62 protein-coding genes and 3 pseudogenes (1 of these 65 cut by a window edge) are annotated in these 56,719 nt (G+C 41.8%); 17 read left to right on the top strand and 48 right to left on the bottom strand.

The genetic code is table 11. The features are described from left to right. Positions 1–249: 249 nt before the first annotated feature. From EJF26_RS09855 to EJF26_RS07755, 15 genes are all read right to left on the bottom strand, one after another. Positions 250–405 carry a hypothetical protein gene (locus EJF26_RS09855; protein WP_004245873.1) on the bottom strand — a complete coding sequence of 52 codons (156 nt, stop codon included), beginning with the start codon at positions 403–405 and terminating at the stop codon, positions 250–252. A 2-nt stretch (positions 406–407) separates the two neighbouring features. Beyond that, positions 408–608 carry a hypothetical protein gene (locus tag EJF26_RS07820; RefSeq protein ID WP_000826326.1) on the bottom strand — a complete coding sequence of 67 codons (201 nt, stop codon included), beginning with the start codon at positions 606–608 and terminating at the stop codon, positions 408–410. A 55-nt stretch (positions 609–663) separates the two neighbouring features. Next, on the bottom strand, positions 664–1,002 hold the full coding sequence (locus tag EJF26_RS07815; RefSeq protein WP_001165311.1) for an ArpU family phage packaging/lysis transcriptional regulator: 339 nt from the start codon (positions 1,000–1,002) through the stop codon (positions 664–666). After that, positions 992–1,411, bottom strand: a complete 420-nt coding sequence (locus EJF26_RS07810; RefSeq protein ID WP_000152764.1) for a DUF1492 domain-containing protein — start codon at positions 1,409–1,411, stop codon at positions 992–994. The genes EJF26_RS07815 and EJF26_RS07810 overlap by 11 nt, the downstream gene beginning before the upstream one ends. Positions 1,412–1,907: 496 nt before the next feature. After that, a complete protein-coding gene (locus tag EJF26_RS07805) occupies positions 1,908–2,417 on the bottom strand; it encodes a hypothetical protein (RefSeq protein ID WP_025168970.1) in 510 nt (169 codons plus the stop codon). A gap of 104 nt (positions 2,418–2,521) precedes the next feature. Continuing rightward, a complete protein-coding gene (locus EJF26_RS07800; protein WP_000173108.1) occupies positions 2,522–3,055 on the bottom strand; it encodes a hypothetical protein in 534 nt (177 codons plus the stop codon). A 308-nt stretch (positions 3,056–3,363) separates the two neighbouring features. Continuing rightward, positions 3,364–4,806, bottom strand: coding sequence for a DNA primase family protein (locus EJF26_RS07795; protein WP_000661062.1), 1,443 nt, complete (start codon positions 4,804–4,806; stop codon positions 3,364–3,366). A 79-nt stretch (positions 4,807–4,885) separates the two neighbouring features. After that, positions 4,886–5,746 carry a primase alpha helix C-terminal domain-containing protein gene (locus tag EJF26_RS07790; RefSeq protein WP_000214714.1) on the bottom strand — a complete coding sequence of 287 codons (861 nt, stop codon included), beginning with the start codon at positions 5,744–5,746 and terminating at the stop codon, positions 4,886–4,888. Positions 5,747–5,886: 140 nt separating this feature from the next. Continuing rightward, positions 5,887–6,162, bottom strand: coding sequence for a hypothetical protein (locus tag EJF26_RS07785; RefSeq protein WP_000492117.1), 276 nt, complete (start codon positions 6,160–6,162; stop codon positions 5,887–5,889). Beyond that, the gene (locus EJF26_RS07780; RefSeq protein WP_001054702.1) at positions 6,155–6,496 is read right to left on the bottom strand and encodes a hypothetical protein; all 342 of its coding nucleotides are present in this window, start codon (positions 6,494–6,496) and stop codon (positions 6,155–6,157) included. The genes EJF26_RS07785 and EJF26_RS07780 overlap by 8 nt, the downstream gene beginning before the upstream one ends. Continuing rightward, positions 6,493–6,708, bottom strand: coding sequence for a hypothetical protein (locus tag EJF26_RS07775; RefSeq protein WP_001003753.1), 216 nt, complete (start codon positions 6,706–6,708; stop codon positions 6,493–6,495). Before EJF26_RS07775 ends, EJF26_RS07780 begins: the two co-directional genes overlap by 4 nt. A gap of 1 nt (position 6,709) precedes the next feature. Then, positions 6,710–6,910, bottom strand: a complete 201-nt coding sequence (locus tag EJF26_RS07770; protein ID WP_000171249.1) for a hypothetical protein — start codon at positions 6,908–6,910, stop codon at positions 6,710–6,712. Next, positions 6,907–7,359 (bottom strand): hypothetical protein, encoded by a 453-nt coding sequence (locus EJF26_RS07765; RefSeq protein WP_004245827.1) that lies wholly within the window; start codon positions 7,357–7,359, stop codon positions 6,907–6,909. The genes EJF26_RS07770 and EJF26_RS07765 overlap by 4 nt, the downstream gene beginning before the upstream one ends. A 308-nt stretch (positions 7,360–7,667) precedes the next feature. Then, a complete protein-coding gene (locus EJF26_RS07760; protein WP_000424681.1) occupies positions 7,668–8,297 on the bottom strand; it encodes a Rha family transcriptional regulator in 630 nt (209 codons plus the stop codon). Between the two features lie 14 nt (positions 8,298–8,311). Further along, a complete protein-coding gene (locus EJF26_RS07755) occupies positions 8,312–8,512 on the bottom strand; it encodes a helix-turn-helix transcriptional regulator (RefSeq protein WP_000040966.1) in 201 nt (66 codons plus the stop codon). Positions 8,513–8,714: 202 nt separating this feature from the next. Here EJF26_RS07755 and EJF26_RS07750 point away from each other — a divergent pair, with 202 nt between their 5' ends. The 3 genes from EJF26_RS07750 (at position 8,715) to EJF26_RS07735 (ending at position 12,442) form a co-directional block, all read left to right on the top strand. Further along, positions 8,715–9,335 (top strand): helix-turn-helix domain-containing protein, encoded by a 621-nt coding sequence (locus EJF26_RS07750; RefSeq protein ID WP_001080849.1) that lies wholly within the window; start codon positions 8,715–8,717, stop codon positions 9,333–9,335. A gap of 329 nt (positions 9,336–9,664) precedes the next feature. Continuing rightward, the gene (locus tag EJF26_RS07740; protein WP_001233768.1) at positions 9,665–11,179 is read left to right on the top strand and encodes a DUF8451 domain-containing protein; all 1,515 of its coding nucleotides are present in this window, start codon (positions 9,665–9,667) and stop codon (positions 11,177–11,179) included. Positions 11,180–11,275: 96 nt separating this feature from the next. Continuing rightward, a complete protein-coding gene (locus tag EJF26_RS07735) occupies positions 11,276–12,442 on the top strand; it encodes a tyrosine-type recombinase/integrase (protein ID WP_000705443.1) in 1,167 nt (388 codons plus the stop codon). Between the two features lie 88 nt (positions 12,443–12,530). Here EJF26_RS07735 and rpsD read toward each other — a convergent pair whose 3' ends face one another. From rpsD to EJF26_RS07690, 9 genes are all read right to left on the bottom strand, one after another. Then, a complete protein-coding gene (gene rpsD, locus EJF26_RS07730) occupies positions 12,531–13,142 on the bottom strand; it encodes a 30S ribosomal protein S4 (protein WP_000092756.1) in 612 nt (203 codons plus the stop codon). A 202-nt stretch (positions 13,143–13,344) separates the two neighbouring features. Continuing rightward, positions 13,345–14,379, bottom strand: a complete 1,035-nt coding sequence (locus EJF26_RS07725) for a sensor histidine kinase (protein WP_000769397.1) — start codon at positions 14,377–14,379, stop codon at positions 13,345–13,347. Beyond that, complete coding sequence (locus EJF26_RS07720; RefSeq protein WP_000751226.1) at positions 14,376–15,074, bottom strand: response regulator transcription factor; 699 nt, start codon at positions 15,072–15,074, stop codon at positions 14,376–14,378. Before EJF26_RS07720 ends, EJF26_RS07725 begins: the two co-directional genes overlap by 4 nt. Before the next feature lie 80 nt (positions 15,075–15,154). Continuing rightward, positions 15,155–16,795, bottom strand: coding sequence for an SSURE domain-containing protein (locus tag EJF26_RS07715; RefSeq protein WP_000671352.1), 1,641 nt, complete (start codon positions 16,793–16,795; stop codon positions 15,155–15,157). Between the two features lie 155 nt (positions 16,796–16,950). Further along, positions 16,951–17,616, bottom strand: coding sequence for a potassium channel family protein (locus tag EJF26_RS07710; RefSeq protein ID WP_001283884.1), 666 nt, complete (start codon positions 17,614–17,616; stop codon positions 16,951–16,953). A gap of 13 nt (positions 17,617–17,629) precedes the next feature. Further along, a complete protein-coding gene (locus EJF26_RS07705; RefSeq protein WP_000897925.1) occupies positions 17,630–19,009 on the bottom strand; it encodes a TrkH family potassium uptake protein in 1,380 nt (459 codons plus the stop codon). A 33-nt stretch (positions 19,010–19,042) separates the two neighbouring features. Further along, positions 19,043–19,807 (bottom strand): nucleoside phosphorylase, encoded by a 765-nt coding sequence (locus EJF26_RS07700; RefSeq protein WP_000615018.1) that lies wholly within the window; start codon positions 19,805–19,807, stop codon positions 19,043–19,045. 126 nt (positions 19,808–19,933) lie between these two features. Beyond that, a complete protein-coding gene (locus tag EJF26_RS07695) occupies positions 19,934–21,169 on the bottom strand; it encodes a carbohydrate-binding domain-containing protein (protein WP_000837423.1) in 1,236 nt (411 codons plus the stop codon). Positions 21,170–21,460: 291 nt separating this feature from the next. Continuing rightward, positions 21,461–22,018 (bottom strand): sugar O-acetyltransferase, encoded by a 558-nt coding sequence (locus EJF26_RS07690; RefSeq protein WP_000135702.1) that lies wholly within the window; start codon positions 22,016–22,018, stop codon positions 21,461–21,463. A 176-nt stretch (positions 22,019–22,194) separates the two neighbouring features. Here EJF26_RS07690 and EJF26_RS07685 point away from each other — a divergent pair, with 176 nt between their 5' ends. Genes EJF26_RS07685 through EJF26_RS07675 form a run of 3 tightly spaced genes read left to right on the top strand, consistent with a single transcriptional unit; the run spans position 22,195 to position 24,465 of the window. Further along, on the top strand, positions 22,195–22,503 hold the full coding sequence (locus EJF26_RS07685; RefSeq protein ID WP_000468868.1) for a rhodanese-like domain-containing protein: 309 nt from the start codon (positions 22,195–22,197) through the stop codon (positions 22,501–22,503). 20 nt (positions 22,504–22,523) lie between these two features. Continuing rightward, positions 22,524–24,179 (top strand): FAD-dependent oxidoreductase, encoded by a 1,656-nt coding sequence (locus EJF26_RS07680; protein ID WP_000691447.1) that lies wholly within the window; start codon positions 22,524–22,526, stop codon positions 24,177–24,179. After that, a complete protein-coding gene (locus EJF26_RS07675) occupies positions 24,169–24,465 on the top strand; it encodes a rhodanese-like domain-containing protein (RefSeq protein ID WP_000258398.1) in 297 nt (98 codons plus the stop codon). Before EJF26_RS07680 ends, EJF26_RS07675 begins: the two co-directional genes overlap by 11 nt. Positions 24,466–24,508: 43 nt before the next feature. Here the strand turns inward: EJF26_RS07675 and EJF26_RS07670 are convergent, their stop codons facing one another. The 3 genes from EJF26_RS07670 to EJF26_RS07660 form a co-directional block, all read right to left on the bottom strand. Beyond that, on the bottom strand, positions 24,509–24,997 hold the full coding sequence (locus EJF26_RS07670) for a prolyl-tRNA synthetase associated domain-containing protein (protein WP_000388668.1): 489 nt from the start codon (positions 24,995–24,997) through the stop codon (positions 24,509–24,511). Between the two features lie 196 nt (positions 24,998–25,193). After that, entirely contained in the window at positions 25,194–26,507 is a 1,314-nt protein-coding gene (locus EJF26_RS07665) for a DUF6630 family protein (RefSeq protein WP_000159362.1), read from the bottom strand. A 53-nt stretch (positions 26,508–26,560) separates the two neighbouring features. Further along, on the bottom strand, positions 26,561–26,818 hold the full coding sequence (locus EJF26_RS07660; protein WP_000185163.1) for a metal-sensitive transcriptional regulator: 258 nt from the start codon (positions 26,816–26,818) through the stop codon (positions 26,561–26,563). 182 nt (positions 26,819–27,000) lie between these two features. Here EJF26_RS07660 and EJF26_RS07655 point away from each other — a divergent pair, with 182 nt between their 5' ends. The 9 genes and pseudogenes from EJF26_RS07655 (at position 27,001) to EJF26_RS07620 (ending at position 32,789) form a co-directional block, all read left to right on the top strand. Continuing rightward, entirely contained in the window at positions 27,001–27,621 is a 621-nt protein-coding gene (locus tag EJF26_RS07655; protein WP_001084932.1) for a GTP pyrophosphokinase, read from the top strand. 9 nt (positions 27,622–27,630) lie between these two features. Continuing rightward, positions 27,631–28,305 (top strand): response regulator transcription factor, encoded by a 675-nt coding sequence (locus EJF26_RS07650; protein WP_000698152.1) that lies wholly within the window; start codon positions 27,631–27,633, stop codon positions 28,303–28,305. Beyond that, positions 28,306–29,538, top strand: coding sequence for a sensor histidine kinase (locus tag EJF26_RS07645; protein ID WP_000488867.1), 1,233 nt, complete (start codon positions 28,306–28,308; stop codon positions 29,536–29,538). Between the two features lie 51 nt (positions 29,539–29,589). Beyond that, positions 29,590–29,997: a hypothetical protein gene (locus EJF26_RS07640; protein ID WP_000395300.1), complete on the top strand. Its 408-nt coding sequence runs from the start codon at positions 29,590–29,592 to the stop codon at positions 29,995–29,997. Between the two features lie 45 nt (positions 29,998–30,042). Beyond that, positions 30,043–31,107 carry an ankyrin repeat domain-containing protein gene (locus EJF26_RS07635; RefSeq protein ID WP_000039320.1) on the top strand — a complete coding sequence of 355 codons (1,065 nt, stop codon included), beginning with the start codon at positions 30,043–30,045 and terminating at the stop codon, positions 31,105–31,107. 25 nt (positions 31,108–31,132) lie between these two features. Continuing rightward, the gene (locus EJF26_RS10140) at positions 31,133–31,264 is read left to right on the top strand and encodes a hypothetical protein (RefSeq protein WP_255261616.1); all 132 of its coding nucleotides are present in this window, start codon (positions 31,133–31,135) and stop codon (positions 31,262–31,264) included. Beyond that, positions 31,240–31,401: pseudogene (locus EJF26_RS10135) on the top strand (SMI1/KNR4 family protein); the annotation flags it as partial. The gene EJF26_RS10140 and the pseudogene EJF26_RS10135, both read left to right, overlap by 25 nt. A 95-nt stretch (positions 31,402–31,496) precedes the next feature. Then, complete coding sequence (locus EJF26_RS07625) at positions 31,497–32,219, top strand: DUF4241 domain-containing protein (protein WP_000411537.1); 723 nt, start codon at positions 31,497–31,499, stop codon at positions 32,217–32,219. A 12-nt stretch (positions 32,220–32,231) separates the two neighbouring features. After that, complete coding sequence (locus EJF26_RS07620; protein WP_000051082.1) at positions 32,232–32,789, top strand: SMI1/KNR4 family protein; 558 nt, start codon at positions 32,232–32,234, stop codon at positions 32,787–32,789. A 78-nt stretch (positions 32,790–32,867) separates the two neighbouring features. Here the strand turns inward: EJF26_RS07620 and EJF26_RS07615 are convergent, their stop codons facing one another. The 8 genes from EJF26_RS07615 to EJF26_RS07580 all read right to left on the bottom strand — a co-directional run bounded on the left by EJF26_RS07615 (position 32,868) and on the right by EJF26_RS07580 (position 40,860). Beyond that, entirely contained in the window at positions 32,868–33,905 is a 1,038-nt protein-coding gene (locus EJF26_RS07615; protein ID WP_000649414.1) for an aldose epimerase family protein, read from the bottom strand. A 145-nt stretch (positions 33,906–34,050) separates the two neighbouring features. Next, positions 34,051–35,046, bottom strand: a complete 996-nt coding sequence (gene lacD, locus EJF26_RS07610; protein WP_004245774.1) for a tagatose-bisphosphate aldolase — start codon at positions 35,044–35,046, stop codon at positions 34,051–34,053. A gap of 10 nt (positions 35,047–35,056) precedes the next feature. After that, positions 35,057–36,223: an SIS domain-containing protein gene (locus EJF26_RS07605; RefSeq protein ID WP_000936016.1), complete on the bottom strand. Its 1,167-nt coding sequence runs from the start codon at positions 36,221–36,223 to the stop codon at positions 35,057–35,059. 228 nt (positions 36,224–36,451) lie between these two features. Further along, complete coding sequence (locus EJF26_RS07600; protein ID WP_004245965.1) at positions 36,452–36,856, bottom strand: PTS sugar transporter subunit IIA; 405 nt, start codon at positions 36,854–36,856, stop codon at positions 36,452–36,454. Positions 36,857–36,859: 3 nt separating this feature from the next. Beyond that, positions 36,860–37,681, bottom strand: a complete 822-nt coding sequence (locus EJF26_RS07595) for a PTS system mannose/fructose/sorbose family transporter subunit IID (protein ID WP_000185284.1) — start codon at positions 37,679–37,681, stop codon at positions 36,860–36,862. Next, positions 37,668–38,573, bottom strand: a complete 906-nt coding sequence (locus EJF26_RS07590) for a PTS mannose/fructose/sorbose/N-acetylgalactosamine transporter subunit IIC (protein WP_000617020.1) — start codon at positions 38,571–38,573, stop codon at positions 37,668–37,670. The genes EJF26_RS07595 and EJF26_RS07590 overlap by 14 nt, the downstream gene beginning before the upstream one ends. A gap of 26 nt (positions 38,574–38,599) precedes the next feature. After that, entirely contained in the window at positions 38,600–39,076 is a 477-nt protein-coding gene (locus tag EJF26_RS07585) for a PTS sugar transporter subunit IIB (RefSeq protein WP_000156962.1), read from the bottom strand. Further along, a complete protein-coding gene (locus tag EJF26_RS07580; protein WP_000196616.1) occupies positions 39,073–40,860 on the bottom strand; it encodes a glycoside hydrolase family 35 protein in 1,788 nt (595 codons plus the stop codon). Before EJF26_RS07580 ends, EJF26_RS07585 begins: the two co-directional genes overlap by 4 nt. 322 nt (positions 40,861–41,182) lie before the next feature. Here EJF26_RS07580 and EJF26_RS07575 point away from each other — a divergent pair, with 322 nt between their 5' ends. Beyond that, a complete protein-coding gene (locus EJF26_RS07575; protein WP_001007185.1) occupies positions 41,183–41,899 on the top strand; it encodes a GntR family transcriptional regulator in 717 nt (238 codons plus the stop codon). Positions 41,900–42,193: 294 nt separating this feature from the next. After that, positions 42,194–46,225, top strand: a complete 4,032-nt coding sequence (gene strH / locus EJF26_RS07570; protein ID WP_000764177.1) for an LPXTG-anchored beta-N-acetylhexosaminidase StrH — start codon at positions 42,194–42,196, stop codon at positions 46,223–46,225. 57 nt (positions 46,226–46,282) lie between these two features. On the opposite strand, the gene purB is transcribed toward strH, so the two are convergent. From purB to purN, 13 genes and pseudogenes are all read right to left on the bottom strand, one after another. Continuing rightward, positions 46,283–47,581: an adenylosuccinate lyase gene (purB, locus tag EJF26_RS07565; RefSeq protein WP_000567245.1), complete on the bottom strand. Its 1,299-nt coding sequence runs from the start codon at positions 47,579–47,581 to the stop codon at positions 46,283–46,285. A 68-nt stretch (positions 47,582–47,649) separates the two neighbouring features. Further along, positions 47,650–47,877: a hypothetical protein gene (locus EJF26_RS07560; protein ID WP_000614684.1), complete on the bottom strand. Its 228-nt coding sequence runs from the start codon at positions 47,875–47,877 to the stop codon at positions 47,650–47,652. 160 nt (positions 47,878–48,037) lie between these two features. Further along, positions 48,038–48,787 carry a hypothetical protein gene (locus tag EJF26_RS07555; protein WP_000064904.1) on the bottom strand — a complete coding sequence of 250 codons (750 nt, stop codon included), beginning with the start codon at positions 48,785–48,787 and terminating at the stop codon, positions 48,038–48,040. Continuing rightward, the gene (locus tag EJF26_RS07550; protein ID WP_000444515.1) at positions 48,784–49,962 is read right to left on the bottom strand and encodes a DUF262 domain-containing protein; all 1,179 of its coding nucleotides are present in this window, start codon (positions 49,960–49,962) and stop codon (positions 48,784–48,786) included. Before EJF26_RS07550 ends, EJF26_RS07555 begins: the two co-directional genes overlap by 4 nt. Before the next feature lies 1 nt (position 49,963). Then, positions 49,964–50,059: pseudogene (locus tag EJF26_RS10350) on the bottom strand (phosphoribosylaminoimidazole carboxylase); the annotation flags it as partial. 2 nt (positions 50,060–50,061) lie between these two features. Then, positions 50,062–50,754 (bottom strand): aspartate/glutamate racemase family protein, encoded by a 693-nt coding sequence (locus EJF26_RS07540; protein ID WP_025168973.1) that lies wholly within the window; start codon positions 50,752–50,754, stop codon positions 50,062–50,064. Between the two features lie 3 nt (positions 50,755–50,757). Next, positions 50,758–50,984, bottom strand: a pseudogene (locus EJF26_RS07535) (phosphoribosylaminoimidazole carboxylase). Positions 50,985–51,004: 20 nt separating this feature from the next. Further along, positions 51,005–51,268, bottom strand: coding sequence for a hypothetical protein (locus EJF26_RS07530; protein ID WP_002931759.1), 264 nt, complete (start codon positions 51,266–51,268; stop codon positions 51,005–51,007). A gap of 1 nt (position 51,269) precedes the next feature. Then, positions 51,270–52,361 (bottom strand): 5-(carboxyamino)imidazole ribonucleotide synthase, encoded by a 1,092-nt coding sequence (purK, locus tag EJF26_RS07525; RefSeq protein WP_000099006.1) that lies wholly within the window; start codon positions 52,359–52,361, stop codon positions 51,270–51,272. Continuing rightward, the gene (purE, locus tag EJF26_RS07520) at positions 52,348–52,836 is read right to left on the bottom strand and encodes a 5-(carboxyamino)imidazole ribonucleotide mutase (RefSeq protein ID WP_000805596.1); all 489 of its coding nucleotides are present in this window, start codon (positions 52,834–52,836) and stop codon (positions 52,348–52,350) included. The genes purK and purE overlap by 14 nt, the downstream gene beginning before the upstream one ends. Before the next feature lie 401 nt (positions 52,837–53,237). Beyond that, positions 53,238–54,500, bottom strand: coding sequence for a phosphoribosylamine--glycine ligase (purD, locus tag EJF26_RS07505; RefSeq protein WP_000772179.1), 1,263 nt, complete (start codon positions 54,498–54,500; stop codon positions 53,238–53,240). Between the two features lie 121 nt (positions 54,501–54,621). After that, positions 54,622–56,169 (bottom strand): bifunctional phosphoribosylaminoimidazolecarboxamide formyltransferase/IMP cyclohydrolase, encoded by a 1,548-nt coding sequence (gene purH / locus EJF26_RS07500; RefSeq protein ID WP_000166565.1) that lies wholly within the window; start codon positions 56,167–56,169, stop codon positions 54,622–54,624. 15 nt (positions 56,170–56,184) lie between these two features. Beyond that, positions 56,185–56,719, bottom strand: partial view of a phosphoribosylglycinamide formyltransferase gene (purN, locus tag EJF26_RS07495; RefSeq protein ID WP_000717477.1) — the 3' portion only. It continues 11 nt past the right edge of the window; 535 of the gene's 546 nt are visible here — the last part of the coding sequence; its start codon lies beyond the right edge, outside the window; it ends in the stop codon at positions 56,185–56,187.

Below are 56,719 nucleotides of genomic sequence, written 5' to 3'. Positions count from 1 at the left end.
ATGAAGCGCGTGCTTTATGATGTTATACCTGTAACTCTTTGCCTTCATCTTCAAACATAATTGTAGGAACTTCTAGCACCTCACAAAAGCCCTCAGATTTGCTTCTAAGGGCTTGGCTATACAGAAGGATAGGCGGGACCGCCGAATGTCGCCCGCATTTCTCGACCCACTAGCTAAGTGGCGCGTTGGAGGCGGATACTTTTCAACCTCTATCCTCTATGTTTTGATTATATCACATTTTTCTCAATTTTAAAGATTATCAATAGTATCCTTGATACTCTGCCATAGTTCTTCGTTACTTAATCCTGCGTATTTCTTTTCTATTTCCTCAATAGGAAGAATAGTAATCTCATCAGGTTGAGAAAGCCAAAACTTCTCTTCTTCCTTGGTTAAAGTATAAGGCATAACTAATCAATCCTCTCCAGTTTAAGTGTTCTTACAAACTCTTCCCATTCGTGATCCAAGTCCTCAACGATTTTGTTTTTATTTCGTTCGCTGGCTTTTTTTAACAATTCATCCAGATTGTCGTCTTCAGCTTCTGGCCAATCATAATCATACTTCTCAATCATGTCAATCAATCCTTCCAAATTCAAATTCAAACGCTTCACATAAAATTTTAAGTATTTTCTCTTACGCTATGACTTAATTATAAACTTTCCTATCCTAATATTCAATCAACAAAACACCGTCTCGATAGCTTTTAGCAAAGTCTAGCAGCATCTCAGCCTTGAGACGTTCATACTCAGATTTATCAATCTCTAGTCTCTCGTATAACTGCCATAACTTTAAAACCTCTTTTGTTTGTCTTGTAAAGAGATTGGTGAATATCTCACGTCGTACATCATCTAGATTGTCCCTGAAGGCTTCAATCACACCTATCAACTCTTCAGCTTTGGCTCTAAACGCTCCATCTTGGTCGTCTAGACTCAATTTTACCAGCGATGGATAGCTTTTTAGAAATCTGTATACCTGTTTGACTGTCTCTTTTTTATCAATCTGCATTTACCATACCTGCCAAGTGGTCTAAAGCTTGCTTCCTAATTCTATATACGTTAACCTTGCTTATCTTCATCTCCCTATAAATCTGAGCCAAAGGGAGGTTATTCACATATAACATTGTCAATACTAACCATTCTTCGATTTCATCTAACTGATCTATCATCTCCATTACTTCTATACGTTCGCTAGTAATAGCTTGTATTTGCTTCGCTATCTTATCTCTTAATTCCAAAGTTTCAAGCAGTTTATTTTCAGCGTTATTATTTTTACTTGTAGTAACCCGTGTTTGATATTGGTTAGTTCCTGCAAGCAGTCCACTTTCTAAACTCTGGTACTTTAGCTGCAGTCGCTGGATAAGGTCGTTCCCTTTCTTTACTCTTTTTAGTTGTTCCTCTATTTCTTTAATGGTCAAGTTGATACTCCTTCATGGTATAATAGTTTTAAGGAATAATTTATAAAGGAGTCAGCCCTGTGCTGGCTTTTTTTTCGTTTTCTCGATGTTCGTTCGTGGTTCAAGGCTTAATCTGTTTCCCGTGAGAAAAAATGTATAATGACGGTGTGAAGTTCATAGAAGCGCGTGGGTGGAGGAGATACCCCCCACTATGTTATAAAATTGGATAATTGAGTAGTAGCTTTATCGGTCAAAAAATCAAGCTAAACACCTAGTAATACTACATTCTACCAACTTCAAAAACATTTCAAAAAGGGAATTTTCTGCACAAAAGAGGGCAGCGTTCTTATATCCGAACAACACCTACCCCCGTCTAAAAATAAAGGGGGTATCTCTGCCTCATATCTCGCCTTCATACCTGCTTAGTATCTTGTAATTGATTAAAGCTAAACAATATTTATATAACTATTTTTTCCCTTGATCTTGATTAAGATTTGTTTGGAAATGCTCCAAAAAACTACTTCAAATTACTCAATCCATTCAGCCAAAATCTATCCCCTTTTCTGGTGTAGTTAACAAACTTTTGATAATGCTTGTAATATCGTTTCTGTTTCATGTATTTTGGTCTTTCAGGAAAACTGTCAAACATATATCCACCACGTCTAGGACTCCAACCTGGTTCTACCTTTCTAGCTTCCCTCAGCGCAAGCTCCCAATAGTATTGGCAATCTGTCTTACTTCGGTTCAGTGTTGATTTGTGTATTTTCTGGCATGATCCACAACCATATAGCAAAAGTCTCTTATAGAGTTTTCTACATCGATTACCACAAATAGGACAGACAAAGAAGTAGCGATTGCCTCCCTTGGTTCCTGGTATTCTCGCTAAATCAAAATGATCACGTTCAAAGGTGATATAAAGGTTATCTAAGTCTATTTCTAGTTTTCTACCGTCCAACTCAGCTATACCCTGACTGATATTCTTGTTTTTCATTGGCTTTATAAATGTCTCTATGGTTATTGATTTTATAATTTCCATTCGTTCAAAATACCTTTATATATAGAAAAACCCAAATCGATTGGGTTTAGTAGTAATGAAACCACAAAAAGAGGCTGGTGCCTCTCTTGATAGTTCTAGCTTTCTGCCTCAGCCAAATAATCAGCAAGGCCTTTATATTCGCCTTCTACGTCCAACTTTTGGAGTAGGCTAATACTTTCATCGCCCAGCATTTCCAACGTACCAAAAGCGGTCATAGAGTCCATAGGGATACGTTTATCAGAAAGCAAGCGATCAGCATAGTCTAATAGTTCCAGCTCGTAGTTTGTGACCTTATTCAGCAAACTCTCAAAATCCTCCGACTCTTTGAGTTGAAGCACGCGCTCCTGTTTATAACGTTCTTCAAATGCTTCAAGCTCCTCTGGTTGATTGTAATAGTCCTTGAAACTGTCACAAATGCGCTTGAAGGTCTTGTTTAGCTTGTTATCCTCCACATACTCAGCGACCAGCGTTCCCTTATCCTTGTAAGTCAATGAAATTGTAGGCTGGCAATATGTTCCAGTCATATATCCCAGTAGCGCGTGACCTGCTACCATAGCAGTATCTAGGTCTTTAAAATCGTAAGTGAAATTGAATGTTTTTGCTTTGTCAGAAAATGTTTTTAATGTCATGTTGTTTCTCCTATTCTTATTTTAAGGTAAATTATGTAATTTTTGCAATCTGTTGACCTTCTTTGGTGTTTTGTTGACCTTCTAGGTAACACGGTTCAGCTATACTCCCCCAAGGGGTTAGGTCACTTTGTTACCATGTTGACCTTCTTTTGAAGTCCTTGCCCTTATATATAAAATATATCTATTTCATTTACATTCTTGTTTTTAAAAAGAAGGTAACAAGGTCAACATAAGGGCTATAATACTAGTACTATCAAGGGTTTAGGATGTTGACCTTCTTTAAAAAAAGGTCAACAAGAAGGTCAACATTATTCTTTTTTAGTTATAGCGTGATTCACTCGACCCAGTTTAGGTCTTTCAAACTCCAACGGATCTAGTTTGTCAAAATCTTCAAATCTAACACGAGCTTTTTTTAGTTGATACTTATTAGGTGTTAACTGTTGTAAGTGTCTTATCGTTTCTTTTCCTGCCCCATAAACATTAGGCTTGGCTATCCCCATGTCCTCAGCATAATGCTTTAGTGATCTGGTCAGTATAAAAACGGGTACTACATCCAGCTCATGCCAACCTTTTTCCATGTATTCATGCTTAACCCATGAAAGTAAGTAGTCATTATCCTCTTGGTATTCTTCTAGCAGGTCTTTGACTGATTGAGGTTCGATAAAGTGAGTAAATGGCTCTTGATTGATAGCTTTGTATAGGGCATATTCTAGGACTTCCTTATTTGCTAAAAACTCATTTTTTATCCAAGGCTTTTCCTTTGCCCCGTTAAAGTCAGCATTGAAAGGTACGATCATAATTCTACGATACCAGCCTTTTGTCTTGTTGCCACCATTGGGGATATAGTTGCCTGAAAAGATATTGAATAGCTTAAAGGTAGCTTCAAAAGCTGGCCGACCTTTTGGATTGACTAGCACGGTGTCCCCACTAGTGATACTCATTAAATCAGACGGATTTTTCAAGTATTCGTTAGGCGCTTCGTCTCCAATATTACAAACCTTACCTACCAAGGTCTCCAAGTTATGCTTTTCTCCGAACTGTGCAGGCTTTAAGGCTGATATATTGCTTTCCCCTATCAGATTGATAAGGAAGCGCTGAAATGTCCCTTTACCATTATTACCGTCCCCGTAGAAGATAGCAAACTTATTTCGGGTATGGTTAGGGTTAATAGCTTCAAGGATAATCTGCCAAAACAGTGTTACCAGTTCACTATCATTACAAGCGATTGAGTTTAGCCAATCATCAAAAGTTTTGCCCTCTCTATCTGTTGGGACTCGTTTAGGCGCGTGGTAGGCCGTGCTTATCTTACTTGTAATTACATACTTAGGACTAAAGGGGAGTAGTTCCTTAGTTTCTAAGTTGATAATTCCGTTATGTACGGGAATGAGGTTGGAACTTTCTAAAGGCTTTTGTATCTTTGTCAATGTTCTAACCATTAACTTAATCTGAGGCCACTCTCTGGGTTTAATTCTCACGTCAAAAGTTTTACATAAAAGATTGAAAAGATCATTACTAGCGGTATAGATACCCTCGTCTAAATCATAGATATAGAGTAGGCTATAATCAGGAACATTGCTCTTACTGATAAAAGTAAATATGACAATCTCGCTCAGTATTTTAGCAACGGTGAATGTTTGGGGCATAGCGACCTTTTCGGTAACGTCCCCTGTGGACTCGTTTACTTTAGTTTCGGTATGTTCTGCCCGCCATTCTTCACCAGCTTTAAAGATACGATTTTCTAATTCCTTCATAGTTCTAGGAGGCTGTTCTTGTTCTCTCACCTCCAAGATTTCACTTTTTAGGTTTTCTAATTCTTCTAGTTCTATGGTTCTACCCTCTCTTTCTGTATTCTGCCCGTGCTATGCTACTGAATGTACGATCTAGTTCCTCGATTGGTAAAGGTTCAGCAGTCACGCTATTGGCTATCTTTGTAAGTTCGTAGGCGGTCTCTAGATCACAATCAACCCACTTGTTAAAGAGCAAGCCTACAAAGTGGGTCACTGCCACGTTACGCCCTCCCTTGTCTCCAAATCCGTTGAAAAGCGTGTCAATAATTCTCATGGTCATCGATCTCTGGCCACTCGTTCTGGGTGTGAATTTTCCAGTATTTTCTTGCTTCGCTCTTGGTTCAACCTTGGGGACTGGATAATCTAGGCCATGCTCTACAATTTTTTGATAGTCCGCTGGGTCTCCTGTTGTGACTGGTAGGCCCTGGAGTTGGGACCAGGTTAGACTAGCCATGTCAAAGGGTAGTCCAATCTTGTCAGCAATCTCTTTCACTACCTGCTTATAGGTTGCCTCATTCATCACGTTGTCAGGCTTCACCACAAGGCGAAAACGGGGTTTTTCTGGGCTATGTTTGATAGTCGGGTATAAGATATAGGAATAGCCAAACAAAGCGCTGGAAATGGCTTCTATGAAGCCCTCAGACGTCCCTTGTATATCGTCATAATCAAGGAAAATCAAATCCCGATAGATTAGGCTGGAATTGTTTCGCTTGTAACTGCCATTCTTTTCTGGTGTTACTTTCCCGCTGATACAGTAAGGCGCTTGTGTACGTTTGAAGTCTTCGATATTTACCTCTTCAGGGACTACCAAAGGCTTAAAACGTTCAATATACTCAAACGACCCAATCTTATCAAATGGATAGACAAGATTATTTTGAAAGCCTTTAGCCTCGTAAGTTGTCATACTATCTCCCCTTTTTGCGCTTCTTTTTTAACTTCTTCAGTAGCTTTTGTTCTTTAACCTGTTCCAAAGATTTCCCACGGTACTTATACAATTTAATGTCATGATAATGCCCTCTACCTTGTGCTGGGTGTGTGTTATATCTAGCCATTCTCCACCCCCAGAAACTTCCAGATGTCAGAAATTCTATAATAGATTTTCCTAGTATCTTCTAGTGGGGGCTGGTATCGTCTTAGCCCAGCATCTTCCCACTTTTGGAGTGTCTTGTACTTTATATCTAGCTCGTCCATGGCTTCCTGAGCTGAGATTAAACCTGTCAGTCGTGGCTTGTGTATATCACGCGCCTCCAGGTATTTTTCTACAAGGTTTAAAACACCATGGGCTAACTCGTTTTCGCTTTCTTTGCTTAAACTAAACATAGTCTTCTGCCCCCTTCAGTAGTAGCTTATAGCTCTCTAAATCGGCATTCAAAAGGACAGTCAGACGCTTCTGCTCCTCTTGTACTTGGTTATAGAATGCCTTTGCTCCGTCTAGTAGCTCCTCTTTGTTAGCTGGGATAAAGTAGCCTCTGAAAGCCCCATGACGTACCCCAACGATAGGAACGCCGTAGCGCGTGATCAGACGGCTGATAATGTCCTGGACGGTTCTTTCTGCTAGTTTAGTGATTAAGCTGATTTCAGCCCCAGTGATAGAGTTCTCAGCCCCTACCTTGATTAGTTTTAATACTCGCTTGTCATTCAGTGTTAGATTCATTCAATTCCTCCCCATACATTGACCCCTGCAAGTTGAATATAACGCCCATAATCAGGGCTTAAATCCTCGCTAGGTGTTTCTATTGTCTGTTTGCTTTCTCGCTCAATTTGGGCGCTTTTTTTGCGGTCTCGGTGGTTTAGATAAAGCAGTAAGCCAATCAATACCACAACAAAGACAATCGCCTGTCTGTTGCTTAAATCTAGTTCATTCATGCTATGACCTCGCTTGATAGCTCTTGATGTAGTCCACTTGGTCGCTTCGTCCCATCTTCAGGAAGTCGTCCACCTCTTCGGTGCTTACTTTTCGATCTACAAAATCAGCAATAAACTGGAAGAGGTTAGGATTTTCTGCCTTGATCTTAGCCATTCGTTTATCAAATTCTGCTTGTGTCATGTTGTCTAGATCTAGTGTCATTGCATTGCCTCCTCAAACTGCTCTATAAGATGATCTTCACTTACTTTCTGATTAGCATTTTTAGAATTAAAAAGAATATCTTTTAAGGTTATAGTAGCCTCTAAATACTCCTTTTCAGCATATTCTATATACGCCTGCTGCTCTGCTTCGTTGTCAAAAAAGTGCTTGGCTTGGCGTTTAAAGAAGGCTTGGCGCATAGCGTCCATTTCAAAAATACCAGGGTGGAAAAACATTCCCGTAGTGCTCTTAGAGACTGCCTCGATTTTATGGCTTGCATTCAATTCAGGAAGTTCAATCCAAAGTAAACGGGATAAATCTTCTTTGATTGATTTTGTCTGATTTGCCAATAAAGAAAGTCTTCTTAGGCCATTTTTTTCGCTAATTTCTCGCATTTCTACGCTAATTCTGTCTATACGTCTAGTTAAATTCTCGTATGTTGTTTCTGCCATGGTGTTTGCTCCTTTTTCTATGTTTGTGTAATTGCCCTTTCGGCCTTTTAATTGTCGTTTCCTATACATGATTAGCACCACTCCAAACGCTGGGCGATTGCCCCAAGTTGGCGAACTCTTGGAGTGATAACCAGTTTAAAGAGTTAGCGCTCTCCGTATGGTCAAAATGTCCTAGATATGCTATAATCTAGTTATAAATCTTTACTAAAACCTCTTTAATAATAGCTTGCCTGCTTTTTGTTAAATTCGTTTTAGTGTTAGTGTGAAAGGCTTTGCTGATTGGTCTCGGTAAGCCTTTTTTGTTTCAATCACGCGCATTTAGTGCGTGGTTTTTTATTTCTGAATACCATGGACTTGATTTCTTGATAACTCATATTCAAGCCAATCATGGCTATTACCATGTCCTCAAATGCCTGGTATTGCTCCAGCTCGTCACTGGTCAAGCTATCGATGCCATTATAGCCCCCACGTTCTTCCCTTAACTGCTTAGCGTTCCTGTCGGTTACTGCTTTTAGTAGCAGGTTGTTCATGGTGCTATGCGCGTGCTTGGGTTTTGCCTCCCATGTCTCTATACTGTCATGCAAGGTTTTTCTTTTTGGCTTTTCTAGCGCCCTCTGCATACGAAACTTAGAAAGTTCCTCACGCATTTCAAAGAAGGCTTTGACTAGGTTCATTTTGAACCGCCGTACAGGTTCGGTATTCTTTAGATAAGTGATCAGCAAGGTTGCCTGTTGTTCATTTAGGCGATAGATTTTCATTGGTCGCCCTCGCCCATCTAATTTACGCATTTCAAATGCGATAATTCCGTAGCTTTCAAAATCAGCTTTATGCTTTCTTAAAAGTTCTTGTATTGTGTGATGAGTAACCTCAGCACATTCAGCGATGATCTCGCTTGTAGTATACGGCTCTTTCTTGCCGTCCATGTAGACTAATTCCATTGGTTTGCTCCTTTCTAGCTATAAAATAGTTCATCTATGGTTATGTCTGATTTGATTTCTGCAACCATTGACTTAATCGCTAGGCGTTCCTTATCATTGAATGGCGTTTTACCTAATTCTTTGTTGTTGTATGACTGCAAAGAAATTTTTAGTTTGTCCGCCATCTGTTGCTGAGTCAGTCCTAACATAACCCGATAGCCTCGTAGTTTGCTCATAGATTTGCTCCTTTCTAAAAAATCCCCCTCCATGAATAGATTGAAAGTGTGAAAGGTTGGAGATTGGCACATTTTTTATGTGCTTGATTGTATAATACACAATTATTTTTCGTGCGTCAACTATTTTTTTAATTTTTGCACAAAAAAAATGTACTTTTTCTAAGATATAGTTTATAATCATCTGTGAAAGGTGTAATAAGACATGAATAGATTGAAAGAATTAAGACAAGAAAAAAAGCTATCTCAAAAAGAGTTAGCTGAAAATATCAGGGTTCATTATCGGACTCTTCAAAATTGGGAAAACGGAGAAAGCCAAATTAAACCAGAAAAAGCCCAGCAACTAGCTGACTTCTTCGGAGTAAGCGTTGGGTATCTATTGGGGTATATTGATGACTCGGAAATATATGATGATGAAGTGGTAATAGAACCTGAAAAGGGGATGATTTTAGCTTACTCTATGGAACGCTCTAACAAGAAGCTCCAGGAAAAGATGTTTAAAGACTTCATTACATTTTTCCGTGATAACACTATCTTTATCAGTGATAATGAAATTCTAGCTTTATACGCTATGGTGCAGGCTGCCGATCTCAATAATACCACGCCAAGAGGCATACAGTTTACCAATTTGATTTTTTCTGATAATGACGAAGCCAAACAAATAATCGATGATTACTCATTTATTTTCGGTAACGAGTTTACTAGAAATGATTTAGATGAGCAAATTCGCGGATATATCTCCGAAGAAACCAGAACTAAAGAAAAGACCGAAAAACTCTTGAAAGTCTTGAAATCAGCATATGGAGAACGCGACTACCTGAATTAGTAAGGTTACCATTGGTCAAGGGTAAAGCATATCATATATAGAGAAAATTAAAAAGCGATCAAAAGCATACCACGCGCCACAATGTTCAACAATCCTGAAGCGCGTGTGCGAATGCGTGTGCGAATAATCTACTTTCAAAAAAACCTTTAATAGCACTGTTAGCTAACTAAAAATAAACTATTTTTCCCGCGCGTGTGCGAATGCGTGTGCGAATAATCTACTTTCAAAAAAACCTTTAATAGCACTGTTAGCTAACTAAAAATAAACTATTTTTCCCGCGCGTGTGCGAATGCGTGTGCGAATGCGTGTGCGAATCGATTGGAGAAAAAATGAGAAAATACGATATACAAAAATTGTTATTATCAGGGGAGAACCAAAGTGTTGAATTCAAAGAAGCTAAAAACTCTTTCCCTAAAGACGGTATGAAAACCATTTGCTCCTTTGCTAATACAAATGATGGATTACTAATTCTGGGAATATCAGAGAATACACAGAATAAAGAATTTTATATTTCTGGGGTCAATAATCCAGATAAAATACTTGATGATTTATATAGTTTAGTTAACAATCCTAAGAAAATTAACAGAAATGTAATAAATGAAGAAAGTGTTCAAGTTATAAATGAAAAAGGAAAGAGTATTATCATTATCCCTATTTATAAAGTTGATTATAAGGACAAACCAATATATCTAAACGAAAGTGTAACATCTACTTATTTCCGCCAAGGTACCGGAGATTTTAGATGTTCACAAGAACAAATCAACTCTATGTTAAGAGATTCCGCTAAGGAAAGTTTTGATAGCACACTTATTCAGGATTTTTCTATTTTAGACTTAGATACAGAAACAATAAAGCTATATAGAGAAAAGTTCGATAATATAAATGCGGAGCACCCTTTTTCAAAATTGGATAACGAACAATTTTTAATAAAAATAAATGCTTTACGAAGAGATCGCAAGGACGATAAAATAAAACCAACAGTTGCTGGACTATTAATTTTTGGTACACATAATTCAATAAAAGAGTTTATTCCACACTATAACGTAGAATATGTTCTAAAAGAGTTTTCTGAAAACAATCGCTTTAAAGATCGTGTGATTTATGATGGTACATGGGGGGAAGATAATCTTTTTAATTTCTTTTACCTAGTTATTGAAAAATTGTATCTAACTTTAAATGACAACTCTAACATTCAAGAAAATTCTATGAATAGAATTGGAATTTCAAAATTACGAATTGCAATTCGCGAGGCATTCATTAATAGCCTTATTCATAGCGACTATAAAAGCGAAAAAGGGATAATGATAATTAGATATTCTGATAGGTACATATTCACAAATGGCGGAACACTTAGAATTGACATAAAGGACTTTTTTAGTGGGGCACATTCTGATCCAAGAAACTACTTAATACAAGAAATTTTTAGATTTTTAAATTTATGTGAAAAAGCTGGAACTGGTATACCCAAAATAATGGAAGCCGTTAAAGAGAGTCATTTAAAGTATCCCAATTTACGAACTGAATTAGACTCAGTTGAACTTACATTATGGGATACTTCCCTTATAGATAACCTAGATATTGATAACGAATATGAGAAAAAAATATTAGAATTAATAATCGAAAACCGTTTCATAACAAGAGAGACTTTGGAAGAAAAACTAAAAATCCACAAAAATACAATTTTAAAATATTTAAAGAAATTAGTGGAAAAACAAGCTATCGATAAATTCAAATCCGGTAGACAATACGTATACTTTATTGCACAAAACCAAGATCCTGAATTTCAAAAATATAACCACATTGATGCTATGTATTCTCTACTGGAAGAAATGAAACGAAAATAAGGGTCTTATCGTAAGCCCTAGCATGATATAAACTACAATCTAAAACCTTTTTAATAATAGCTTGCCTGCTGATGTATTTTAGAAAGGTTTATCATCATGAAAATAACGCAACATAGTAAAAAAGACGGGTCAATAGTCTACCGCTCTAGTGTCTATCTGGGCATTGACCAGGTAACGGGTAAACAAGTCACAACGAAAGTCACGGGACGCACTAAAAAAGAGGTCAAGCAAAAAGCCCAAGACGCAATTATAGACTTTAAGGTAAACGGATCGACCAGGTTTCAAGCCTCTACTATATCCACCTACGAGGAGCTGGCTAGGCTATGGTGGGATAACCACAAGCATACAGTAAAGCCAAATAGTCAGGACGCTACTAGAAGGCTCCTAGAAGGCCATGTTTTGCCTCTCTTTGGCTCATATAAGCTCGATAAGCTGACAACTTCACTTATTCAATCCATTGTCAACCGACTGGCAGAAAAGACTAATAAAGGAGAAGCTGGGGCGTATCTGCATTATGACAAAATCCACGCGCTTAACAAGCGTATTCTTCAATATGGTGTCATTATGCAAGCTATCCCATTCAATCCAGCCCGTGAGGTCTTGCTACCTCGAAACAATCAAAAAGCAAACCGCCACAAGATCAAACATTTTGACAATCAGGAACTTAAAAAGTTTCTTGACTATCTCGATAGTTTAGACAGTAACAAGTACCGCCATTTTTACGAGATTACACTTTACAAGTTTCTACTGGCCACTGGTTGCCGTATCAATGAGGCTCTAGCGCTTGAATGGTCAGATATTGACCTAGAAAATGCCATTGTCCACGTCACAAAGACTCTAAACTATAAGCAAGAAATCAATAGCCCAAAGTCAAAGTCTAGTTATCGGGATATAGATATAGATCAAGCAACTGTTAGCATGCTAAAACAGTACAAACGTAGACAAGTAAAAGAGGCTTGGCAACTTGGACGTACTGAAACGGTGGTCTTTTCTGACTTTATACATGAGTACCCCAATAATCGAACCTTACAAACCAGATTAAGAACCCACTTCAAACATGCTGACGTTCCTAACATTGGTTTTCATGGTTTCCGCCATACTCACGCCAGTCTCTTGCTTAACTCTGGAATACCTTACAAGGAACTTCAGCACCGCCTAGGTCATTCACAAATCAGTATGACCATGGATATATATAGCCACCTCTCAAAAGAGAACGCCAAAAAAGCCGTCTCATTCTTTGAAACGGCTATGAAATCAATCTAGCAAATATCTAAGCAAACCCAGAAATCGACGTTTTAAGACAAAGCAAAAAGCCCACTGTTGTAGGCTTTCTGTAAGATATTTCTTAAAATTAAAGCATTTTGTTGTAGAATTCAACGACAAGTGCTTCGTTGATTTCTGGGTTGATTTCGTCGCGTTCTGGCAAGCGAGTCAATGAACCTTCCAATTTTTCAGCGTCGAATGATACGAATGCTGGACGTCCAAGAGTAGCTTCTACTGCTTCAAGGATTGCTGGAACTTTCAATGATTTTTCACGAACTGAGATCACTTGACCTGGAGTTACGCGGTATGATGGGATATCAACGCGTTTTCCGTCAACAAGGATGTGACCGTGGTTTACGAATTGACGAGCTTGACGACGAGTAGTCGCAAGGCCAAGACGGTAAACAACGTTATCCAAACGGCGTTCCAAAAGAAGCATGAAGTTGAAACCTAGGATTCCGCCTTTGATTTTTGTAGCTTGTACGAACAAGTTACGGAATTGTTTTTCACCTACACCGTAAGTGAAACGAAGTTTTTGTTTTTCAGCCAATTGCAAACCGTATTCTGACAATTTAGAACGGTTGTTTGGTCCGTGTTGTCCTGGTACGTAGTTACGACGTGCCAATTCTTTACCTGTACCTGTAAGTGAAAGGCCAAGGCGACGAGCTTGTTTCCAAGATGGTCCTGTATAACGTGACATATGTATGTCCTCCTGATATAAATAATATTTCGGTGGAAATAGTCACTTAGAAAGCCCTGATTCGTGCAGATGCCCTTCGCCTAAACAGCCAAGGTTACTTGTCATAAGACACCTGTTGACGAGCTTCATGCTTTCCTGCTGCTATTTCACACAAAGGCTATTGTACCATGAAAAGCTAGATTTGTAAAGGGATTTTACGCCTTTATTTCAAATTGAGGCTGAATGTAAACTTGCTTCCTAAGCCATATTGACTTTCTGCTGTGATTTCGCCACCAAGCTGATGGGCTAGTTCGCGTGCAATCGCAAGACCTAAGCCATGCCCACCTGTCTTCATATTGCGCGAAGTTTCCACACGATAAAGTCGTTTAAAGATCTTTTCCAAATCCTCAGGAAGGATCCCCTGACCCTCGTCTTTCACACTGATTCTCAGCTCTTGTTCTGTTAATTGGGCAAGAACCTCGATTCTGGTTCCTGGTTCTGAATATTTAAAGGCATTGTTTAACAAATTAACCAGAATGCGAGAAAGTTTGTCAGAATGGCTCTTGATTTTCGCCGACTCAGGTGATACTTGAATGTAAACATCTCGCTCCTCTTGTTCAATCTGGAGTTGAAATTCACTCATTGACTCAATCAGCAACTGATCTAAAAAGACCTCTTCGACTTCTTCAGTAGCAGTATCTTGAGGTTGGGTGTTAAGAGTCAGAACATCCAATTCCTCCACTAGCTTGTTTAGACGCTCGGTTTGCCGACCAATCGTGGTTAAGTAGTGGAGCCGTTCCTCTTCCTTAATCACTCCATCTAGAATTCCCTCCACAGTAACCTGAATGGAGGTAATGGGAGTTTTAATATCGTGAGAGAGCTGCGCAATCATCATTCTCTTTTCTTGCTCGCTCTCATCAAGTGATTGAAAGGTAGCTTGCAAATTGTGGGACATGTCATTAAAAGCTTGGCCCAGCTCTTGAAATTCTAATGGTCCTTTGGTTTCGATTTCTGTGCTGAAATCCTTGCTTGCTATATCCTGAGCTTGTTTTTTCAAATGTTTCAGAGAAGAGAACACAGGCGACAAAAGAAAGATGCTCACTGCAGCGCCAATAAAACTAGCAATCAAGGTCATTCCAACTAGAAAGTAAACTTCACTTTTCTCAATCAACATTCGTTGGACTGCCCAGAAAACGACCAAAATCGTTAGTAGAGTCGACACTAGATACCCCACTAAAATATAGTTTTTTAATTTCATTTTCTACCTCTTGGCCTTTCCATTTTATAGCCCAAACCCCAGACAGTTTTGATAGCAGGAGCATTTGAATTCGTATACTTGGTCAACTCTTGCCTCAAAGCATGGATATGAACATTGAGTGTATTGGTATCATCCACATAGTCCTCTTGCCATACCTTCTCGTAAAGTTCCGTCTTTGAAAAGACTCTCTCGGGATTGCTGGCTAATATCCATAGAAGTTCAAAGGATTTTACTGTCAATTCCAATGGTTGATCCCCAATGCGAACTTCATGAGTCACATGGTTGATTACCAAGTCACCAAACTCGATTTGTTCTGTCTCTCTTCCACGGCTAAGGCGACGCAAGATATTATTCACTCTTAAAACCAATTCGCGTGGGCTAAAGGGTTTGACTATAAAATCATCTGCCCCCAAACTTAATCCATAAATCTTATCCTGTTCGCTTGTCTTAGCAGTTGTAAAGAGGAAGGGTTGATCCGGAGCGATATACTGAACTTCACTGATAAAATCATAACCATCCATATTGGGCATCATGATATCTGTGATAATGAGGTCGATAGATTTTTTTCTGAAAAGCTCTAATCCCTCCTTACCATCATGGGCGACCAAAACGTCGTAACCTGCCTGTATAAGATAGCGGTTTTGAATATCTAGAATATCTATCTCATCATCAACCAGCAAAATTGTCTTTTTCATCTGACACTCCTTCGATAAAAACAGTGTTATACTTGCTTTAGTATAACACTATTTTCTCTAATGTTTAAGTGATTTGAATCTTAATCTTCTCGTTTGGTTGTCAAACCCAAAAGTCCAACAAGCCCTGCCAAGGCTAGTCCAAAGATACCAAGGCCAGCTGTAGCCGTTTTAGCTTCCCCAGTATTTGGTAACATCGCTTTATCATCTTTTTTCATCATATTAGCCATTGGGCTAGAAGCTGGTTGATCTACTTTCATATCTGACATATGGTGATTTGTACCCATCATACCCTCAGTCGTACCTGTAGAGCCTGTTTCAGAAGGCTTCGTATTCATCTGACCTTGTTGAGATGGTATTGTCGCCATTTCTTTTCCACGAAGCTGAATCGTTACTTGACGAGTAGCAATCAGATTGGTCAAATCAGGTTTGCCGTCTTTAGCGCCATAAACTTTAACAGTAGCTAGATACGTATGGGTTCCGTTAGCTCGAAGTTGCTCAAGCAAGGCCTGACCATCTTTGCCAACCGTATTGCCATTCAAATCCACTTCGTAGAAATATTGGCCTTTAGCCAAGCCTTCAAGTGGCAATAGAGCTGGATTTTTAGCCATTCCGTTGTCTGACCATGGGGCTTTGTCGGAAGCTTTTAACAAGAGGCGAGTCAACATACCATCTCCACCAAAAGCTTCGTATGGAATAACTTGGTTGACACCGGCCAAGAAAGGTCCAGGAACCTTAGCCTTATCAAGGTAGCTAGCTGGAACATCAATCATGTCTTTGACATTGTTAACAACAGACTCTTTAACCTGATTTGGTGTGGTCAAACCATTCAAATTAACAGTCAAATCTTTAGTCGCTACGAGGTTAGTTAAGTCAGGTTTGCCGTCTTTTGCACCGTACACTTTGATGGTTGCCTTATAGCTTTGTGTACCATTTTGTTTCAAAAGGTCAAGCAACTCTTTATCTGATTTTCCTTGGGTGCCTGCTAAATCCACTTCGTAGAAGTAAAGGCCTTTGCCCAATTTCTCTACTGGTGGGAGAGCTGGATTTTTAGCTGAGCCGTTGTCTGACCATGGAGCCTTATCAGAGGCTTTCAAGATCAGGCGAGTCAACATGCCGTCACCAGCGAAGAATTCATATGGAATGACTTGGTTGACACCCGCTGTAAATGGTCCTGGGAAGTTAGCTTTGTCCAAGTAAGAAGCTGGGACATCTACTGTGTCTTTGGTATTGTCAGCTACACCTTTTTGAACTTCAGCTGGAGTGGTCGGTGCTTGTGCTTCACTGGCTTCACGCTCTTGTCCAGAAACTGTAGACACAGGACTTTCCACAGGTTTAATCGCATCTTCTGTTTCTTTCTTAGAGTCAGGTTGTGCTTGCACTTCTTCTTTTGGTGCTACTACTTGGTCTTTAGCAGTCACATCCGCTTTCTCTGAAGAGCTTGTCGTATCCACACTTGCTTTAGGTGTTGGAATAGACTGTTCTGAAGGAAGAGCTACATCGACTGCTTTTTTGAGAACCTCTGCTGGTAAGTCGCTCTTTTCACTCACCGAAGCAGCGTCTGGCACGACTTGGGTAGGAGTCGGATTGACGACATCAGCACGTGCAGAACTTGGTTGACCAACTAGGACAAAGAAGCCACTAGCCACAACAACTGAAGCAACACCGACACTGAGACGGCGAATAGACCAACGAGTATATCTCTGATTTGGATTGAATTTCATAGAATTCTCCTTAGAGTTTTCTTTTTTTGATGACTCTAGTATAATCTCCTAAAATTAAAAAGGATTAAGAAAAAGTTAAAATTTTTCTTAAATCCCTCTTATAAAATACTTATATTGACTCGTTAATTATTTGTAAAGAGAGTACCCTTCCTCTCCTACTCACTCAGTTCAGCTAGGGTGTCCAGATGTTGGTTATTAATGACAGCCATGATATAGGCATCTGCCTGCAAGAGGTCATTGGGTCCGAATTGGACATCCAGAGGAGCATTTTCGTAGGAACGAAAGCCAAGTACGTTGAGGTTGTATCGCCCACGTAAATCCAACTGACTGAGACTTTTACCTACCCATGATTGGGGGATTTTCATCTCGACAATCGATACATTCTTGTCCAGCTGAAAGACGTCTACGCTGTTATGAAAGAGGATGGTCTGTGCCAATGAGCGCCCCATTTCAAACTCTGGTGAGATGACTGCGTCTGCCCCAATTTTTTCTAGAACCTTTTTAGCTGTATGACTTTTGACCTTGGCAATAACGGTTGGCACCCCTAGACTCTTGCAGTGCATAACCGCAAGAACACTGGACTCCAAATTTTCCCCCGTTGCGACAACTACGGTATCACAGGTGTCAATCCCCGCTGATAGAAGGAGTTCTTCATCCGTGATATCCCCAACTACCCCACGCGCCAGCACAGGTTCAAATTGGTTAATGCGTTCCTCGTGGTCATCAATAGCAATGATATTCATGTCATGCTTGGCTAGAGCAGCCAAAACACTGCTCCCAAAAATTCCCAAGCCTAAAATTCCAATTGTCCGATCTGACATCGTTCTTCCTTTCTTATCCGATAGTGATATCTGCTTTCATATAGTGAATCGTATCTTTCTTGTCTGGCTGGTATTCCGCTACACTGACCAGTAGTGTCAAGGGACCAATACGGCCGATAAACATCAACAACATAACGATACTGAGGGCTAACTTACCTAACTCCGGCGTTAAGTTTGCCGTCACTCCAACTGTCGCAAGGGCTGAAATGGTCTCAAACATGAGGTAAATAAAGCGCGGATTTCCTTCTGCTGTTATCCCTAGTAGGATCAAGCCCAGCAAGAATGTTAGCAAGAAGATAATAAAGACACTGAAAGATTTTTGCACGGTTCGGGGTTCAATAGTCCTCCGAGCCACATTGGCATGAGGCAAGCCCAATAATTCACTGCGAGCAAAGACCAACAAGACAAAGAAGGTCGTAATCTTGAGCCCCCCTGCTGTCCCTCCAGGTGCCCCTCCCAGAAACATCTGCAAGATGTAGATCAGTAAGGTAACTGGTCGAGCCTGGGTGTAGTCAATTGAAGCAAAGCCTGCCGTTCTCATGCTGACGGTCTGGAAAAAGCTGACCAGCAGTTTCTCTGGAGCGCTGAGATTTCCAATCGTTCCAGGATTATTCCACTCAATTAAGAGAGTCGATACTGTTCCAAAGAGCAAAATTCCCGCCGTTAAAAAGAGAACCAACTTGGTATGGAAACGCAGACGGCGTTTTTTCTTCTTCCCAAACTGGGTCGCTAGGTCAAACCAGACCATAAATCCTAGCCCCCCCGTGATAATCAATCCTGCAATCACTAGATTGATCAAGGGGTCCGTTTGAAAGGCTACCAAACTCGTACTTCCAAAATTATCAAATCCAGCATTACAGAAAGCTGAAACAGCCAAAAAGATAGAGGTTAATATCCCTCGCCCCCAGCCAAATTCGGGGATAAAGCGAAAACTCAAGAGAAAGGCACCAATTCCTTCCACCATAAAAGTCGTCAGAAAGATTGAGCGGATGAAATCCTTTAGAGACTGAGTTTCCCCATAACTAAAGCTTTCTTGAATAGTCTCACGGCCACGAAGGCTGAGCTTTTGTTTTCCTTGGATATAAAAGATTCCGATAAAGGTCATAAGGCCTAAACCACCGATCTGGATCAAAATCATACAGATCAACTGGCCCCAGATATTGTAAGTAGAGGCTACTGGCTGGGTAAAGAGCCCTGTCACACAGACCATAGACACAGTCGTAAAGAGATGGTCAAAGTAGGTCGCTTGTGACGTTCCTGCTTGCACAAAGGGAAGACTTAAAAGAAGCGAACCTAAGAAGATCACTAGGGCAAAACTTAAAAAGATGCGACGGGCTGGCGACAAGCGTCCCAGTATCGTCTTGATTTTTTCCAAAAAAGATTTGAATAACATAACTACATTCTACCATAAAAACAGTAAGAGCACTCACATGTGGTGCACAATGGCAAGACAGAGTTCGAGTGCCTTATCAAAAGCTTCAGAGCCCCAGTCACGACTGTCGTAGTTGTCCAGATCTGCCAAGGAATCTGCGGTAAAGAGCAATTCTCCCCAGACAACCCCACGTAGCTGAGCCACTGCCGCAAGAGCCGAGCACTCCATTTCCACAACAGCGCAGCCTTCTTCCTTGCGATAGGCAACCTTTTCAGCCGTCTCTCGGTAAAAACCATCTGTCGTCCAAGTCATAACTTCCTCATAAGGAATGCCTCTTTGCTCCAAAACTTGCTCAATGGCAGAGACAGCCTCAATCTGCATCTCCATATAACGAGAAGGCGCTACATAGTGGTAGCTGGTCCCCTCATCTCGCAGAGCGCGAACAGGGACGAGAAAGGCATTTTCCTCTATATCGGCTAGGACGCCACAGGTTCCAGCGGAAATGATTTGCTCCACACCATAGCCAATCAACCAATCCATAAACTGGGCCGCTGGAGCAGAACCAACAGGCGCTTGAGCCAGACAAATCCTCTCACCCTTGTAGTTGATGACATATACTGGATAGGTTTTGGTGGCCGAAACGAACTCACCAATACAGTCCGCGCCTACTTCCTGAGCATAGCGGTCAATCTCTTCCTCCAAAAACGCATAGATACACTTCTTTGGCAACTTTAAATCTAGCCCCTCATGTGTTGGCATAAGGACCGCCTGGGGATTGTCATCAAACTCTAAAATGGGAATTGCATGTTTCTGAATCATAGCCCACCTCCTGTAATTTTGTACTATTGTATCAAAAGCTGACGGAGTGTCAAGGAGTTATCTTTACATTTCCTCCAGTAACAACACAAAAAGTCTCCCTTCTCTTTCGAGAAAGGAGATTCTTTTTTATCCTTGTCCGCCAGGGGCTGGACCTCCGCCTTGAGGGCCTCCATTTGGTCCACCGCCTCCAGGCATAGAGTTGACAATTTCCGTTTGTTTTTCACCATTGAGATAGATATCTCCACCTGTGTAGATCGCAGTTCCATCGAAGTCAAAACCTGTTTGACCAGTCATTTTAATGGTTCCGCCTGTGACCGTGATATTGCCGTTTGAGTCAATTGGATCTGTGTCTCCTTGACCGACTTCTACTGTCAGGTTCCCACCGTTCATGGTAAAGAAGATTTCACTCTGTTGGGCGTTTTTATTAGCTGCATTGACTCCATCATCTGTTGAGTAGATGGTAATGTCCCCACCGTTGATAGTGATCGACTTACCTTCAAGTCCTTCTGTCGAATTCTTGACGGTATAGGTACCACTATCGATAACCAAATCACCTAATGCGTGGATGCCATCATCTCCTGCTGTAACGGTGATGTTGTTGTTGGATAGGTACATGGTTCCGACTGAAGTATCCTCGTCATTGTCCACCTTTACGCCATCTTCCTTGGCATCGATAGTCATGGTCGTACCAGTGATATTGAGTTCATCATTGACATTAAAGGCATCGCCAACTGCTGTGATGTTATAGGTGCCACCCGTGATGTGGAGGGTGTCATTGGCCTTGATACCATTGTTCTTCTTGCCATCTACATTGAGAGTTCCTTTCCCGTTGATGGTCAAATCCACCTTAGAAAAAAGAGCTGCGTCTGCTTTTTCGTCGCTGTTAGAGCTTGAGTCAGAGAAACTGTTGGTGGTCCCCTCTGCTAGAGTCAGGTAGACATGGCCAGCTGATGTCGCAGATATCGCTGCATTGGTATTGGTCATGGTCGCACCTTTTAGGACTAGATGAACATCTGCCGACTTATCTGCCTCGATCTTGATCTGCACTCCGTCAGACTGACCTGAAATCACATAGGCCCCAGATTTTGTGATGGTCACTGTTGATTCAGAGACTGTCACCCCATCCCCAGAAACATTTGCAGATGAGCCAGATAGCTCAATCTTAGAAGCTGTGCTTTCATCATAAGAAGTATCATAGTCCTTCTCTGTAAAATAGGAAGATTGGTTTGTCTTTGTTGCAGTTGTTGTGGCACTATTTGTTGTTGCATTGGTATTGGATGTAGTTGTTGACTGGGCACATGCTGCCATCAACACCATTGCCGTTAAACTCGTTGCGAGCAGGGTCCATTTTTTTGATTTCATACCTTTTTCCTCTCCTTCGTATGATATAGCTAGACAGTCTACAGAAGATTTCTGAAACGAAACTAAAACTTTTCTGAAAGTTTCCTTAAATTTAGTTTGGATTAGATTTCGCCTAGTAATTTTTTAGAAAGGACTGCTAAAAACAATTTTTGAACTCTAGACTACCTTTAATAGATTTTTAAAACCAACATCCCCCAGTGCGATGTCTCCTTTACCAAGAAAGCCAAAAAGAAGAAAAATTTATAAGACTAAAACTCATAAAAGAACAGCCCTAGCTGTTCCTTTTCACTTCTATTTCACAGGTATTTCCTTAATCACACGCGCAGGATTCCCACCTAGGACGACATTGTCTCCAAAGGACTTGGTGATCACGGCCCCTGCTCCAGCGACGACATTATTGCCCAGTGTCACTCCAGGAAGGACAATGACGCCACCTCCAGCCCAGAAATTGTCTCCGATAGTGATGGGTTTGCCGTATTCGACCCCTGAATTACATTCACGAGGATCCAGTGGATGGAGTGGAGTTAAAAACTGACAGTTGGGGCCAAGCATAGCGTTGTCCCCGATGCGAATCGGACAAACATCCAGCATGGTCAAATTCCAATTAGAATAAAAATTTTCCCCTAGATGGATATTGACTCCATAATCGACCACCAAGCGTGGATTGATATAAAGATTTTGCCCAGTTGAGCCAAACCAAGTCTTGATAATATCCGCTCCCTTCAAGGGATCTTCTTCCTTGTTAAAGGCAGCCTGTTTTTGGCGAGAAGCCTGCGCCAAGGCCCTTAACTCTGGGTCCGACGGACGGTAAGGCTCCCCTGCTATCATTTTCTGGTATTCGCTAGCCATCTTATCACCTCACACTTACTTTGGACCCATCATATCAAAAAGCCTTTGAAAGGTCAAGAATAGCCTGCTTTCTATACTCTCAAAACCAAGCCCTCTCCCAAATCAAAACAACTTGCTTGACAAAAGCTTGACTTCATGATTTAATATACCCCATAAGGGTATATTTGGAGGTGCCTATGTTTCACTTATTATTTACAAAAATTGACAGTATTTCTACCAGCGAGTTAGAAGCTAAACTCAAAGAACCAATTCAGCTACTAGATGTTCGGACGCCTATGGAATTCCGTAGAGGTCATATCAAAAATGCAAAAAATATTCCTTTAACGGAAATCGGTTCTTACACACCAGCGACAAAAGAAACACTCTATGTCATTTGTCATTCTGGTGTACGAAGCAAACTAGCTGCGAAAAAGCTTAAGAAAAAAGGCTACGATGTCATCAATGTCCGAGGCGGTATGAGTGCTTGGACAGGTAAGGTCATCTAGAAGTATAAAGGAGAAAGTCAATGAAAATTATCATTGTCGGAGGAGTTGCAGGCGGTATGTCAGCAGCAACCCGCCTCAGACGCCTCATGGAAGATGCTGAGATCATTATTTTTGAGAAAGGTCCCTTTGTTTCCTTTGCAAACTGCGGACTTCCTTACTATGTTTCAGGAGAAATTGCAAACCGTGAGAGTTTATTGGTCCAAACTCCTGAAAGTCTCAAGGCACGCTTTAATCTCGATGTGCGACCATTTCACGAGGTCATCCAGATTTCGCCAGAAGAACACACTGTGACGGTGCGACACGATGGACAGGAATTCACAGAAAGCTACGACAAGCTGATCCTCTCTCCGGGAGCTAAACCATTTGTTCCTACCATTGAAGGTTTGGCAGCAGCTAAGAATACCTACACGCTTCGCAATGTTCCTGATCTCGATGAAATTATGGCAGCCTTGGACAATCATCCAAAAGAAGCTGTCGTCATCGGTGCAGGCTTTATCGGGCTTGAAATGGCTGAAAACCTGGCGAAACGGGGATTGCAAGTCACCATCGTGGAGAAAGCACCCCATGTCTTGCCACCATTAGATCAAGAAATGGCGGCCTTTGTCCAAGCAGAATTGCTGGCAAACGGCGTCCGTGTTATCACTTCTCAGTCTGCGACTCGATTTGAAGAGCAAGGAAAAACCATCGTTCTCGAAAATGGTCAAAAGATTGCTTCTGACCTCACCATCCTTTCTGTCGGTGTTGAACCTGAAAACGGACTGGCTCAGGCAGCTGGGATTGAACTGGGACTACGTGGCGGTATCTTGGTCGACGAACACTACGAAACCAGTCAAAAAGATATTTTTGCAGTTGGAGATGCCATCGTCGTCAAGCAAGAGATTACTGGCCAAGATGCTCTCATCTCTCTTGCTTCTCCTGCCAATCGTCAGGGACGCCAAGTCGCGGACGTCATCGCAGGACTCGGTCGTACAAACAAGGGCAGTATCGGCACTGCAATCGTTCGTGCCTTTGATATGACAGCTGCTTCGACTGGTCTCAGCGAACGTAGTCTTAGCATGAATCAACTTCCTTACAAGGCCCTTCATGTCAGTGGGAAAGACCACGCTGGTTATTATCCTGGCGCTACTGATATGACCTTGAAGCTCCTCTTTGACCCAAACACTGGAAAAATCTATGGTGCCCAAGGAGTTGGGAAGAAAGGTGTTGACAAACGAATCGATATCCTAGCAACTGCTATCAAGGGAAATCTCACCGTCTTTGACTTACCAGAATTAGAGTTCACCTATGCCCCGCCATTTGGCTCTGCCAAGGATCCCGTCAATATGCTGGGCTACGCAGCCTTGAACCTTATCGAAGGTCTCAGCGACAATATCCAGTGGTACCAACTAGAAGACGAACTAGCTAAAGGAAAGAAATTCCTAGATGTGCGGACAAGTGGCGAATTTCAGAGTGGTCGACTCAAAGTCGACACCATCAACATCCCCCTAAACGAACTTCGTGAACGCTTGGATGAACTGGACAAGAACCAAGCCTACATCGTTAGCTGCCACAGTGGTTTGCGTAGCTATATCGCAGAGCGTATCCTCAAACAAGCAGGATTTACCGTCCAAAACCTTGACGGCGCTTATTCACTATACAAAATGGCTAACCCAAAAGGAGTAGAATATGGTAACTAATATCAGCATGGCTGACTTTTATGAAAAATATCAAAATGAAAAACTAGATCTTATCGATGTACGTGAAGTACATGAGTTTCAAGCAGGACATGCGCCAGGTGCAAAAAATCTTCCGTTAAGTACCTTGGAGCAAGGCTACAAAGAACTCAAGCCTGACCATGAATACCATGTCATTTGTCAAGGTGGAGTGCGTTCTGCCTCTGCCTGTCAATTTCTCAGCGCCCAAGGTCTCACCGTTATCAATGTAGAAGGTGGTATGAATGCTTGGCCCGGTCAAGTAGAATAATCAAAAAACCGATTAAGATGAACTTAGTCGGTTTCTTTAATCTTTATAACTCGATGATATGAGCCTCATAGCCAATGGCTTCTAGGAATTTGAGTATATCTGTCGTATCCAAAAAGAGAGTTTTTTCATTGGTATTGGGGTGAAAACTCATCCGTTTTTCAGACATGATTTCTTTGTCAAAATAAACTTGAATGTCCTTGTCAGTATTGTTCAGCAAACCAAATGGAGAGACTACACCTGCGGGCAAGCTCATTTTTTCAAACAGGCTCTCAGAGGAAGCCATACGGATTCTATTGGCTCCTACCAAGTCTTTCAAGAGGTCCATATCCAGACGCTTTTTATCATCCATAATCACGAGATAATAAGCGGTTTTCTTTTTATTGGTGAGAAACATGGTCTTGGTACGGACGCCTTCGATCCCTTCGATAAAGCTATCGGCTTGCTCTGTCGTCAAGGCTGGCTCGTGCTCCACGATTTCAAAAGGAATATCTAGCCCATTTAGCATCTCTACTACTTTTTCGTATGCTTCCATTTGCTGGCCTCCTTTAACTTGTCTTACTGTCTTTAATTATACCACAAAATGGGTTTTCTTCTAATTTATATCCAAGCATCTCTAGGTTTCTTTCATTTTCATACAAGTTATCTTAGACGAAACCTCAACTGTTAGGATGGGCATGATTTCCAGCCAGCAAGCCCATCTTTTCTTTCCACCGCATAGCCACAAGCCATTACATATTTTTTGCATGGCCGAAACGCTGATTGATTGTGTGACTCAAGGTGACTAATTTTTCCAGAATATCCCTCTTGCAGATAAATAGCACATAACTATCGCTATTAATATCCATACAAGCAAGACAGAAATCGTATCCAGCCCATCTTTCGTCCAAAATTTTACACCAAGTAGGGATGTCATCACCCTCGTCGAACCAATTCTCCTCCAAATCAAGAGTTTGTTTAGCTGCCAGAGGCTCTAGTTGGTACAGAAATTCGTCCTTATCTGTCTTCCAATCGAGCTCAATCACTGCATCTACAGCGAGCAGTTCATCAGCAATAGCAAGCCATTTTATCGTAGCTTCATCGACTTCTTCGCCTATGCCCCGCTCGTCGTATCTATCTGCATACTGCTTGAAATAGGCTTTCGGTGATTCAAAACAGGAGGTCAAACGAGATCGTACCTCACTATCATCTGTTAGCAATTGGGTTATTTCCTGATAGATTGCGATATTTTGCTGCTCATCTGTCCGCATATCTAGTACAATTTCCCAATCTTCTAGCTCTGATGTGACTCTGTTCTCCAAATATGCCCGAAGCATGTCTTGAGTTTCTTTCTTGCTCAGCCCATTTTTTTCGTAGATTACATTCTCGTCGATCCGTTCAACATCGGCAACACTGATTTCAAAATGAAGACCGTCCGAATCTTCATCCTGACAAACCTGTACAAAATCCGATACAAGCTGACTCCCCTTTAGTTTAACTGGTTGCTGAGGTATTAAAGTGAGAAAATCCCTATCACCATCTTGGACAGCTGCCAGTTGCTGCCATACTTCCTCAAGTTCAAAGCCATTTTGTTCCTTCTCACCATCATCTAGCACCCAATCCGCAAAGATTCTTCCGGAAATGCTAGAAAAATCTGCTCTATCGTCTCCATCTAGATAGGGCTGACCACTTATAACAGGGGCCATCTCTTTGACAACCTTTTCAGCCTCTTTTCGAATCCAATTTTGTCTAAAGAAATGGGCAACAACACTAGGAAAGATCAAGACAGGCAGACAAATAAGAGTCTCTGCAAGTGCGAGACCCTTATATCGATTTTTTGTGGGGCTCCCTTCTGATAGCTGATTTAGAAAGTCCGCTACTTGATTAAAAAGTTCACCCCCAGTGACCCAGAATAGGAACAAACATTCCACACCAAGTAGGCCAAGCCAGATAAACGCCATTCGCTTCGCTGCCTGACTACAGATCTCCATTTTAGTTTGTATAGGAATAGCTTCTGCCTCAGGAACACTCTGAAACCATTTTTCTGCTCGTTCTTCTTTTGTCATCTTTCCCCTCCTGTGATTTACTTTCTTATCTTGTTCTATCACATAGAGAACTACTATTTTCGTTTGATAAGGTACTGAACAGCTTTTTCTAAGCGCTCTTTTTGAGCCTCAGGGTCGTCTAGGGGTTGGTTGATGCAGGCTGTGAGATTCTCGGTAATGATCATCTCAATCACGCGCTCCACACTCGAACGAACCGCTGTCAACTGGGTAATGATATCTGCACAATCACGCTCTTCTTCGATCATCTTTTGAATTCCACGCAACTGCCCCTCTGAACGTTTCAGGCGTGTAATATACTTTGAGTTTGTCATCTTCTTATCCTTGGTCGATTTTTCTTCATTATATCTCTAATGGACTCCTTTGTCAAAATTCTCGTTCCCTCTTTATCAATAGAATCTCACCCTGCTATCGCTTTCATGATATAATAGAATGACAAATACTATTAGAATCTATGCTCGTAGCAATACGAGCCATTCTTAGAATGGAACAGCCTATGAACTCTATCTATGGCCCTTGCGAAGTCTACTTACCCACTATCTTGCAGACCTTTATTCAAGATATGGAAGAAGCCGCAGCTAATTACAAAAAAGAAACCTCCCTCAAACTATATGAGCATTTGCATGCGCGTATCAAAACCGAGGAAAGTATGCGTGAAAAATGCCAACGCAAAGGCCTTCCTCAGACAAGTCAATCCGCTCTTAAAGAAATCCGTGATGCTATCGGTGTTCGGATTATCACAGGCTTTACAGATGATATCTACCGCATCGTAGAGTATATTCGTCAGATACCCACCATCCATATTTTTAAAGAGAAAGACTATATCCGTCAGGTCAAACCCAATGGCTACCGTTCTTACCATCTGATTCTCGAGGTGACTACCCCCTACCCAGACTGTCTGGGAAATGCCCAAGGCACCTACTTTATTGAGATCCAGCTACGCACGATTGCCATGGATTCCTGGGCCAGCCTTGAGCACCAGATGAAGTACAAGAAAAACATCCAAAACCCTGAACGAATCACGCACGAGCTCAAACGTTGTGCCGATGAGCTTGCTTCTTGTGACTTGACCATGCAGACCATCCGTGATTTGATTCAGCGATCTGACCAAGACTAAGGAGAACCTATGAAAATCCTACTTGCCGAAGATGAAACTCAACTAAATCGCGTCATCACTGTTGCTTTAGAACGCGAAGGCTATGGCGTTGATTCTGTTTTTAATGGACAAGATGCTGTCGAAAAAGCTACAACTAACCACTATCACCTCATGATTTTTGACATCATGATGCCAATCAAAACTGGAATCGAAGCCCTCAAAGAAATTCGCCAGTTGGGCAATACGACCCACGTTATCATGCTGACAGCCATGGCTGAAGTAGATGATCGTGTAACCGGACTCGATGCAGGTGCCGACGACTACTTGACCAAGCCTTTCTCGCTCAAGGAACTATTGGCTAGGCTCCGTTCTACTGCCCGCCGTCTGGAGGACTATACCCCAGATACGGTCCAATTAGGAAATACTCGCTTGGATATTAACGAACAAGAATTAGCTGCTACAAACAGCATTCGTTTAGGGAAAAAGGAGACTCAACTCTTGACCCTCCTCATTCAGCATGCTAACCAGACCCTCAGTTGTCAACAACTACTAGAGCAAGTCTGGCCAGAGGAGCTGGAAGAAAGGGATTACGAGCTCGTTTTTCTCTATATTTCCTATCTCCGCCAAAAACTCCAAAGCGTTCAGTCCAACTTGCAAATCTTAGGATCTGCAGAAGGGCCTTTCCAACTGACAGGAGGAGACTAGATGTTTCGAAAACTACGCATCAAGTTTATTGTCACAGCCACTGCTGCTATCGCTCTGATTCTTGCATTCTTTCTGGTCTTGATGAATAGCATCGTCTATACTCAGACAGAGGATAATATCCAAACCGTCCTCTCCATCTTGTCTAAAAATGAAGGCGAACTCCCAATCACAGATGAAATCAAGGAAAGTTTCACCAAAAAGAACATCCAGGAAGGGATTATCTACAATTTTCAGTATTTCTCTGTCAGAGAAAAGGGGAATGACTACACTATTTCTCTAGGGAATGTCCAATCACTGACCGAAGCAGACGTCAGAGATTTTCTCCAGAAAATTCTTAAAAAACCGGAAACCTATGGCACGATTACTCGCAACGGGCGCTACTTCACCTACCAGATTAGTCAGACAGCTTCGGGCAAGCTCCTAGTCTTCTTTGAAGCTACCAACTACATTCGCGAACGGGACACCCTCTTTCAAGTCTCTATCTGGTTATCACTGGCTAGCCTATTTCTCCTTGCTCTGCTCTTTACCTTGATTTCTGGGATTGTTATCCGTCCCTTCGTCAAAAACTATGAGAAACAACGGATGTTTATCACTAATGCAGGTCATGAACTCAAAACACCGCTGGCTATCATTTCGGCCAATACCGAGCTTCAAGAACTCATGGAAGGAGAGACTGAGTGGAGTATCAGCACCAAGGAACAGACCGAGCGTCTCAACCACTTGATTGGAAGACTGATCCGACTTGCTCGGCTCGAGGAGCAAGAGGATATCAAACTAGCTCCTCAAAATATCTCGCTTATTGCTGAGAAAGTTGCGACAGATTTTGCTCCCCTCTTTAAAAAGGAAGATAAAAACTTTGAAAGCCTGATTGAAGCAGATATCATAGAAAAAGTAGCCCAAGAGGAATTTTATGAGCTTCTTAGCATTCTTCTTGACAATGCCCGCAAATACTGTGATCCAGCAGGCACCATCCGTCTAACTCTCAAACGCAAAGCCTATCTCCTACGCAAGCGCACCTGTATCACCGTATCTAACGACTACAAAGACGGGCGGCCTGCCAATATCAAACGCTTCTTTGACCGCTTTTATCGCGCTGAAACATCACACAATAACCAAACCACCTCTGGGTATGGCATTGGCCTCTCTATGGCTCAACACCTTGTCAGCCTGTTTAGAGGGAAAATCTTTGTCACCTACAAAAAACAGGTGATTACCTTTACCATCTGGTTGTAAACGTGGAGAGTCTGGTCGGAGTTCATCCAATTACAACATAAGGGGAAGCCAATGGAATTTTTAGTAGCTGAGGAGGGGATTCCTCAAAGCATCGGTTGCGAAGGAGCAACGATAGCATATTATGGGAGTGAGATAGAATTTCATTATGAAACCGTGCCACCACATGGAGATGATATTTTTTCTGCAAAATTGCCTTTGTTAAATATTCAGCTTCCATTTTGGATGTATGGAAGAAATCTCATATTTTTAGATGCCTATTATTTGCTTGCAGAAACAGTAAAGAAAGGGACTTGGAATCCTATAACAAGTATGCTTATCAATATCCATACAGGAAAATATGCCAGCTTAGATCACTGGTACAACAACATTTCGGTCAAGGAAAAAGAAATCGAGTTAAAAAATGACTACGATGGAAGATCTATGATTCTTAAAAATGTTAATGGGCTTAAGTGGGTTTAGAAATATAAAATGCAAATGTTGGTTTTATATTAAAGGAGAAGAACAATGTCCAAAAAAAGAGTGACCTTACCTAAAAATTTTGATGAACTGATTACAGCAGGAGATATTGAAGCTCTTAAAGCCGTATATGATAAATGTGAGCTTACTGCTCATGACGGCAGATACAGCTTAAATACGGCACTTCATTTTGGAGGTGTTCCTGATGAGCTTGTTATCTGGCTGGTGGAACAGGGTTTAGATGTAAATACTCCTGATTATTATGGGCGTACACCATTATATACACATGCCACTTTGGGGAGAGATACTGTAAAACTGCTATATGAATTAGGCGGAGATATACAAAAAACTGATACATATGGGAGTACACCTCTACATACGGCAGCAAGGTTTTTCCGACCTAAGATAGTCAGTTTTTTGATTGAAAAAGGTGCAGATGTTAATCCCAAAACTGTTATGGGACGAACTCCTTTAGCTGAAGCCCTTGCTACTTGTAGGCAGATTAATATTGCACAGGTAGCAGAAATTGCAGAAATGCTCATAAAGGCGGGCGCTGAGGTAACTCCTGATATGGCAGAAAGAGTCGAACTAATCGGAAAGGATTTTGAATTTCACAGAGAAAACTTTAATAAAGATTACTTGACTGAAACAGAAGCAGGGCTTGAGAGACTCTATGCACTGTTTGATGTAAAGCCTGCTCCGAAACGCAAGGTACATGACGGAGTTTCTCCTATTATTGTAGAAGATGGTCCTTGGCAAAAGCAATACGATGAACTTTGGGAGATGTTGATTCCTTCAAGTGGGCCAGCGAAAACTGTACAAGGCGAAGTGATCCGTATAACAGGGCGCGTACAGGATGAGCTCTATAGAAATGGCGGTGTCAACTGGGATAAACACTACCGGAACATGCTTAAAGCCCTGCCAAATCATTTCGCTTCAGGCACACCGCTTTCCGAAGAAGAACTGGAAGAAACTAAGGAACTGATTTCCAGCATCCGTGCAAAAGGCAGTGATGAAGATACTATAATTGAACGTTTGTGTGAACTTTCAGTTCTCTGGGTAAGCTTAAATCCTAATCCGCTTCCTTTAGGGGAAATAAATTATAACAGATGAGTACATAATCTGTAGGAGACTTAAAATGGTCAAATTAAAAGATATAGGAAATTTTAAATCTGTTCCACAAATTGTATGTGATATTATAAAGGGAAATATACCCGCACTAGATGAGTATTTTTCAAAGGGATGGAGTATTGTGACAGCTGTTTCCTGATGCTGGATTTTGATCCGAATACAGAGGGAAAAGAAGGGCAGATTATCGGCTATATCCATGATCCTGATGAAGTTGTGTATGTGGCAGAAAATCTTAAAGACCTAATTTTTTCGATCATTAGGGAAATAAAAGCATAGAATGAATGCATTTGTAGGAAAAATGATAATGAGTACACAATTCTCTAACTCAGAAAGTACCAACCTAAAATAAAAGATTTAGAAAGAAACCGTTTATGGAAAAAATACAAGTTTCAAAAGAATGGTTGCAGAAATACCAAGAAATAAAACATCTACTCACTTCGTCTATCAATTATGCAGACTGTTTTGATAGGAAAGAAATACAGGGTGCAGAAATTTTTGTTTTGGATATGGGGGAAGTGACTTTCCCTAGCGGAGAAATTCTGGTTCGCGATCCTTTGGTCTGGCTCCGTAGAGAGGAAAAGCCTTACTTACAATCTGTTCCCAAAGGAACATATAGACTAAAAACTTTAGTAGCCAAGATAGAAGAAGACCATTACAGGTATGTAGCAACGAGAATCCAATTTACAGATCAAGTACCAGTCATCTACTATGAAGCACTGACTGGTGATGAAGATATAGACGCTGTTGAAAAAGACTCTTATTTTGGATTTGCAGTTGATGCAGGTCTGGCAACGATAGTAGATGTTGAAACCAAGAATGCCTACTGCGATTTTGAAGATAATTGGTATAAAGAAAATCCTGACAAAAATATCTACGATGATTTCTTTGCAGCAGTTTTTGCTCAACATGCCATAGACAATCCCCTTTATCAACGTGAGGGTGGGGATTGGATTAATTTTAAAATCCCCAACACTGACCTAAGCATTCCGATGATCCAATCAGGTTTTGGAGACGGAGTCTATCCCGTCTACTTTGGCTATGATAAGGATAATCAGCTTTGTGATTTAGTTGTCGAATATATTTACCTAGAATAGAGAGGAATAGCAATGTCACTAGAAAAAATCTATGATTATTTTCATCATTATGATTCTAAAACCTACCAAGTTGTAGCCTGCATGGGAAACGAACCCTCCGAAGAGGAGATACAAGATTTTGAAAAACTGTATCAAATCAGTCTTCCAGAAGACTTTAGAGAGTTTACCATGTCACCCCTAGGCGGACTATATATGGAAGTCAGGGAGGAACTGTGGCCTAGAGCTAAAGCATTTGATGTGGCACCATTTTGGACATTTTGCCGTGGTATTAAGGTTTACGGCATTGCAAATGAGATACCTGATTTTCTAGATATTCGACTGAAGACCAAAGAATTACATGAACTAGGCTTTGTAAATTATATCCCTTTTCTGTCTATCATCGGTGATGGAGATGTGATTTTCTGCTTTGATAAAAATAATCACATTGTCGCCTTAGATTGGTATAGTAGTGGAGAGGCTGAAGAACTCGATAGTGACTTTTCAGATCTTTTGCTCAAGCAAATCCAAGAACTGGAGGAGCGTAAAAACAGAATGTTAGAGAGAATCGAGAAACAGAAAAAAGAAAAATAAGCCATGTACTGACCAAACTGCCTCTAATGTCAATACAACAGCACGAAACTCAAAAGAGCTGGAAACCAGCTCTTCTTTTTATTTTACAACAAGCTCGTAGCGAGTTTTGCTGGTAAAGGTTTGACCTGCTTTGAGAATGACTTGGTCTTTGAGGTCACTGTGAATGGCATCTGGTAAAGCTTGCGCTTCAAGGGCAATCCCATTGTGTTGCACCATTGGCTGGCCTCCGATGATGACACTCTCATCCACAAAGTTTGCTGTGTAGACCACAAAGCAAGGGGCCTCTGTCTTGAACAGCAGGAAACGACCTGAGTTTTGGTCATAAAGGAAACCAGCATTGTCATGACCGGCAGGAAGGGCAAATGGGTGATCCAAACCAGATACCAACTGGATTTGCTCATCTTCCTCTTCAAAGATGTCCTTCAACAAAGCTCCATTGTAGATATGTTTCACTACATCACGAGTAGCATCTGGAGTCTTAGCCGGAACTCCGTCTGGAGCGATTGGGTAAATGCCCTCCGTATTTAGTTGGAAGACATGGCGGTCAATTGTCTGCGTGAAATCACCAGACAAGTTGAAGTAGCTGTGATTAGTGGGATTGACAAGCGTATCCTGATCTGTCGTCACCTTATAGCTGACTTCGTAAGCACCAGTTTCTTCCAAATGATAGCTGATCCATATCTTGAGATTACCAGGGAATCCTCCTGTCCCATCTGTACGCTCTGTGTAGAGGGTCAAGCCATGGGCGCTCACCTCTACCAATTCAAACAAGCTTGAATCCCAACCTGTTGAACCACTGTGGTTACAGTTGCTGGCATTGTTGACTTCAAGATTATAGGTCTGGCCATTAAGCTCAAATGTCGCACCTGCAATACGGCCCGCTACAGGACCTACACTTGCTCCATGCTTGGGACTATTGCCTACATAGCTATCAAAATCATCAAAGCCCAAAATCACATTGGCAAAATTCCCAGCCTTGTCAGGCGTGACATAGCGCAAGATGGTCGCACCATAAGTCATAACTTCAAGCTGGTAACCACCATCAGTCTCAAAGCGATAGGTCAAGACATCCTTGCCCTCATGATTTCCAAATACACGCTCTGTGTATGCTTTCATTCTTCTCTCCTTTGATCCATTTCTCTTAAGTAAACAAACCATAGAGAGTGTCTCACCATCTATGGTTGTAGTTTCTATTTTCAGAATCCTTTGTCAGAAAACTTAAGTATCCTCTTAACAAAAAGGAATTCTTCTATTCTTGTTTTTATGCTTCTACACGTTCAGTCCATGAAGTCGCTGTTGTTTGAAGAACTTTGTTGAGTTCGTCAATGTTCTCAAATCCAGTTGTGCGTAGCCATTCACGAGCTGCTGCTTCACCGTCTTTGATGTAGGCTTCAACTGATCCAGCCCATGTAGCACGGCCACAAAGAACGCCGTTGAAGTTTGCGCCTGATTCGTGGGCAAAGACAAGTGTTTCTTGGAAGAGTTTCGCTGACACTCCCGCACTCAAATAGATGTATGGCAAGTTAGTTGCTTCATCTTGCGCTTTGAAGAAGGCTGCAGCTTCCTCACGAGTATGAACGATTTCACCATCGCCAAAGCCTTCAACGTATTTGACGTTGACTGGAACTTCCACTTTCAAGACATCGATGTTGAAGCGTGGGTCTGAGAAGACTTTCATCGCACCGATAACTTTATGTGGTTTTACTTTGGCGTATTCTGCAGAACCTGCGTCAGCGATTTTTTCATCGTAAGCGAGGATTTCAAGGAAGAATGGGATGTCTTCCGCCACACACTCTGAACCGATGCGTTCGATGTAGGCTTGCTTTTGTTGGTTGAGTTCGTCAGAACTGTCTACATCATAGTAAAGCAAGAACTTAACAGCATCTGCACCTTGTTCCTTGATGCGTTTGGCAGACCAAACATCCAAGCAGTCAGGCAAGCGTTTGGTGCTAGTTGTGTCGTAGCCAGTTTTCTCATAAGCAAGGAGAAGACCAGCATTGGCATCAAGCGCTTTTGTAGCTGGAAGACCATATTCAGGGTCAAGGAGCATAGATGATGCGTATTTTGTCAATTCATCTGCAACCAAGACTTTGAGTTCTTCCATTTGAGCCACTGTTGGCTCTTCTGTTTGGTATTGAGCCATGAGGCGTTTCAAAGCGCCACGTTGGTCAAAAGCAAGAGCTGAGATAATGCCGTTCTCGTCAGAGAGTTTTTGCAAGCAAGCTACTTTATTAGGACTTAATTGTAATTTACTCATAGATACTTCCTTATTTTTGATAGTCATGAATGATAACACCTTGTACCACACGGTTTACTGTACCTGTAGGAGACGGTGTATCTGGTTTATTTTCTACCTTGAGTGAAGTCAAAAGGGCAAAGAGTTGGGCATAAACGATGTAAGGGAAGACACGGTAGATATCATTCAAGACTCCACCACAGCCAAGAGCCACTTCTTTGACATTTTCAAGACCAAAGGCTTGATCACTCAAAAGCACGACACGACGAGCAATGTGATCACCAGCCACCTCGCGAACCAAGTCCAAGTCGTACTTGCGAGTGTAGTCTGTCGTTGTACCAAAGACCAAAACAACGGTATCTTCATTGATAAGAGATTTTGGACCGTGACGGAAGCCGACTGGGCTTTCATACATGGTCGCAACTTGACCAGCTGTTAATTCCAAAATCTTCAACTGAGCTTCATGAGCAAGGCCGAAGAAAGGGCCTGCACCCAGATAGATGACACGGTTAAAGTCAAGATCAACCAACTCTTTGACATCTTCTGCATTGTCTAGAACTTTACGCGCAAGGCTCGTCACAACTTCAAAACGTTCAGCTTTCACAGCAAATTCTGTAGGATCAAAGACCAAGAGAGCTGTCAACATCATGGACGTAAAGCTAGAAGTCATGGCAAATCCAGCATCATTAGAGGCAGCTGGTTGCAAGAGCAAGAGATTGCGGTCATCACCGTGGGCTTGAAGAGCCAATTTCCCGTCCGCTGCACATGTAATCGTCACTTGATAGAGATCATCAACCAAGGCTTTAGCCAAATCAACAGTCGCCACACTTTCAGGTGAATTCCCACTACGAGCAAAGGAAACAAGGACCGTCGCCACATCTTTTTTCAAATAAGTTTCTGGGTTGGCTACAATATCTGTTGTCGCAATAGAATTGAAATTCCATTTGCGCTCGTCATAGACTTCCTTAAAGTATGGCATCAAGGTATCTCCCACATAAGCAGAAGTACCAGCACCCGTCAAGATGACCTTGATATAGTCATGTCTATCAGCGATACCTTGCAGAAAGGCTGCAATTTCTTCACGTTTCGCTTGATAGGCTTCAAAAGCTTCTTTCCATACATCAGGCTGTTGGTAGATCTCACGAGTTGTGATTTCTGCACCCAGTTCAAGTAATTCTTCTTTTGTGTAATTTAGCATAGAGTTCCTCTAATCTATTATTGTTTCATTCCTATTGAAAATATGGGAATGGGAGTGACTCCCATTCCCATGTATATTCTATACAAGCTGTTCTAACGGTTTTCAGGTTATCACATCTTATTGAATTGAGTTCCAACTAAAATCTTGGGGAAAAAGACCGATTATCTTCGGAGCATCGCTCCATCCTCCTATCGCCTATTTCCCCTGTGATTTTCACGTTGTCATATCTTATTCATCTTCGTCATCATCGAAGCCTGCTAGCAGATCATTGACTTTTACAATGCTTTCTGTAGCACGGCTCTTATAATCCGCATCTGCACCTGTAAGGCTCGCATTGATAAATTCAATCACCATTGGAAGATTCATCCCTGCGTAGAGTTCAATGTCGCGACCTTCCATGATCAAACGGCTCACCACGTTACATGGTGTTCCACCGAGAAGGTCCGCAAAGACTAGGAAATCATCCAATCCTTCGATAGCAGCTTCAAATTTTGCAGTAAATTCTTCTGGGCCATCTTCTGGAAGAAGAGCCACTGCATGAATGTTGTCTTGTGGACCCATAATCATTTCCGTGCTACCTTTCAGTTCTTCACAGAAACGACCATGACTCACCAAAATTAACGATTTCACCATAAATTATGCGCCCATTCCAAGCAAGAATTTACCGATGAATGAAAGACCTACTGCAAGAACGATAATGATACCGATCGCTTTAGTAGAGTTCATACCTTTCTTACCAAGCAACCAGAAGATAAAGGCAGTAAAGATTGCTGGAAGCAAGCGTGGGAAGATTGAGTTCAAGATGTCTTGGAAGTCAATCATCTTTTCACCGATTGGCAATTTGTAAGAAATGTCAAAGTTGATCATTGTTGCTACAAGAGCACCCATCATGAAGACACCAAGTACAGATGCAGCATCAATCAAAGCTGTCAAGGTACTTTGCATGTTGTTGATAAGGTTAACCCCTTCTTTATATGCAAATTCCAATTGTTTCCAACGGAAGATGTCATAAGCAACTGCAACTGCGATCCAAAGGAAGATACCCCATGGTTGGCCGGCGATAGCCATAGTTGCTGCGATAGATCCCATGATGGCAGGTACAAGTGAACCAAAAATTGTGTCTCCAAGAGGAGCGAATGGTCCCATCAAACCTGTCTTGATACCGTTAACGGCATCTTTCGAACCTACACCATCTTTTTCTTCCATGGCAAGGTCAAAACCAGCGATAATTGTGTGGAAGAATGGAGAAGTATTGAAGAATTGAGTATGAACTTTCATCATTTCTTTCAATTCAGGAGTTCCATCCCCATACATTTTACGCAATTGAGGCAAGATCATGTAAAGGTAACCAGAAGCTTGCATACGTTCGTAGTTCCAACCTAATTGGAAAGTAAACAAGCTACGTTTGTTGATTTGATTAAAATCTTCTTTTGTAAGTTTGTAATTAGAATTCGTCATCTTCGATTTCCCCACTTTCTGATGGTGTAGAAGGTGCTGCTACAGCTACTTTTTGGCTGTTCTTAAAGTGAACAACTGCAAGGAAGATACCTACGATAGAAACACCAATCATAGACAAACCTTTGAAGTTGTTAGCAAAGCCAATTTTTTCAGCAACATCAGCAGGAAGAGTACCAAGGATACCCGCAACAGCTCCACCAAGACCTGTTACATATGAGTAAAGAACAGTCAACATAGCTGTCAAACCGAATCCCATTGCAAGGTAGTGGAGGTTACGTTTAACTGGAAGGTAACGAAGCAAGATAGCGAATCCAAGACCTGGAAGCATACGACCTGCAAGAGTCAAACCGTCTGCAACCCATTGGTATTCTTTAACAAGGTTTACAACACCTTGTACGAATTCTCCACCAAAAGCAAGGGCGAAGAATACTGGAAGGGCACGAGATAGAGCCCATGGAAGCGCACCAAGAAGGTAGTTGCGTTCGATTCCTTTGTAGTCAAAGCGTTCGATCGCAGCATCAATACGGTGAGCGAAGAATGTAGTAGTCATACGACCAAGTACGTCGAAGTAAGTCAAAAGTGCTGCTACTGGTACAGCGATTGTAGTGATCGCAAGGTCTGTTTCGATTCCTTGAGAAACTGAGAAAGCAGTCGCAAGAACCGCACCAGAAGTTGCGTCGATACGTGAAGCACCACCGAAGGTACCTACCCCAAGTACGAACAACTGCAAGCTACCACCGATAAACAAACCAGTTGTCAAATCTCCCATGACTAAACCAGTAATGAAACCAGCGAATACAGGGGAACCTGCAGAAGAAACGATTGTCAACTCATCACAGATTTGATAAGCTGAGTACAAAGTGAGAAGTAAAATTTGCCACCATTGTATCATAACAATGACCTCCTAAAAATTTTTTCCTATTTTAATAAGCTCAAAAAGTCTGAAACTGGATCATTTGGAACCATTTGAGCAGTGAGTTTCACACCTTTTTCTGCTAGTTTGTGGAAATCTTCCACATCCTTGTCTACCACGTTGATAGAACGTGTGATAGGGCGAGTTTCTGGTGTTTGAGACATATTTCCAACGTTGAGTGTTTCAAGCGGAACACCTGCTTCGACCAAACCAAGGAAACGGTCTGGTTTACGTGCAACGATAAAGAGACGTTGGCTATCGTATTTACCAGCAAGGATATTTGCTGCTGCTTTCTCAACTGGCAAGATACTGAGTTTCACACCTGGTGGTGTCGCAAGTTTCAAACCACTCTTTTCAATATCGTTGTTAACAACTTCGTCGTCTACAACCATAATGCGTGAAACATTTAGTTTTCCAGCCCAAAGATTGGCTACTTGACCGTGGATCAAACGTCCATCGATACGGCATCCTACAATTGTCATAAGTTTTCCCCCTTTATGTGTTTTAATGTAGGTTTACGAGTTAAATGAATCTCTTCTTTATATTCGCCCTCAGTTTCAAAGATGATGATGCGGTTAGCACCTTCCTTGAGATAGCTATGAGGGATATAAAGTGAGAGGGTCGGGCCGACGTTCCAGAAACGCCCTAAGTGACGCCCATTGACAAAGGCAACTCCCTTACCAAACTCAGACAAGTCTAAGTAGGTATCCTTCGGCTCTTCAACAGTAAAGTCGAAAGCATAAAAGGCTGGTTGTCCTTCTGTCCATCCTTTTGAAAAATCAATTTTCTCAGGATTATCCAGTGGAAGTGGATATTGTTTCCAATTCAGTAAGAAATGTAGATCTTTGCAGACACCTGTACGAATTCCTTTATGTTGCGTATCTGCTAAGAACTTGTGTCCATAGTTAACACGCCCCATATTTTCGATCAGGATATCAATCTCTGAACAGCCTTCTCGGTTTCCCTGGCAGTAGATGTCTTCACCAATCTCTGTCTGGTATTGAGTAGCAATCCATTGACCATCTACAAAGAGTTGAGCTCGGTCACGTCCATCGATGATACGGAGGCGTTCCTCTTCTGCATCCCAACTTGCCTCAGTGCGGTAGAGAAGGTAGCCATAGCTTTGACCAAGTTCTTCCATCGCCTTTGGATAGAGGCTTTCAGTTGGACTAGAGAGACTATCCAGGGTTTCAAACAGGGAAACTTTTTCGGCCAATGGAACTGCCTCTATCTCCATGCTTTCCTTATAGAGTGGTTCCAACTGTGGATACTCTGGGAAGTGTGTTGCCATCATCTTCTTGACTGCTAGATATTTAGCAGTTGGATTTCCTTCTTCATCGAGAAGGGCATCATAGTCGTATGATGTGACTTGTGGTAAATCCAGAGTTCCTCGAGCTGAGCAACCATTCATGAAACCAAAGTTTGTCCCACCATGGAACATGTAAAGGTTGATAGAGCCTTGCTCCAATACCTCTAGAACAGCTTCCGCCAACTCTTTTGGATCGCGTGTGATGATGGGTTCTTTCCAACGGTTGAACCAACCATCCCAGAATTCCATACACATGAGAGGCCATTTCTTGCCATGCTCATCAAAGAATTCTTGCATTTGTGAAAAGTTGTAAGGAGCCTTAGAACCGAAGTTCCCTGTCACAAAGAGATCATCTTCGATCAAGGTCCCGGCTTTCAGAGTAGCCCTCCATGGGCCATCTGAAGTAAAGAGTGGGCAATCAATCCCTCGCTCTTCCATCAATTTCCGAATTGCTCGTAGATAAGACTTATCTTCTCCATAAGAGCCATATTCATTTTCGACTTGCATCATGAGAATATTCCCGCCATTATCCAACAGACGAGGCACAAGCCTCGGCAATAATTGGTCATAATAGCGAGCAACCACCTCGATGTAGGCCGGGTCGGACGAGCGGATTCGCATGTCCTTGGTCAAGAGCCAAGCCGGCAAGCCACCAAATTCCCATTCTGCACAGATAAATGGAGACGGGCGTACAATGGCATAGAGACCCAAATCTTGTGCTATTTGAAAAAATCTCTCCAAATTTCTGGCACCTTCAAAATCAAATTCCCCTTCAACGGGTTCATGTAAATTCCAAGCTACATAGGTCTCGACCGTATTAAAGCCAAGCGCCTTTAAGTTATAGAGAGAATGATACCAATCCTCTGCTGGAATCCTAAAATAATGAATGGCGCCAGACAAAATCTTGAACGGCTTCCCATCTAAATAGAAATCGTCCTCAATTTTAAATCTTGTCATGTTACCACCTCTGACGATTAAGTTTGCGCTTTCATTTATTATAATATTAAATATAATCAAATCTTTTGCATTTGTCAATAGGTTTTAGAAAATTCTTTAAAATTTTTCTATTTTTTTACTTACCATTTACCAAAATTATCTAAAAATAGCATGAAAGCGATATTTTAATGTATGATAATTCACAAGGTTATAAAATGGAATTTTTTACATGTAACATAACATTTTTAGTCTATTATTTTAATTTTTTTTTACCTAAATACTACTATTTTGTCTGTATTTATGGTAAAATCAAGGTTGGAGAAAGAGAATCGAGGTGAAATTTATGGCTATTCCTAAATACCAATATATTAAAGATGAATTAAAAAACAAAATCATCTCTGGTCAATTTGCAAGTGGAGATAAATTTTATACAGAAGCAGAATTGATCGCGATGTATGATGTTAGTTCAATCACTGTTGTGCGTGCTTTGAATGACCTTGCAAAAGACGGCTATATTGTCCGCCAACAAGGGAAAGGGACTTTCGTTTCACGTGCCCGCAAGCACAAACTCGTTGAATTTTCAGATGTCGAAATCTTTGAAACAAAAGATGATAAAGTTACTGTCCTTTCTATCGAGCGCGGAAACAAGCTTGAATACCTAGAGAAACTTGGATTACGTGGAGATCAGTTCTACTACAAAATTGAACGTACCCGTCAAACAAATGGCGTAACTTACATCTACCACACATCCTATATTCCTGAACAATACATCAATGCCAACTATCCAAATCTTGACTATTATAGTTCTATCTATAAACGTTTCAAATTGGATTACCGCATTCACATGAACGATGAACATTTTGAGGAAATCAATGAAATCGCATTTCCAACACCAGAGCACGCTGCTTCTGTATTAGGAATCGATACACAATTCCCAACTGTCTTCCAAACAAAGACTACTAAACTTGAGGCTACTGGCCAAGTCCTCGCCTATAGTGAAACGTATAAGCGAGCAGACTACTACAAAATTAAATTCCTCTCATGTAATCGAGGTCATTAAGAAAAAGCTTGAGCCTAGCTCAGGCTTTTTCTATATTCATTATAGCACGAGAAAGAAGTTGTGAGAACGCTATGGAGGACTCTTATTTAATTAGTAGCGTTTTTACTAAAAACAAGTTAAATATTGGCTTTCTCTTTCTCATTTCTAGAAATAATTTTCTTCTAAATCTTATGATTTCTTCTATTTATTATAGTTCTTATATAAACCCACTTGACATTTTACTCCTTAGATAATAAAATAAAATCGGTTTTATGTAAACGCTATCATATATGATAATAACAAGGAGGTTTTGTCATGAAACTAGAAAAGAAACAGCGCTTCTCCATTCGTAAATACGCGGTTGGGGCAGCTTCTGTACTGATAGGATTTGCTTTTAGCGCACAAGTCGTATCTGCTGACGGGATTACTCCAGCTCCAACAGCTGAAGAAACTGTCCAAACTATTCAGGAGAGTCCACAAGCAGTCAAGGAAGCTGTAGACTCCAAGGTTCCAGAAAAACTAGAAGAAAAGACTGACGAGCCTGTAAAAGAGGAGGTCAAAGAAGACCAGGAGGCTCCTCGAACAGTTGCTCCAAAAACAGAAGAGTCAAGCGCACCAGTTGTGACAGAAAATGCTAGTCCAACTCCTACTGCCGAGAAAGAAAGCACTGCCCCAGCTGAAACTCCTGCAGAAAGTACTCCTTCAGAAAAGAAAAATGAAGCCGTCACACCTGCAGTAGCCACTCCTAGTACGGAACGAGCAGCTCAAGTAAATGAAAAACTGGCAAAACGAAAAATGATCTCAATCGATGCTGGACGCAAGTACTTTTCTCCAGATCAACTCAAAGAAATCATCGACAAAGCCAAACACTACGGTTATACCGATCTTCATCTACTAGTTGGAAATGATGGCATGCGTTTCATGCTAGACGATATGACCATCAAAGCCAATGGTAAAACCTATGCAAGCGACGATGTCAAACGTGCACTCGAAAATGGAACTGATGCCTACTACAAGGATCCAAACGGCAACCATTTGACAGAGAGTCAGATGACGGACTTGATTAACTACGCTAAAAACAAAGGCATTGGTCTCATCCCAACTGTAAACAGCCCTGGTCACATGGATGCGATTTTGCATGCCATGAAAGAACTAGGCATCCAAAAACCGAACTTCAACTACTTTGGTAAGGAATCTGCTCGTACCGTTGACCTTGATAACAAAGAAGCTCTTGCATTTACCAAAGCTCTGATCGACAAGTATGCTGCTTACTTCGCTGGCAAAACTGACATCTTCAACATCGGACTGGACGAGTACGCCAATGATGCTACAGATGCCAAAGGCTGGAGCGTTCTTCAGGCCTATAAATGGTATCCAGAAGATGGATTCCCTGACAAGGGTTATGATAAATTCATCGCCTACGCAAACGACCTTGCTCGAATCGTTAAATCTCACGGTCTCAAACCAATGGCCTTCAACGATGGAATCTACTACAATAGCGATACAAGCTTTGGTACTTTTGACAAAGATATCATCGTTTCTATGTGGACTGGTGGATGGAGCGGATACGACGTCGCTTCTTCTAAACTTCTAGTTGAAAAAGGCCACCAAATCCTTAATACCAATGATGCATGGTACTATGTTCTCGGACGAAATGCCGATGGCCAAGGCTGGTACAACCTCGACCAAGGTCTCAATGGGATTAAGAACACTCCAATCACTTCTGTACCAAAATCTGAAGGAGCAGATATTCCGTTCATCGGTGGTATAGTAGCTGCTTGGGCGGATACCCCATCTGCACGCTATTCACCATCACGCCTCTTCAAACTCATGCGTAGCTTCGCAAATGCCAATGCTGAATACTTCGCAGCTGACTATGAGTCTGCTGAACAAGCTCTGAAAGAAGTCCCAACAGACCTTAACCGCTATACTGCAGAAAGTGTCGCAGCTGTCAAAAAAGCTGAAAAAGCTATTCGCTCACTCGATAGCAACCTCAGCCGTGCCCAACAAGACACCATTGATCAAGCAATCGCAAAACTCCAAGAAGCTGTTAGCAACTTGATCTTCACACCAGAAGCTCAAAAAGAAGAAGACGCGAAACGCGAAGTTGAAAAACTTGCCAAGAACAAGGTAATCTCTATCGATGCTGGACGTAAGTACTTCACACTTGACCAACTCAAACGCATCGTAGACAAGGCGAGCGAGCTCGGCTACTCTGATGTGCATCTTCTCCTAGGAAATGATGGACTTCGCTTCCTCCTTGATGACATGACCATCACAGCTAACGGCAAAACTTATGCAAGTGACGATGTCAAAAATGCCATCATTGAAGGAACAAAAGCTTACTACGATGATCCAAACGGAACCACTCTTAGTCAAGCTGAAATCACTGAATTGATCGAGTACGCAAAATCAAAAGGCCTCGGACTCATCCCAGCAATCAACAGCCCAGGTCACATGGATGCCATGCTCGTTGCTATGGAAAAACTTGGAATCAAGAATCCTCAAGCAAACTTTGACAAGGTCTCCAAAACAACCATGGACCTTGAAAACGAAGAGGCGATGAACTTTGTCAAAGCCCTCATCGGCAAGTACATGGACTTCTTTGCAGGCAAAACGAAGATCTTCAACTACGGTACAGACGAATATGCCAATGATGCTACCAACGCCCAAGGCTGGTACTACCTCAAATGGTATGGACTCTATGGCAAGTTTGCTGAGTACTCTAACACCCTTGCTGCTATGGCTAAAGAAAGAGGCCTTCAACCAATGGCCTTCAACGATGGTTTCTACTACGAGGACAAGGATGATGTTGAGTTTGATAAGGATGTCATCATCTCTTACTGGTCTAAAGGATGGTGGGGCTACAACCTTGCATCTCCTCAGTACCTTGCAAGCAAAGGCTATAAATTCCTTAATACTAACGGAGACTGGTACTACATTCTCGGGCAAAAACCTGAAGATGGTGGCGGTTTCCTCAAAAAAGCAATTGAAAACACTAAAAAAACACCATTTAACCAGCTTGCATCTACCAAATATCCTGAGGTAGACCTTCCAACAGTTGGAAGCATGCTTGCCATCTGGGCAGATAGACCAAGCGCTGAGTACAAGGAAGAAGAAATTTTTGAACTCATGACTGCCTTTGCAGACAATAACAAAGACTACTTCCGCGCTAACTACAATGCCCTCCGTGAGGAACTTGCTCAAATCCCTGCAAGCTTGGATGGATACAGCAAGGAAAGCTTGGACGCCTTAAATGCAGCTAAAGAAGCTCTCAACTACAACTTCAATCGTAACAAACAAGCCGAGTTAGACACTCTCGTATCCAAACTCAAGGCAGCCCGCCTAGGCCTCAAACCAGCGGCAACTCACTCAGGAAGCCTCGATGAAAATGAACTAGCTGCCAATGTTGAAACCAAACCGGAACTCATCACAAGAGCAGAAAAGATTCCATTTGAAGTTATCAAGAAGGAAAATCCGAACCTCCCAGCCGGTCAGGAAAAGATCATCACACCAGGTGTAGATGGCGAACGCACTCATTACATCTCTGTCCTTACTGAAAATGGGAAACAAACAGAAACCGTTCTAGATAGCCAAGTAACCAAAGAACCTGTGACCCAAGTGGTTGAAATCGGTGCCCCTATTACTCACAAAGGGGATGAACACGGTCTTGCTCCAGCCGCAGAGACAAAACCAAGACTGGATATCCAAGAGGAAGAGATTCCTTTCACTACCGTAACACGTGAAAATCCACTCTTGCTCAAGGGGAAGACTCAAGTCCTTACCAAAGGTGTTAACGGTCGTCGCAGTCATTACTACTCTGTAAGCACTACTGCTGATGGCAAAGAAGTGAAGACTCTTGTCGATAGCCTTGTAACGCAAGAAGCAGTGACACAAGTTATTGAAGTCGGAACCCTTGTTACCCATGTAGGGGATGAACACGGTCTTGCCCCAGCCACAGAAGCAAAACCTAGACTAGACATCCAAGAAGAAGAGATTCCGTTCACTACCGTGACACGTGAAAATCCGCAATTGCCAAAAGGACAAAGTCAAGTCGTCGTTTCCGGAGTAAATGGCCGCCGTACGATTTTCTACTCTGTCAGCACTACTGCTGACGGCAAGGAAGAAAGAACCCTTGTCAATAGTGCGGTATCGCAGGAAGCGGTCGCTCAGGTTGTCGAAGTCGGAACTGCCGTTGAGAAAGCTGAGCAAGCTGAAGCAACTACTAGCAAAGCAGATGAAAAACAACTCCCTGCAACAGGAAGTCAAGACTCTGCGGGCTTGGTCGCAGCAGGACTCATGGCTACGCTAGCAGCCTACGGACTCACTAAGAGAAAAGAGGATTAAACCTCTTCGACAAGAATACAAAAAAGCGAGATTCAATCTCGCTTTTTGTTGTTATGATTAGTCACCCAGTCCGATACGTTCAAAGATATCATCCACACGTTTAGTGTAGTATGCAGGATTGAAGATTTCGTCGATTTCCTCTTGAGTCAGGCGTGATGTCACTTCTGGATCGGCTTCCAAAAGTGGTTTAAAGTCGACTTGGTTATCCCAAGAGTGTGCTGTCTTAGGTTGAACAAGGTCGTAAGCTTGCTCACGTGTCATACCTTTCTCAATCAAGGTCAACATAGCACGCTGGCTGAAGATGAGACCGAAAGTTGAGTTCATGTTGCGGATCATGTTTTCAGGGAAGACTGTCAGGTTCTTAACGATGTTTCCGAAACGGTTGAGCATGTAGTCAATCAAAATGGTTGTGTCTGGTGCGATGATGCGCTCAGCTGATGAATGAGAGATATCACGTTCGTGCCAAAGGGCTACGTTTTCATAAGCCGTTACCATGTGACCACGGATAACACGCGCCAGACCAGTCATGTTTTCAGAACCGATAGGATTGCGTTTATGAGGCATTGCTGAAGAACCTTTTTGCCCCTTGGCAAAGAACTCTTCCACTTCACGTTGCTCAGATTTTTGCAGACCACGAATCTCAGTTGCCATGCGCTCGATAGATGTTGCGATGCTGGCAAGAACTGCAAAATACTCAGCATGAAGGTCACGAGGAAGGACCTGTGTAGAGATTTCTTGAGCACGGATACCCAATTTGTCGCAGACGTATTGCTCTACAAATGGTGGGATGTTGGCAAAGTTCCCAACCGCACCAGAGATTTTACCTGCTTCCACACCAGCAGCCGCATGCTCAAAACGCTCGATATTGCGCTTCATTTCGCTGTACCAAGTCGCCAATTTAAGACCAAAGGTTGTAGGCTCAGCGTGCACACCGTGGGTACGACCCATCATAATGGTGAACTTGTGCTCCTTGGCTTTGTCTGCGATGATGTTGGTGAAGTTTTCAAGGTCCTTACGAATGATGTCGTTGGCCTGCTTGTAGAGGTAACCGTAGGCCGTATCCACCACGTCGGTAGAAGTCAACCCATAGTGAACCCACTTGCGCTCTTCACCAAGCGTCTCAGAAACCGCACGCGTGAAAGCCACCACATCGTGACGAGTCTCTTGCTCGATTTCCAAAATACGGTCGATGTCAAAGTCCGCCTTCTCGCGAATCAAAGCCACATCTTCCTTAGGGATTTCCCCTAACTCAGCCCATGCCTCATCAGCCAAGATTTCCACCTCAAGCCAAGCACGGTATTTATTTTCTTCACTCCAAATGTTCGCCATTTCAGGACGGCTATATCTATCAATCATGTTTAATTTTCCTTTCTTTTGATATTTCACATTTGATATTTCACATCAGTTAGCAACCAGCAATCACTTTACTCAAACTCTTCTTTCCCAATCCATACAGATGGATAGTGATCTATTGTATTCAAATCCGTATCCAGCGGTAGATCATAGATAGCTAAATAGTTTTCAGGGTATTGTGTAGCTAGTTCTTTATATCTAGCTTGCACCTTATCTTGGTCAGCACTAGCAAACAAGACTTCAACAATTGCTCCAGTCTTATCCTTTTCAATAAATGCGCCAACGATAATTTGTATCATAGTAATTGATAAAGTCCGTAGCTCGTATTCAGTTTTAGTAAATACGAGTATCCTTGTTCCTTTCTTTTTTGTTTATTTTATTCTATCAAGGATTGTACTTCTTGATTTACTCAAGTAAACCCTAATACCATTATTTAGTTTTTATAAACTATATAATCGGTTAAAAATCATTTTCTTCCAATTCTTTTAAATACAGCTTGAATAGTTCCATAAATATTCTATCAATAAGAACAAGTATAAAGAACCAGATGAAATAATTTCTAGATGTGTCATCCTCTTTTTGGAGAGATTTTAAAGATGGTAAATTTTCTTGATAGGACAAAGCATTATGAGCTAACCTATTCCTATTTCTGTATAGTTCCTCATATTGTGACTCCAAAACAACTTCTACACTAGCAGAAACTTGTGCTTTAGGCTGGAACATTTTTGTACTATTCGTAAGAATCTGTCCCTCCCCAACTTTAAAATCATGCACAAAATAATCATATTTCCTTTGCGTCCAAGTAACTAAAACCGAATTACTAAAAATTTTTTTTATTGCTTCTACCGACTCATCAATCCATTGCTGTTTTGATAGGTGATTTACATCATAAGATGCCTTTACCGATTTTATTAGTTCATTCAAGCGCTTATAGATAGCAGACTTATCTTTATAACTTGAATACTCTGCCAACTTATCTTCATTTTTTAGAAGAGTTCTTCGATACCCATAATCATATGTAGCCATTTCCCATGCTATACATTTCATTTTCTGCTCTTGGAAACCAGTCATCTTTAAAAACAATGAATGAATAATATACTCAGATAAAGGATAGGTTTCAACACCATCATTAATCACATAACTCGCTGATACCGCTTCTTCTAAGACTGTAGTTATTGGAGTAAAAATAAATGCTTCATGATTGCTCATTTTATATACCTACTGTAAATCTCATAAGAACTTTGAATTCTATTTCGTAAATGCATCAAAGCATTTGGATTCTTTGTATGTTTCATGTCACTTTTAAATGATTGAATTTCTTCTTTCAAATCTAGAACTAAATTATTTATAGAATTGATATCCAGCTTTTTACTCTCAAAGAGAGTATACTTTAACAAACCAAAAGCAACTAAATCTATATCAATAATTGAATTTAAAACTATTTGATTAGTTATAACCTCCATAAATTTTCCAACTTCTTCTAATTTATTTGAATAGTCTTCTGCTGTTACATAGTCTGGTAATGGAGAAAATAAATCGCTATCTGCACCATATGCAACAAAGTAAATGAATTCCTCATATAGTTTTTCCATTCTTCGAGCATATCTATAACCGACCTTATTTATATTGACTTTTTCTTTATAATGAGATATTAAAGCAATATAACGAACAAAATCCATTTGCGCATCATTAATTCTAATTGATTTACTAAATTCTGGTTCAAAAAAATCTACCAGACCATCTCTAAGAAAATATAGTGATTTTCTACTTTCCTGAGGAAGTAATGTTTCACCTTGAATATTTATGTTTCTAAACACAGAAGAATAATATCTTTGCTGTTCAGAGTAAAACTCATCAACACTTTCACCACCCGTAACTTGTGGGACAAGATAACAAAAACCAAGATAATGTGAACGTAAAAATTCTAAACTAATTTCTGAAATTTCATCATAATTATCTTTTTTAATCTGTGAAAGTATTTGTTCTTTGCTGTTACCTTTCTCCGTTAACTTCTTCAACGACCACTCTAAAATATTATCAAACTCATCAATATCTATTTCTGAATCATTATCATCAATCAAGTTTGAAATTTTCTTTTTATATTTTTCTTTATTCGGAAAAATACCTAAGAAGCTAAGAAAAATACTAGTCAAACGTTGTTGCCCATCTAAAATTAAATTTTCTCGTTCATCTCCCTTATCATAAGAACCAATAGTAACTGGTGGTACAAATTCATTTTTTCGTATACTCTCAATTAGTTTCTCTGTTTTCTCCTTATCCCAAACAAATAATCTCTGATAATCTGGAAGAATGATATTTTTTTTCAAAATTAAATTCATCCAATGTTCTAAAGTATATTCACCATAGTACACTTTACTCTCCATACTAAAACTCCTTCCCTTTCCCAAACTCAACCACACTATTTAGCACATCACTAAACAAAGTTATATGCCCTACCCTACGGTTGTGCTTGTCTTCTATAATCATTTATTTACCGCCCACTCCGCCGCTTTCTCTGCATGAATCACTGTTGTGTCGTAGAGAGGCAGGTCAGTGTCGGATTGCTTGACGAGGAGACCAATCTCCGTACACCCCAAGATAACAGCTTCAGCGCCTGCTTTTTTCAATTCATCTATAATGGCAAGATAAACCTGTTTTGAGCTTTCTTTGATGTTCCCTAGGCAAAGTTCGTCATAAATAATTCGACTAACCTCTGTAATGCCAGCTTGATCTGGAATCAGCACTTCTAACCCAGACTCTATTAATTTCTCCTTGTAAAAATCTTGAGTCATGGTGTACTTGGTCCCTAGGAGACCGACTTTTTGAATACCGTCAGCCAACAAGGCCTGCGCAGTTGCCTGCGCAATATGCAAGATTGGAATCGTAATCTGCTCTTGTATCTGCGGAGCAACCTTGTGCATGGTGTTGGTACAAATAACGATGAAATCTGCACCAGCTTGCTCCAAGCGCTGAGCAATATCTGCCAAAAGTCGACCGCTTTTCTCCCAGTCTCCGACTGCTTGATAATGCTCAATCTCTGCAAAATCAACACTATAAAGTAGAATCTTAGCAGAATGCAGACCACCCAGCTCTTTTTTGATGGTTTCGTTGATGATTTGGTAGTAAGATGTGGTGCTTTCCCAACTCATACCACCAATCAGACCAATAGTTTTAATAGGCTAATTAAACTCCTCCTTGCTTATCACAACCGACGAATAGTGTGGCAAGCTACTTAGATCTGTATCCAATGGCGAATCATAGATAGCCAGATAATTGTTTGGATATTGAATCTTTATTTTCTGATATTGGCTTTTACTTTTTCATGGTCGGCACTGGCAAAGAGCACTTCCACAACGGCGATTTCTTTTCCTTCCTCCACAAAAGCGTTGACAATAATTTGAATCATAAACTGGTCTCCATTTAGCTTTAAAGATTATCATTTTCTGAGTCTTCATGTATAGAAAATTCAAATGAAATTCTCTCAGGATGTCTAGGCAGACCGTAACTACTCAGATAATCCTTAACTTCCTTCACGGAACAAGAATATTCTAAGACTAGCTGATTGCCAGCTCTCTCTAAAATATGAATCCCCTCTCTATCCGCAATCTCTGGAACAATCAAATCGTCCGTATAAGTCAGTGTTACGGTCGTTATTTCATCATCTAGCAATTCATCAAATTCTTCTGTCATTTCAAAAATCAATTCCCTCACCAAACTCAACCACACTATCCGGCACTTTACTAAACAAAGTCACGTGTCCCATTTTGCGGTTGTGCTTCGCTTCTATTTTACCATACATGTGGAGGTGGGCGCTTGGATTTTCTGTGACATATTTTTCAGCGGCCTCGACATGCTGGCCGAGAACATTGAGCATGACAGCTGGTCCATGCAGGTGGATAGCTGGCAATGGTGCTCCGAGAACACCGAGAATATGGGTATCAAACTGCGAAAAATCGCAAGCTTCAATTGAGTAGTGGCCTGAGTTGTGTGGACGTGGGGCGATTTCATTGACAATGATGTCATCAGCAGTCGCAAACATTTCCACGCAAAGGGTTCCAGACAAGTTCAGCTGTTCTGCAATTCGCACTGCCATAGCTTTAGCTTTTTCTGCTAAGCTTGCTGGAATGCGAGCAGGGACAATGGTTTTTGAAAGAATGTTGTTGCGATGAATATTTTCCTGAACCGGAAAAACCGTCACGTCCTTGCCATTTCCTGACACGATAACAGAAATTTCAAGGTCGAAGTTGACAAATTCCTCCAAAACACAGTCTGCTGAATCCGCTAGCGCATAGGCTTCTTCTAAGTCTACTTCCGAGCGAATAACCTTTTGACCATGGCCATCATAGCCACCGGTCGCAGTCTTGAGGACATAGTTTTTAGAGAGGTCGATATCTGCTAAGTCTTGGCTTGAAGTCACGACCTTGTAGGGTGCCACAGTGACTTGAGCCTTGTTTGAAAGAAAGTCCTTTTCAGAAATGCGATTTTGGGAAATGCGGAGCAGATCTGTCCCTTGAGGGAGTTGTCCATCCTTGATAACCGCATCCAAACCGTCAGCATCTACATTCTCAAATTCATAAGTCAGGACATCGCAACGCTCAGCCAACTGACGGAGGGCATCCACATCATTATAAGGAGCCACGATGATCTCCGCCACGCAAGAGGCTGGGCAATCCGCCGCAGGATCCAGCGCGATAATCTTGTGCCCCATATAAATGGCAGAAATAGCCATCATCTGACCCAGCTGACCGCCACCGATAATTCCGATTGTTTTAGATGAGCTCATTTGTCGACTCCTCTGCGATTTTTCCTTGTTCTTCTACGAAATCTGCCAAAGCTATCGCGATAGCCTGATTCTCTACTGACAAGAGACGGAGGGCAAATAGAGCCGCATTTGTCGCACCTGCTTCACCAATAGCCATGGTCGCAACAGGCACACCGCCCGGCATCTGAACGATAGAGTAGAGCGAGTCCACGCCACTAAGAGCACGTGATTTGACTGGTACACCAATGACAGGAAGGGTTGTTTTGGCAGCTACCATACCTGGCAAATGGGCTGCGCCACCCGCACCAGCGATGATGACCTTGATGCCACGGCTACGAGCTTCTTCGGCATGTCTGAACATGAGATCAGGTGTACGGTGGGCAGAGACAACTTTCTTTTCGTAGGCTATACCGAAGCGGTCTAGGACTTCGGCGGTTTTTTGCATGGTTGCCCAGTCGGATTTTGAGCCCATGATAATGGAAATTACTGGTTTCATAGTTAATATCCTTTCCTTTCTTTTTTCAATCACCTTAAGTTGTGAGGGACGGCAGCAGCCACCAAAGGTGTCTCATGCCTAAATCGGAAGACCTTGGGCTTCCGATTTCCCTGAACGATTGGCTTATAATCCAATCGTTCTTTCACAACGGCGGTGATTGTTCTATATTGGCTCGTTAACGCTCGCAAACCATACGACCATTAACATATTTTGTGAATTTTTATTTTTCTTTTTGATACTGATCTTAGGTGGTGGGGACGGAAGCAAACCTTCGGTTTCATTCCTAAACTTTGAGCCTAGGGTCTCAAAGTTTTCCCCGACCAGAACATTCACTGTTCTGGTCTTTTCACCACGGCGACCATTATCGTACTTAGCGACTTCGTAGCTTTATTCTTATATCTTTATCGAATTGCCTTGCTTCCGATATCGGTTCGGTAAAAGAGACCTTCTGTTTTTTGTTGAGCGAGTTCTTGGTAGATGGTGTTTTGGGCATCTTTTACAGTGTCTGCTGTGGTGACGAGCATATAGACACGTCCACCGTTTGAGAGCAGTGCTCTGCTATTTTCCGAAAACTTAGCCCCTGCATAATAAGTGATGATGTCGCCCTCAGTCTTGGCTGGCAACTCTAGGCCCTTTGCATAATCCAGCGGGTAGCCGTTTGATGCGACAACCACACCCAAAGTAACACCCTCATCTAGCCAGGTAATAGCAGGCTCCTTACCATCTAGGATATCCGTAATATTTTGTGCAAAGTCAGATGTCAAACGAGGCAGGATAATCTGAGTTTCTGGATCTCCAAAACGAGCGTTAAACTCGATAACCTTAGGTCCATCAGCTGTCAAGATAAGACCGGCATAAAGGACACCCAGATAAGGGCGACATTCTTTAATCATCCCTTCAAGGACTGGCTTGACAATAGTCTCCACTGCCGTATCAACTACACTCTGTGGCAAGTGAGGAACCGGCGCATAGGCACCCATACCACCAGTGTTAGGCCCTTTGTCGCCATCATAGGCACGTTTGTGATCCTGAGCCGTTGGCATGATGTAGAACTTGTCGCCATTGACAAAGGCAAAGAGAGAGAATTCCTCACCTTCAAGAAACTCCTCGATAACCACACGCGCACCTGAGTCGCCGAATTTATTATCCAGCAGCATCTGGTGAGCAGCTTCGACTGCTTGCTCAACCGTTTCAGCAACGACGACACCTTTCCCAAGGGCCAAACCGTCTGCCTTGACTACGATAGGCGCCCCCTGCTTTTCGATATAGGCCTTGGCTTCCTCAAAATCTGAGAAGGTCCCATAGGCTGCTGTCGGAACGCCATACTTGACCATGATTTCCTTAGCAAAATCCTTGGACCACTCCAGCTCCGCTGCTAATCTTGTCGAACCAAAGGCTTTGAGACCAGCTGCATTGAAATCATCCACAATCCCAGCAGCAAGGGCGTCATCTGGCCCGATAAAGGACCAAGCTATATCGTTGGCTTTTGCAAATTCAATCAATTCAGAATGTTCGGAAATAGAGATATTTACCAATTCCAGACCATCTAGAGTCATCCCGTCATTCCCAGGAGCTACAAAGACTTTTTCAACATCTTTTGACTCAAGCAACTTCTTAGCAATGGCATGTTCACGACCACCCGAACCGACAACTAACAGCTTCATCTTACAACCTCTTTTGCGAATTATTTACTAATATTATAACACAAACGTTCGCTTTAATCTCGTTTCGTTCTGCCTTTTAATCAAAAAAAGGAAAGAAACTGTTTTCTTCCCTTTAACGTTCTTAATGTCTAAAATGTCTCACTCCTGTAAAGACCATAGTCAAGCCGTATTTATCAGCCGCTTCGATTGACTCTTGGTCACGGACAGAGCCCCCTGGCTGGATGATGGCCTTGATACCTGCTTTAGCGATTTCTTCCACGTTATCCGCAAATGGGAAGAAGGCGTCGGAAGCAAGAACAGCACCATCAAGACGATCTTTAGCCTGATCAATGGCGATACGAACAGAAGCCACACGATTGGTTTGACCAGGGCCAACACCAAGTGTCATGTGGTCATTAGTCACGATGATACCGTTTGATTTGACGTACTTGATAGCTTTCCAAGCGAACTCAAGAGCAGTCGCTTCTGTCTCGGTCGGCTGGCGCTTGCTCACCACTTGCCAGTCAGCCGGGCTTTCCTTAACCACGTCTTGGTTTTGCACAAGAAGTCCACCAACCACGCCTGTGTATTCTGCCTCTACCTCACTAGCATCTTGAGCATCAAATGGTAAGGCAAGGATACGTAAGTTTTTCTTTTTGTTGGTCAAAATGGCCAGCGCTTCATCTGTATAGCTCGGTGCGATGATGATCTCGAGGAAAACGCCGTGCATCTTCTCAGCTGTCGCAGCATCCACCTCACGATTAAGGACGACAATTCCGCCAAAGATAGACACTGGGTCAGACTCATAAGCGTAATCCCAAGCAGTTTCGATGTCATCAGCCTGACCGATTCCACATGGATTCATATGTTTGAGGGCCACAACAGTTGGACGGTCTTTAAAATCACGAATGATACGGATAGCCGCATCAGCATCACGGATATTGTTAAAGGACAATTCCTTACCATTGAGCTGTTTCGCTGATGCAATTGAGTAATCCGTTGGAAAAGCTTTTTGATAGAAGTCCGCATCCTGTTGAGGATTTTCCCCATAACGCATTGGTTGCTTGAGGTCGTAGGTCAAAGTGAGCTTTTCAGGTTTGCTTTCTCCAACTTGAGCTGTGAAATACTCTGCAATCAAGGCATCATAAGCTGCTGTGTGACGGAAAACCTTGGCTGCCAAACGTTGACGAGTTTCATAAGTCGTTTCACCATTTGCTGCCAATTCGTCCAAAACCACTGCATAGTCAGCAGGGTCTACCACAACTGTCACGCTGGCATGGTTCTTCGCTGCTGAACGAAGCATAGATGGCCCACCGATATCGATATTTTCCACCGCATCAGCGTAAGTCACATCTGGTTTGAGAATCGTTTCCTTGAAAGGATAAAGGTTGACCACAACAAGGTCAATGAGCTCGATCTGATTGTCCTTAGCCGCCTCAAGGTGGCTATCGAGATCACGACGAGCGAGGAGCCCACCATGGATATTTGGGTGAAGGGTCTTGACACGGCCATCCATCATTTCTGGGAAGCCCGTCACATCATCAATTGCAATGGTCTCCACACCAGCATTATCAAGGGTAACCTTTGTCCCACCTGTCGAGATAATCTCCCAACCAAGTTTTTTAAGTTCTTGGGCAAATTCAACAATGCCCACTTTGTCTGAGACGCTGATTAAGGCGCGTTTAGTCATGTTATTTCCTTTCATTTACTTATCCAACAATTCTCTAATAACCTCTGGATACAACTTGTACTCAGCCTCATGAATGCGAGCTTCAAAGCTTTCGATGTCATCATCAGCGAGCCTTGGCACACGAACTTGTTTGATGACCTTGCCTGTATCCACACCGGAGTCCACCCAGTGAATGGTCACGCCACTCTCAGCGACACCAGCATCCCAAGCATCCTCAATCCCATGAGCTCCTGGAAATTCTGGCAGGTAGGCCGGATGAATGTTGATAATTCGACCTTCATAAGCCGCCAATAAGGTTGGGCCGACGATTTTCATATAACCCGCCAAACAAACCAAGTCAATCTGGTGTTCTTCCAAGAGCTCGACAAGAGCTGCTTCGTAGTCCGCCTTGTTCTCAAACTCCTTGAGTTCAAAAGCATAGGACAGGACGCCGAGCTTGTCTGCACGTTCCAGCACATAGGCGTCACGATGGTCTGAAAAAACAAACTCCACCGGAAATTCTTCGGCAATCACCTGAAAATTTGAGCCATTACCAGAGGCAAAAACCGCT

The sequence above is a fragment of the Streptococcus oralis subsp. dentisani genome (assembly GCF_007475365.1).
Classification (GTDB): domain Bacteria; phylum Bacillota; class Bacilli; order Lactobacillales; family Streptococcaceae; genus Streptococcus; species Streptococcus mitis_AX.
The sequence above is the reverse complement of the archived record's forward strand: the minus strand, read 5'-3'. Positions and strand labels throughout refer to the sequence as shown.

Coding starts and splice junctions, on each gene's coding strand:
- EJF26_RS09855 (WP_004245873.1), bottom strand. CDS start 405: ATGCCTTATACTTTAACCAAGGAAGAAGAGAAGTTTTGGCTTTCTCAA.
- EJF26_RS07815 (WP_001165311.1), bottom strand. CDS start 1,002: ATGCAGATTGATAAAAAAGAGACAGTCAAACAGGTATACAGATTTCTA.
- EJF26_RS07800 (WP_000173108.1), bottom strand. CDS start 3,055: ATGACATTAAAAACATTTTCTGACAAAGCAAAAACATTCAATTTCACT.
- EJF26_RS07795 (WP_000661062.1), bottom strand. CDS start 4,806: ATGAAGGAATTAGAAAATCGTATCTTTAAAGCTGGTGAAGAATGGCGG.
- EJF26_RS07790 (WP_000214714.1), bottom strand. CDS start 5,746: ATGACAACTTACGAGGCTAAAGGCTTTCAAAATAATCTTGTCTATCCA.
- EJF26_RS07785 (WP_000492117.1), bottom strand. CDS start 6,162: ATGTTTAGTTTAAGCAAAGAAAGCGAAAACGAGTTAGCCCATGGTGTT.
- EJF26_RS07780 (WP_001054702.1), bottom strand. CDS start 6,496: ATGAATCTAACACTGAATGACAAGCGAGTATTAAAACTAATCAAGGTA.
- EJF26_RS07775 (WP_001003753.1), bottom strand. CDS start 6,708: ATGAATGAACTAGATTTAAGCAACAGACAGGCGATTGTCTTTGTTGTG.
- EJF26_RS07770 (WP_000171249.1), bottom strand. CDS start 6,910: ATGACACTAGATCTAGACAACATGACACAAGCAGAATTTGATAAACGA.
- EJF26_RS07765 (WP_004245827.1), bottom strand. CDS start 7,359: ATGGCAGAAACAACATACGAGAATTTAACTAGACGTATAGACAGAATT.
- EJF26_RS07760 (WP_000424681.1), bottom strand. CDS start 8,297: ATGGAATTAGTCTACATGGACGGCAAGAAAGAGCCGTATACTACAAGC.
- EJF26_RS07755 (WP_000040966.1), bottom strand. CDS start 8,512: ATGAGCAAACTACGAGGCTATCGGGTTATGTTAGGACTGACTCAGCAA.
- EJF26_RS07750 (WP_001080849.1), top strand. CDS start 8,715: ATGAATAGATTGAAAGAATTAAGACAAGAAAAAAAGCTATCTCAAAAA.
- EJF26_RS07740 (WP_001233768.1), top strand. CDS start 9,665: ATGAGAAAATACGATATACAAAAATTGTTATTATCAGGGGAGAACCAA.
- EJF26_RS07735 (WP_000705443.1), top strand. CDS start 11,276: ATGAAAATAACGCAACATAGTAAAAAAGACGGGTCAATAGTCTACCGC.
- rpsD (WP_000092756.1), bottom strand. CDS start 13,142: ATGTCACGTTATACAGGACCATCTTGGAAACAAGCTCGTCGCCTTGGC.
- EJF26_RS07725 (WP_000769397.1), bottom strand. CDS start 14,379: ATGAAATTAAAAAACTATATTTTAGTGGGGTATCTAGTGTCGACTCTA.
- EJF26_RS07720 (WP_000751226.1), bottom strand. CDS start 15,074: ATGAAAAAGACAATTTTGCTGGTTGATGATGAGATAGATATTCTAGAT.
- EJF26_RS07715 (WP_000671352.1), bottom strand. CDS start 16,795: ATGAAATTCAATCCAAATCAGAGATATACTCGTTGGTCTATTCGCCGT.
- EJF26_RS07710 (WP_001283884.1), bottom strand. CDS start 17,616: ATGTCAGATCGGACAATTGGAATTTTAGGCTTGGGAATTTTTGGGAGC.
- EJF26_RS07705 (WP_000897925.1), bottom strand. CDS start 19,009: ATGTTATTCAAATCTTTTTTGGAAAAAATCAAGACGATACTGGGACGC.
- EJF26_RS07700 (WP_000615018.1), bottom strand. CDS start 19,807: ATGATTCAGAAACATGCAATTCCCATTTTAGAGTTTGATGACAATCCC.
- EJF26_RS07695 (WP_000837423.1), bottom strand. CDS start 21,169: ATGAAATCAAAAAAATGGACCCTGCTCGCAACGAGTTTAACGGCAATG.
- EJF26_RS07690 (WP_000135702.1), bottom strand. CDS start 22,018: ATGGCTAGCGAATACCAGAAAATGATAGCAGGGGAGCCTTACCGTCCG.
- EJF26_RS07685 (WP_000468868.1), top strand. CDS start 22,195: ATGTTTCACTTATTATTTACAAAAATTGACAGTATTTCTACCAGCGAG.
- EJF26_RS07680 (WP_000691447.1), top strand. CDS start 22,524: ATGAAAATTATCATTGTCGGAGGAGTTGCAGGCGGTATGTCAGCAGCA.
- EJF26_RS07675 (WP_000258398.1), top strand. CDS start 24,169: ATGGTAACTAATATCAGCATGGCTGACTTTTATGAAAAATATCAAAAT.
- EJF26_RS07670 (WP_000388668.1), bottom strand. CDS start 24,997: ATGGAAGCATACGAAAAAGTAGTAGAGATGCTAAATGGGCTAGATATT.
- EJF26_RS07665 (WP_000159362.1), bottom strand. CDS start 26,507: ATGACAAAAGAAGAACGAGCAGAAAAATGGTTTCAGAGTGTTCCTGAG.
- EJF26_RS07660 (WP_000185163.1), bottom strand. CDS start 26,818: ATGACAAACTCAAAGTATATTACACGCCTGAAACGTTCAGAGGGGCAG.
- EJF26_RS07655 (WP_001084932.1), top strand. CDS start 27,001: ATGAACTCTATCTATGGCCCTTGCGAAGTCTACTTACCCACTATCTTG.
- EJF26_RS07650 (WP_000698152.1), top strand. CDS start 27,631: ATGAAAATCCTACTTGCCGAAGATGAAACTCAACTAAATCGCGTCATC.
- EJF26_RS07645 (WP_000488867.1), top strand. CDS start 28,306: ATGTTTCGAAAACTACGCATCAAGTTTATTGTCACAGCCACTGCTGCT.
- EJF26_RS07640 (WP_000395300.1), top strand. CDS start 29,590: ATGGAATTTTTAGTAGCTGAGGAGGGGATTCCTCAAAGCATCGGTTGC.
- EJF26_RS07635 (WP_000039320.1), top strand. CDS start 30,043: ATGTCCAAAAAAAGAGTGACCTTACCTAAAAATTTTGATGAACTGATT.
- EJF26_RS10140 (WP_255261616.1), top strand. CDS start 31,133: ATGGTCAAATTAAAAGATATAGGAAATTTTAAATCTGTTCCACAAATT.
- EJF26_RS07625 (WP_000411537.1), top strand. CDS start 31,497: ATGGAAAAAATACAAGTTTCAAAAGAATGGTTGCAGAAATACCAAGAA.
- EJF26_RS07620 (WP_000051082.1), top strand. CDS start 32,232: ATGTCACTAGAAAAAATCTATGATTATTTTCATCATTATGATTCTAAA.
- EJF26_RS07615 (WP_000649414.1), bottom strand. CDS start 33,905: ATGAAAGCATACACAGAGCGTGTATTTGGAAATCATGAGGGCAAGGAT.
- lacD (WP_004245774.1), bottom strand. CDS start 35,046: ATGAGTAAATTACAATTAAGTCCTAATAAAGTAGCTTGCTTGCAAAAA.
- EJF26_RS07605 (WP_000936016.1), bottom strand. CDS start 36,223: ATGCTAAATTACACAAAAGAAGAATTACTTGAACTGGGTGCAGAAATC.
- EJF26_RS07600 (WP_004245965.1), bottom strand. CDS start 36,856: ATGGTGAAATCGTTAATTTTGGTGAGTCATGGTCGTTTCTGTGAAGAA.
- EJF26_RS07595 (WP_000185284.1), bottom strand. CDS start 37,681: ATGACGAATTCTAATTACAAACTTACAAAAGAAGATTTTAATCAAATC.
- EJF26_RS07590 (WP_000617020.1), bottom strand. CDS start 38,573: ATGATACAATGGTGGCAAATTTTACTTCTCACTTTGTACTCAGCTTAT.
- EJF26_RS07585 (WP_000156962.1), bottom strand. CDS start 39,076: ATGACAATTGTAGGATGCCGTATCGATGGACGTTTGATCCACGGTCAA.
- EJF26_RS07580 (WP_000196616.1), bottom strand. CDS start 40,860: ATGACAAGATTTAAAATTGAGGACGATTTCTATTTAGATGGGAAGCCG.
- EJF26_RS07575 (WP_001007185.1), top strand. CDS start 41,183: ATGGCTATTCCTAAATACCAATATATTAAAGATGAATTAAAAAACAAA.
- strH (WP_000764177.1), top strand. CDS start 42,194: ATGAAACTAGAAAAGAAACAGCGCTTCTCCATTCGTAAATACGCGGTT.
- purB (WP_000567245.1), bottom strand. CDS start 47,581: ATGATTGATAGATATAGCCGTCCTGAAATGGCGAACATTTGGAGTGAA.
- EJF26_RS07560 (WP_000614684.1), bottom strand. CDS start 47,877: ATGATACAAATTATCGTTGGCGCATTTATTGAAAAGGATAAGACTGGA.
- EJF26_RS07555 (WP_000064904.1), bottom strand. CDS start 48,787: ATGAGCAATCATGAAGCATTTATTTTTACTCCAATAACTACAGTCTTA.
- EJF26_RS07550 (WP_000444515.1), bottom strand. CDS start 49,962: ATGGAGAGTAAAGTGTACTATGGTGAATATACTTTAGAACATTGGATG.
- EJF26_RS07530 (WP_002931759.1), bottom strand. CDS start 51,268: ATGACAGAAGAATTTGATGAATTGCTAGATGATGAAATAACGACCGTA.
- purK (WP_000099006.1), bottom strand. CDS start 52,361: ATGAGCTCATCTAAAACAATCGGAATTATCGGTGGCGGTCAGCTGGGT.
- purE (WP_000805596.1), bottom strand. CDS start 52,836: ATGAAACCAGTAATTTCCATTATCATGGGCTCAAAATCCGACTGGGCA.
- purD (WP_000772179.1), bottom strand. CDS start 54,500: ATGAAGCTGTTAGTTGTCGGTTCGGGTGGTCGTGAACATGCCATTGCT.
- purH (WP_000166565.1), bottom strand. CDS start 56,169: ATGACTAAACGCGCCTTAATCAGCGTCTCAGACAAAGTGGGCATTGTT.